The sequence below is a fragment of the Asticcacaulis sp. genome, assembly GCF_051954415.1.
Classification (GTDB): domain Bacteria; phylum Pseudomonadota; class Alphaproteobacteria; order Caulobacterales; family Caulobacteraceae; genus Asticcacaulis.
In genome coordinates this window covers 57,092-114,025 of record NZ_JBQCHT010000035.1, presented here as the reverse complement: position 1 = coordinate 114,025, position 56,934 = coordinate 57,092, and the positions used below count along the sequence as shown (strand labels likewise).

The 56,934-nt window shown below is 60.9% G+C and carries 53 protein-coding genes and 1 tRNA gene (2 of these 54 only partly in view); 25 read left to right on the top strand and 29 right to left on the bottom strand.

Annotated features, from left to right (window positions below; all coding sequences use genetic code 11):
- On the top strand, positions 1–280 hold the 3' portion of the coding sequence (locus ACTHND_RS13360) for a response regulator (RefSeq protein ID WP_440178442.1). Its footprint begins 86 nt before the window's first position; only the last 280 of its 366 coding nucleotides appear in the window; its start codon lies beyond the left edge, outside the window; its stop codon occupies positions 278–280.
- A gap of 147 nt (positions 281–427) precedes the next feature.
- Here the strand turns inward: ACTHND_RS13360 and ACTHND_RS13355 are convergent, their stop codons facing one another.
- Complete coding sequence (locus tag ACTHND_RS13355) at positions 428–1,672, bottom strand: sensor histidine kinase (protein ID WP_440178441.1); 1,245 nt, start codon at positions 1,670–1,672, stop codon at positions 428–430.
- Complete coding sequence (locus tag ACTHND_RS13350; RefSeq protein ID WP_440178440.1) at positions 1,662–2,219, bottom strand: response regulator transcription factor; 558 nt, start codon at positions 2,217–2,219, stop codon at positions 1,662–1,664. Before ACTHND_RS13350 ends, ACTHND_RS13355 begins: the two co-directional genes overlap by 11 nt.
- Before the next feature lie 117 nt (positions 2,220–2,336).
- Between ACTHND_RS13350 and ACTHND_RS13345 the strand changes: the two genes are divergently transcribed.
- Genes ACTHND_RS13345 through ACTHND_RS13335 form a run of 3 tightly spaced genes read left to right on the top strand, consistent with a single transcriptional unit; the run spans position 2,337 to position 6,787 of the window.
- The gene (locus ACTHND_RS13345) at positions 2,337–3,644 is read left to right on the top strand and encodes an efflux RND transporter periplasmic adaptor subunit (protein WP_440178439.1); all 1,308 of its coding nucleotides are present in this window, start codon (positions 2,337–2,339) and stop codon (positions 3,642–3,644) included.
- On the top strand, positions 3,641–4,330 hold the full coding sequence (locus tag ACTHND_RS13340) for an ABC transporter ATP-binding protein (RefSeq protein WP_090649610.1): 690 nt from the start codon (positions 3,641–3,643) through the stop codon (positions 4,328–4,330). Before ACTHND_RS13345 ends, ACTHND_RS13340 begins: the two co-directional genes overlap by 4 nt.
- A gap of 12 nt (positions 4,331–4,342) precedes the next feature.
- Positions 4,343–6,787 carry an ABC transporter permease gene (locus ACTHND_RS13335; RefSeq protein WP_440178438.1) on the top strand — a complete coding sequence of 815 codons (2,445 nt, stop codon included), beginning with the start codon at positions 4,343–4,345 and terminating at the stop codon, positions 6,785–6,787.
- A gap of 5 nt (positions 6,788–6,792) precedes the next feature.
- Here the strand turns inward: ACTHND_RS13335 and ACTHND_RS13330 are convergent, their stop codons facing one another.
- The 5 genes from ACTHND_RS13330 to ACTHND_RS13310 are packed head-to-tail and all read right to left on the bottom strand — an operon-like array spanning position 6,793 to position 11,688.
- Complete coding sequence (locus ACTHND_RS13330) at positions 6,793–7,824, bottom strand: aromatic ring-hydroxylating oxygenase subunit alpha (RefSeq protein WP_440178437.1); 1,032 nt, start codon at positions 7,822–7,824, stop codon at positions 6,793–6,795.
- Entirely contained in the window at positions 7,824–9,227 is a 1,404-nt protein-coding gene (locus ACTHND_RS13325; protein ID WP_440178436.1) for an APC family permease, read from the bottom strand. The genes ACTHND_RS13330 and ACTHND_RS13325 overlap by 1 nt, the downstream gene beginning before the upstream one ends.
- 49 nt (positions 9,228–9,276) lie before the next feature.
- Positions 9,277–9,765, bottom strand: coding sequence for an MOSC domain-containing protein (locus ACTHND_RS13320; protein ID WP_440178435.1), 489 nt, complete (start codon positions 9,763–9,765; stop codon positions 9,277–9,279).
- Positions 9,766–9,796: 31 nt separating this feature from the next.
- Entirely contained in the window at positions 9,797–10,444 is a 648-nt protein-coding gene (locus ACTHND_RS13315; RefSeq protein WP_440178434.1) for a response regulator, read from the bottom strand.
- Positions 10,441–11,688, bottom strand: a complete 1,248-nt coding sequence (locus ACTHND_RS13310; RefSeq protein WP_440178433.1) for a pilus assembly protein TadG-related protein — start codon at positions 11,686–11,688, stop codon at positions 10,441–10,443. The genes ACTHND_RS13315 and ACTHND_RS13310 overlap by 4 nt, the downstream gene beginning before the upstream one ends.
- A 223-nt stretch (positions 11,689–11,911) precedes the next feature.
- Between ACTHND_RS13310 and ACTHND_RS13305 the strand changes: the two genes are divergently transcribed.
- Positions 11,912–15,379 (top strand): EAL domain-containing protein, encoded by a 3,468-nt coding sequence (locus ACTHND_RS13305; protein WP_440178432.1) that lies wholly within the window; start codon positions 11,912–11,914, stop codon positions 15,377–15,379.
- A gap of 67 nt (positions 15,380–15,446) precedes the next feature.
- On the top strand, positions 15,447–17,480 hold the full coding sequence (locus ACTHND_RS13300) for a TonB-dependent receptor (protein WP_440178431.1): 2,034 nt from the start codon (positions 15,447–15,449) through the stop codon (positions 17,478–17,480).
- On the opposite strand, the gene ACTHND_RS13295 is transcribed toward ACTHND_RS13300, so the two are convergent.
- A complete protein-coding gene (locus ACTHND_RS13295; protein ID WP_440178430.1) occupies positions 17,477–18,409 on the bottom strand; it encodes a sugar phosphate isomerase/epimerase family protein in 933 nt (310 codons plus the stop codon). The genes ACTHND_RS13300 and ACTHND_RS13295 overlap by 4 nt on opposite strands.
- A gap of 138 nt (positions 18,410–18,547) precedes the next feature.
- Here ACTHND_RS13295 and ACTHND_RS13290 point away from each other — a divergent pair, with 138 nt between their 5' ends.
- A complete protein-coding gene (locus tag ACTHND_RS13290; RefSeq protein ID WP_440178429.1) occupies positions 18,548–20,722 on the top strand; it encodes an exonuclease domain-containing protein in 2,175 nt (724 codons plus the stop codon).
- A gap of 67 nt (positions 20,723–20,789) precedes the next feature.
- A complete protein-coding gene (locus ACTHND_RS13285; protein ID WP_440178428.1) occupies positions 20,790–21,320 on the top strand; it encodes an isochorismatase family cysteine hydrolase in 531 nt (176 codons plus the stop codon).
- Here the strand turns inward: ACTHND_RS13285 and ACTHND_RS13280 are convergent.
- Together ACTHND_RS13280 and ACTHND_RS13275 are read right to left on the bottom strand one after the other, a co-directional pair.
- Positions 21,317–21,547 (bottom strand): hypothetical protein, encoded by a 231-nt coding sequence (locus ACTHND_RS13280; RefSeq protein WP_440178427.1) that lies wholly within the window; start codon positions 21,545–21,547, stop codon positions 21,317–21,319. The two genes, ACTHND_RS13285 and ACTHND_RS13280, sit on opposite strands and share 4 nt — an antisense overlap.
- Positions 21,548–21,913: 366 nt before the next feature.
- The gene (locus ACTHND_RS13275; RefSeq protein WP_440178426.1) at positions 21,914–22,330 is read right to left on the bottom strand and encodes a hypothetical protein; all 417 of its coding nucleotides are present in this window, start codon (positions 22,328–22,330) and stop codon (positions 21,914–21,916) included.
- Positions 22,331–22,486: 156 nt separating this feature from the next.
- Here ACTHND_RS13275 and ACTHND_RS13270 point away from each other — a divergent pair, with 156 nt between their 5' ends.
- Together ACTHND_RS13270 and ACTHND_RS13265 are read left to right on the top strand one after the other, a co-directional pair.
- A complete protein-coding gene (locus ACTHND_RS13270; protein ID WP_440178425.1) occupies positions 22,487–22,786 on the top strand; it encodes an antibiotic biosynthesis monooxygenase family protein in 300 nt (99 codons plus the stop codon).
- 33 nt (positions 22,787–22,819) lie between these two features.
- Positions 22,820–23,116, top strand: coding sequence for a hypothetical protein (locus ACTHND_RS13265; RefSeq protein WP_090649630.1), 297 nt, complete (start codon positions 22,820–22,822; stop codon positions 23,114–23,116).
- Here ACTHND_RS13265 and ACTHND_RS13260 read toward each other — a convergent pair.
- The 3 genes from ACTHND_RS13260 to ACTHND_RS13250 form a co-directional block, all read right to left on the bottom strand.
- Entirely contained in the window at positions 23,113–23,439 is a 327-nt protein-coding gene (locus ACTHND_RS13260) for a hypothetical protein (protein ID WP_440178424.1), read from the bottom strand. The genes ACTHND_RS13265 and ACTHND_RS13260 overlap by 4 nt on opposite strands.
- 131 nt (positions 23,440–23,570) lie before the next feature.
- Positions 23,571–23,918 (bottom strand): RidA family protein, encoded by a 348-nt coding sequence (locus ACTHND_RS13255; RefSeq protein WP_440178423.1) that lies wholly within the window; start codon positions 23,916–23,918, stop codon positions 23,571–23,573.
- 126 nt (positions 23,919–24,044) lie between these two features.
- Positions 24,045–26,855, bottom strand: a complete 2,811-nt coding sequence (locus ACTHND_RS13250) for a TonB-dependent receptor (protein ID WP_440178422.1) — start codon at positions 26,853–26,855, stop codon at positions 24,045–24,047.
- Between the two features lie 259 nt (positions 26,856–27,114).
- On the opposite strand from ACTHND_RS13250, the gene agaR reads away from it, so the two are divergent.
- Positions 27,115–27,909: a transcriptional repressor AgaR gene (gene agaR / locus ACTHND_RS13245; RefSeq protein ID WP_440178421.1), complete on the top strand. Its 795-nt coding sequence runs from the start codon at positions 27,115–27,117 to the stop codon at positions 27,907–27,909.
- Here the strand turns inward: agaR and ACTHND_RS13240 are convergent.
- Positions 27,906–28,991 carry an amidohydrolase family protein gene (locus ACTHND_RS13240; RefSeq protein WP_440178420.1) on the bottom strand — a complete coding sequence of 362 codons (1,086 nt, stop codon included), beginning with the start codon at positions 28,989–28,991 and terminating at the stop codon, positions 27,906–27,908. The genes agaR and ACTHND_RS13240 overlap by 4 nt on opposite strands.
- 135 nt (positions 28,992–29,126) lie before the next feature.
- On the opposite strand from ACTHND_RS13240, the gene ACTHND_RS13235 reads away from it, so the two are divergent.
- The 7 genes from ACTHND_RS13235 to ACTHND_RS13205 all read left to right on the top strand — a co-directional run bounded on the left by ACTHND_RS13235 (position 29,127) and on the right by ACTHND_RS13205 (position 38,336).
- Positions 29,127–31,193, top strand: a complete 2,067-nt coding sequence (locus ACTHND_RS13235) for a glycoside hydrolase family 36 protein (protein WP_440178419.1) — start codon at positions 29,127–29,129, stop codon at positions 31,191–31,193.
- A gap of 163 nt (positions 31,194–31,356) precedes the next feature.
- The gene (locus tag ACTHND_RS13230) at positions 31,357–32,250 is read left to right on the top strand and encodes an EamA family transporter (RefSeq protein ID WP_440178418.1); all 894 of its coding nucleotides are present in this window, start codon (positions 31,357–31,359) and stop codon (positions 32,248–32,250) included.
- Positions 32,251–32,435: 185 nt separating this feature from the next.
- Entirely contained in the window at positions 32,436–33,734 is a 1,299-nt protein-coding gene (locus tag ACTHND_RS13225) for a D-tagatose-bisphosphate aldolase, class II, non-catalytic subunit (RefSeq protein ID WP_440178417.1), read from the top strand.
- Positions 33,727–34,890 carry an SIS domain-containing protein gene (locus ACTHND_RS13220; protein WP_440178416.1) on the top strand — a complete coding sequence of 388 codons (1,164 nt, stop codon included), beginning with the start codon at positions 33,727–33,729 and terminating at the stop codon, positions 34,888–34,890. Before ACTHND_RS13225 ends, ACTHND_RS13220 begins: the two co-directional genes overlap by 8 nt.
- 8 nt (positions 34,891–34,898) lie before the next feature.
- Positions 34,899–35,882: an N-acetylglucosamine kinase gene (locus ACTHND_RS13215; RefSeq protein ID WP_440178415.1), complete on the top strand. Its 984-nt coding sequence runs from the start codon at positions 34,899–34,901 to the stop codon at positions 35,880–35,882.
- A gap of 84 nt (positions 35,883–35,966) precedes the next feature.
- On the top strand, positions 35,967–37,160 hold the full coding sequence (locus ACTHND_RS13210) for a glycoside hydrolase family 88/105 protein (protein WP_440178414.1): 1,194 nt from the start codon (positions 35,967–35,969) through the stop codon (positions 37,158–37,160).
- Positions 37,161–37,169: 9 nt separating this feature from the next.
- The gene (locus ACTHND_RS13205) at positions 37,170–38,336 is read left to right on the top strand and encodes a DUF4861 family protein (RefSeq protein WP_440178413.1); all 1,167 of its coding nucleotides are present in this window, start codon (positions 37,170–37,172) and stop codon (positions 38,334–38,336) included.
- On the opposite strand, the gene ACTHND_RS13200 is transcribed toward ACTHND_RS13205, so the two are convergent.
- Together ACTHND_RS13200 and ACTHND_RS13195 are read right to left on the bottom strand one after the other, a co-directional pair.
- Positions 38,333–39,280: a glucokinase gene (locus ACTHND_RS13200; RefSeq protein ID WP_440178412.1), complete on the bottom strand. Its 948-nt coding sequence runs from the start codon at positions 39,278–39,280 to the stop codon at positions 38,333–38,335. The two genes, ACTHND_RS13205 and ACTHND_RS13200, sit on opposite strands and share 4 nt — an antisense overlap.
- A gap of 193 nt (positions 39,281–39,473) precedes the next feature.
- Positions 39,474–39,549 (bottom strand) — tRNA-Ala (locus ACTHND_RS13195).
- A 116-nt stretch (positions 39,550–39,665) separates the two neighbouring features.
- Here ACTHND_RS13195 and ACTHND_RS13190 point away from each other — a divergent pair.
- Positions 39,666–39,983: a YggT family protein gene (locus ACTHND_RS13190; RefSeq protein ID WP_440178411.1), complete on the top strand. Its 318-nt coding sequence runs from the start codon at positions 39,666–39,668 to the stop codon at positions 39,981–39,983.
- Positions 39,976–40,248, top strand: a complete 273-nt coding sequence (locus tag ACTHND_RS13185) for a DUF167 family protein (RefSeq protein WP_440178410.1) — start codon at positions 39,976–39,978, stop codon at positions 40,246–40,248. The genes ACTHND_RS13190 and ACTHND_RS13185 overlap by 8 nt, the downstream gene beginning before the upstream one ends.
- A gap of 58 nt (positions 40,249–40,306) precedes the next feature.
- Here ACTHND_RS13185 and leuB read toward each other — a convergent pair whose 3' ends face one another.
- From leuB to ACTHND_RS13145, 8 genes are all read right to left on the bottom strand, one after another.
- A complete protein-coding gene (leuB, locus tag ACTHND_RS13180; RefSeq protein ID WP_440178409.1) occupies positions 40,307–41,374 on the bottom strand; it encodes a 3-isopropylmalate dehydrogenase in 1,068 nt (355 codons plus the stop codon).
- On the bottom strand, positions 41,374–41,967 hold the full coding sequence (gene leuD, locus ACTHND_RS13175; RefSeq protein WP_440178408.1) for a 3-isopropylmalate dehydratase small subunit: 594 nt from the start codon (positions 41,965–41,967) through the stop codon (positions 41,374–41,376). The genes leuB and leuD overlap by 1 nt, the downstream gene beginning before the upstream one ends.
- Complete coding sequence (gene leuC / locus ACTHND_RS13170; RefSeq protein WP_440178407.1) at positions 41,967–43,376, bottom strand: 3-isopropylmalate dehydratase large subunit; 1,410 nt, start codon at positions 43,374–43,376, stop codon at positions 41,967–41,969. Before leuC ends, leuD begins: the two co-directional genes overlap by 1 nt.
- A 170-nt stretch (positions 43,377–43,546) precedes the next feature.
- Positions 43,547–44,491, bottom strand: a complete 945-nt coding sequence (locus ACTHND_RS13165; protein WP_440178406.1) for a branched-chain amino acid transaminase — start codon at positions 44,489–44,491, stop codon at positions 43,547–43,549.
- A gap of 167 nt (positions 44,492–44,658) precedes the next feature.
- Positions 44,659–44,940, bottom strand: a complete 282-nt coding sequence (locus ACTHND_RS13160) for an ACT domain-containing protein (protein ID WP_440178405.1) — start codon at positions 44,938–44,940, stop codon at positions 44,659–44,661.
- The gene (ilvG, locus tag ACTHND_RS13155; protein WP_440178404.1) at positions 44,918–46,603 is read right to left on the bottom strand and encodes an acetolactate synthase 2 catalytic subunit; all 1,686 of its coding nucleotides are present in this window, start codon (positions 46,601–46,603) and stop codon (positions 44,918–44,920) included. The genes ACTHND_RS13160 and ilvG overlap by 23 nt, the downstream gene beginning before the upstream one ends.
- 161 nt (positions 46,604–46,764) lie before the next feature.
- Entirely contained in the window at positions 46,765–47,772 is a 1,008-nt protein-coding gene (ilvC, locus tag ACTHND_RS13150; protein WP_303829437.1) for a ketol-acid reductoisomerase, read from the bottom strand.
- A gap of 29 nt (positions 47,773–47,801) precedes the next feature.
- Positions 47,802–48,413, bottom strand: a complete 612-nt coding sequence (locus tag ACTHND_RS13145) for a hypothetical protein (protein ID WP_440178531.1) — start codon at positions 48,411–48,413, stop codon at positions 47,802–47,804.
- Between ACTHND_RS13145 and ACTHND_RS13140 the strand changes: the two genes are divergently transcribed.
- From ACTHND_RS13140 to ilvD, 4 genes are all read left to right on the top strand, one after another.
- Positions 48,412–48,984: a hypothetical protein gene (locus ACTHND_RS13140; protein ID WP_440178403.1), complete on the top strand. Its 573-nt coding sequence runs from the start codon at positions 48,412–48,414 to the stop codon at positions 48,982–48,984. The genes ACTHND_RS13145 and ACTHND_RS13140 overlap by 2 nt on opposite strands.
- A 33-nt stretch (positions 48,985–49,017) precedes the next feature.
- Positions 49,018–49,209 carry a hypothetical protein gene (locus tag ACTHND_RS13135; protein ID WP_440178402.1) on the top strand — a complete coding sequence of 64 codons (192 nt, stop codon included), beginning with the start codon at positions 49,018–49,020 and terminating at the stop codon, positions 49,207–49,209.
- Positions 49,206–50,177 (top strand): alpha/beta hydrolase, encoded by a 972-nt coding sequence (locus ACTHND_RS13130; protein WP_440178401.1) that lies wholly within the window; start codon positions 49,206–49,208, stop codon positions 50,175–50,177. Before ACTHND_RS13135 ends, ACTHND_RS13130 begins: the two co-directional genes overlap by 4 nt.
- 321 nt (positions 50,178–50,498) lie before the next feature.
- Positions 50,499–52,364, top strand: a complete 1,866-nt coding sequence (ilvD, locus tag ACTHND_RS13125) for a dihydroxy-acid dehydratase (RefSeq protein WP_440178400.1) — start codon at positions 50,499–50,501, stop codon at positions 52,362–52,364.
- A 3-nt stretch (positions 52,365–52,367) separates the two neighbouring features.
- Here ilvD and ACTHND_RS13120 read toward each other — a convergent pair whose 3' ends face one another.
- The 3 genes from ACTHND_RS13120 to ACTHND_RS13110 form a co-directional block, all read right to left on the bottom strand.
- The gene (locus ACTHND_RS13120; RefSeq protein ID WP_440178399.1) at positions 52,368–53,012 is read right to left on the bottom strand and encodes a DUF2971 domain-containing protein; all 645 of its coding nucleotides are present in this window, start codon (positions 53,010–53,012) and stop codon (positions 52,368–52,370) included.
- Between the two features lie 284 nt (positions 53,013–53,296).
- Positions 53,297–53,557: a hypothetical protein gene (locus ACTHND_RS13115; RefSeq protein ID WP_440178398.1), complete on the bottom strand. Its 261-nt coding sequence runs from the start codon at positions 53,555–53,557 to the stop codon at positions 53,297–53,299.
- Between the two features lie 106 nt (positions 53,558–53,663).
- Positions 53,664–53,984 carry a hypothetical protein gene (locus ACTHND_RS13110; protein ID WP_440178397.1) on the bottom strand — a complete coding sequence of 107 codons (321 nt, stop codon included), beginning with the start codon at positions 53,982–53,984 and terminating at the stop codon, positions 53,664–53,666.
- A gap of 195 nt (positions 53,985–54,179) precedes the next feature.
- Between ACTHND_RS13110 and ACTHND_RS13105 the strand changes: the two genes are divergently transcribed.
- Positions 54,180–54,857, top strand: a complete 678-nt coding sequence (locus ACTHND_RS13105) for a DUF4197 domain-containing protein (protein ID WP_440178396.1) — start codon at positions 54,180–54,182, stop codon at positions 54,855–54,857.
- Between the two features lie 12 nt (positions 54,858–54,869).
- On the opposite strand, the gene ACTHND_RS13100 is transcribed toward ACTHND_RS13105, so the two are convergent.
- Both ACTHND_RS13100 and ACTHND_RS13095 read right to left on the bottom strand, forming a co-directional pair.
- Positions 54,870–56,783: a putative bifunctional diguanylate cyclase/phosphodiesterase gene (locus tag ACTHND_RS13100; protein WP_440178395.1), complete on the bottom strand. Its 1,914-nt coding sequence runs from the start codon at positions 56,781–56,783 to the stop codon at positions 54,870–54,872.
- Positions 56,784–56,900: 117 nt separating this feature from the next.
- Positions 56,901–56,934: the final stretch of a methyl-accepting chemotaxis protein gene (locus ACTHND_RS13095; protein ID WP_440178394.1), read on the bottom strand. The gene runs 1,442 nt beyond the window's last position; the window shows 34 of its 1,476 coding nt (coding positions 1,443–1,476); the start codon falls outside the window, past its right edge — the gene reads right to left on this strand; it ends in the stop codon at positions 56,901–56,903.

Below are 56,934 nucleotides of genomic sequence, written 5' to 3'. Positions count from 1 at the left end.
GGCCGCCAATGGCCACGCGGCCATCGCCACCTATCCGGACTACAGGCCCGATGTCTTCATGATCGATATCGGCCTGCCGGGCATGAACGGCTACGACCTCTGCCGCGAGTTGAAATCACGCCCGGATATCGGCAAGGCCGTCTTCATCGCCCAGACCGGCTGGGGTGAGGCCGAGCACCGCCGCATGACGGCGGAAGCCGGTTTCGATCATCACCTGGTCAAGCCGCTCTATCTAGAAACGCTGGAAGCCGTACTCGGTGAAATCGCCAAAGCCAGGTAAATCTCCATCCTTGGCCGATTAGTACGCAGTCTACGCTTGCAGACCTCGGCGGCCCCGTACAAGTATACCCGTGTCGCTAGCCGGCTAGCACTGGTCTCAAGGCTGGAAATTTACCGCATCGGCGTGGAACACGGTGCGGAAAAAATATCACCCCAACTTGATCTGAAAACGGAAACAGGCGCCACCGAGCGGATCGGGGCGATGTGCCTGCGGCGGAGCCAGCACAAGCGCGCTGCCATGGCCGGCGATAATCTGTTTGGCCAGGCTGAGGCCCACGCCGGTGCCGGTCGCCTTGGTGGAATAAAACGGCATGAAGACCTGGTCGGCGCTTTCCGCCGGGATGCCCTTGCCCGAATCCTCTATCTCGAACAGCACGGCCTCGCCGTCATGTTTCAGCCGCAGGCGGACGCGCGGATCGGGCTTTTCCAGCGCGGCTTGCGCGCCATTGTTGAGCAGATTGCAAACCCCCAGCCACATCTGGTCCTCGTCCATCATCAGCGACAGGTCATTTTCGACGACTTCGGTCTCGAAGCGCACCCCCTTGTCGCTCCACTGCGCCTCGAAACTTTCGCACAGCACTTCGAGCCACAGTTTCAGGCCGCAGGACCGGATGACGGGCGGCGGCAGGCGCGTCAGGGCGCGATAGGCGTTGATGAAATCGGTCAGGCCCTCCGTGCGCGCCACCACGCGTTCCAGCGCCTTCATCGCCGCGGCGCGCGAGTCCGGCGTGTCGTCGCCCAGCAGGTCGAGCGCGCTCTTGCTCATCGAGGCCACAGGCGTCAGGGCATTCATCAGTTCATGGTTCAGCACCTTCAGCAGGTCGCGCAGGGCATTGGCCTCGGCGGCGCGGACATCGGCCGAGATATCGGTCAGGACCGCGAGATGCGACAGGTGATCCGCCTCTTCCATTTCGGCGATATGCACCGCGAAGGTCTGGCCCTTCCATTTGATCTGTGAGGCCATGCCGGCCAGGCCCAGCGGCGCGGCGCCGGAGGTATCGTCCAGAAGCGCCCGGCGCGCCGCCACCGGCAGGGCGTAGGAGACATCGAACAGATTGCGGGCGGCGCGGTTGACGGCGATGAGCTGGCCGTTATCCGGTTGCAGAAGGAGCGGGGCAGGTGTCTGGTCCAGCAGCACCTGCAGACGCCGGCGGCTCAGTTCGGCGGTGAAGATCGCGCCCGGCTGGCTGCGTTTCAGCCGGTCGCGGCCAAGCACAACGGCGCTGTGGCTGAGGCCGAGCCAGGCGAGGGTGACCGCCCCCAGTCCGCAGACCAGCGCGCTGGCATAAAGACCGCGCGTCAGGGCCAGCCAGCCGAAGCCACCCAGCACGAAGACGCCGGCCTGCGCCATCAGGGGCCAGACAACCGGGGGTATGGCGCGTTTAAAGACCATGCTTTTCCATCCGCCGGTAGAGCGCGGCTCGTGTCACGCCCAGATCCTTCGCCGCCTGTGAGATATTGAACTGATGGCGGTTGAGCGCTTCGCGGATCAGTTCTTTTTCGGAGCGTTCCAGGTTCAGATCCTGCGGGGGCGGCGGCGCGGCGACAATGCGCGGCGCCTCCAGAGCGGCCCGGATCGAGGCAATGAAGCGGTCATTGTTCCACGGCTTGACGACGAAATCCTGTGCCCCCATCCGCATGGCCTGGATAGCGATATTCATGCCGGAGTGGCCGGTCACGACCACCACGGGCAGGGCGGGGGTCAGCGCCATCTGCTCGGCCAGGAATTTCAGGCCCGCCTCGCCGGAAGTATCGCCGCGCCGGTAGTTGAGATCGAGCAGCAGGATATCGACCGGCGTGGCCGCCAGTTTTTCACGCGCCTCATCGGGCGTCTGCGCCTTGATCAGGGTAAAACCGTGCCGCAGCAAAACCAGCTCCGCCGCATCGAGAATATCGGCGTCGTCGTCAAGAAACAGGGCGGTCAGGGGTGGCTTGGTCATGTTCGGAATCGGACACTTTTCGGCGGGCGATTTCGGCAGTATGGGGTGAAAAATCATGAAAAGTCAAATAAAAATAGTGGTTTATGTCTATTGAAAAACCTGTGTTAGCTTCTTACCATGCCCGATAGACCTCTGAATCCCGCCCGCACCGACCGTATCATCATGAAACCATGGTGGCGCCGCCGCCCGTTCCATCTCGCCCTGGCCGCCGGTATGGTGGTAGTGGTCGCCCTCGGCGCCTTCGTCCTCTTGCCGCCGCCCAATACCGTCACGGTCGCCGCCGACAGCCTCGATACCGGCGAGGTCACCCGCGCGGCGTTCCAGGACTATGTCGCTCTGCGCGCCGCCGTCGAGCCGCTGGATATCACCTATATCACGTCTGAGACCAATGGCCGGGTCATCAGCGTGGCGGCATCGGACGGCATCATGGTCACGCCCGGCCAGCCGCTGGCCATGCTCGGCAATCCGGACCTCACGCTCCAGGTGTCATCGCGTGAGGCTGATATTTCCGCCCGCCTCAGCGATACCAACAACCAGTTGATGAACCTGCAGACCCAGCAGCAGGCGAACGAACAGGCCGTAGCCGATGTCGCCTATGCCCTGCACAGGGCCGAGGAGGAGCTGTCCAAGCGCCAGATGCTGCGCGAGCATGGCGTCTATAATGACGCCGCCGTCCAGACCTATGTCGATGAGGTCGCCTACCAGAAGCAGCGCCTGGCGGGCCTGAAAAGCCAGCAGGCGCAGCAGTCGCAATTCTATGTCAGCCAGCGCCAGCAGATCCTCGCCAGCGCCAGCGACCTGCGCCAGAGCCGCGAAGAGGTCCGCCGCGGACTGAACGCGCTCAATCTCACGGCGCCGGTCGCAGGCCGCCTGACCGATTTCGACCTCAAGCCCGGCCAGGCCGTGAAGATGGGCGATCCGCTGGGCGAGGTCGACTCCGAAGGCACCTATAAACTGAAGGCTGAGGTCGATGAATTCTATCTCAGCCGCCTGTCGGTGGGCCTGAAAGCCACCGCCAATGTCCACGGCACCGATACGCCTGTCCATATCAGCAAGGTCTTCCCGCAGGTCAATAACGGCCGCATCACCGTCGAACTCGAATTCGACCGGATGCCCGCCGATCTCAAGCGCGGCGAAACCGTCGATGTCCGCCTGTCGCTCGGCGCTACCGAAATGGCGCTTCTGGCGCCTTCGGGCTCATGGCTGAATGATACTGGCGGTGCGTCGATTTTCGTCCTGAACGGCAGCGGTGACCAGGCCAGCCGCCGCGCTATCACTGTTGGCCGCCGCAATCCGGAATATGTCGAAATCCTTTCCGGCCTCAAGCCCGGAGACCGCGTCGTCACCGGCGGCACCCAGAACCTCACCAAGGCCCAACATCTTCGTCTTACCCCATCCTCTTCCCTAAGCAAGAGCGCCAAATGACCAACCTTATCGAACTCCAGAATATCACCCGCCTTTATCGCTCGGACGAGGTCGAGACCACGGCGCTGCATAATATCTCGCTGCATATCAAACGCGGCGAATTCGTCGCCATCATGGGCCCTTCCGGCTGCGGAAAATCGACCCTTTTGAATATTCTCGGCACCATCGATCGCCCAACTGCCGGCGCCTATCTGTTTGACGGTGCCGACCTGGCGAAGATGAGCGAGAAGAACCTGGCGAAGCACCGCGCCCGCCACCTGGGCTTCATCTTCCAGAGCTTCAACCTGGTCGATGACCTGACCATTTATGAGAATATCGAACTGGGCCTGCTTTATCGCGGCGGCATCAAGGGTGGCCGCCGTCAGGCAATCGAAGGCGCCATGGACAAGGTCGGCATCGCCCACCGCGCCCGCCACTTCCCGCACCAGCTTTCCGGCGGCCAGCAACAGCGCGCCGCCATCGCCCGCGCCATCGTCGGCCAGCCCGACCTGATCCTGGCCGATGAGCCGACCGGCAATCTCGATACCGAAAACGGCGCGCAGGTAATGGAAATTCTGAAGAGCCTGAACAAGGCTGGCGCCACCATCATCATGGTCACCCACTCGCAATCCCATGCCGACCAGGCCAGCCGCCAGGTCGATATCCTCGATGGCCAGTTGGTCGCGTCTGTCGCTCAAGTTCTTTAGGAAGGTGCTGTAATGCTGCGCTCCGCCTTCACCGCCTTTTTCCGCTCATTCATCCGCCATCCGCTTTATGCCCTGCTAAACCTGCTGGGCCTGAGCTTCGGCATCGCCGTCTTCATCGCGCTCAGCCTCTTCTATCGCTTCGAGACCAGTTACGAAAGCTGGAGTGCCGAACGACCGCATATCTATGAAATGGGCACGCGCTATCATTTTCCAGGCATGGCTGAAGATATCTTCATGAGCGCCATGGGCGGCCTGACCGAGGAGATCAAGACCGTTTACCCGCAGATCGAGAGCACCCGCGACTGGTCCAATCCGGTCATCGTCCATAAGGGGGCCGAAGTCTATAACGAACAGATCGAACTGGTTGACGGCAATTTCCTGGCCTTCTTCCGCGTGCCCATGCTGTACGGCGATGCGGCGACGGCGCTCAGCGATCCGTCGAAAGTGGTGCTCAGTGCCGGCATGGCGCGCAAGTATTTCGGTAGGATCAACGCCATCGGGCGCAACATAACCCTGAACGATGAGGAGGGGCTGAAGACCTATACGGTCAGCGCCATCATCGCTGACCTGCCGAAGAATACCGACACCAAGCTGGACATGCTGCGCCTCCTGACGCCGCATCGCACGGCGATGGAGCCCTATACCTGGCATCACTGGGGCTCAGGACAACTGGAAGCCTATTTCAAATTCAAAACCCCTGCGCAGGCCAATGCCTTTGCGCGGCAGTTGCCGGCCTTTACCGACCGTCAGATTGGCCAGGAATTCGGCACCGATGTCACGCCGCACAAGATTCTCGAACTGGTGCTGGTGCCATGGGCCGATAAGCACCTGGTCGATCCAAAGCTGAAAGCGGCCATTATCTCGCTGGGCGTGGTCGGCATTGTGGCGCTGGTTCTGGCTTTGATCAACTATGTCAACCTGGCGACGGCGCGGGCGGGCCTGCGGGCACGCGAGGTGGCGGTGCGCAAGACACTGGGCGCACCGCCGGCGACCCTGCGCCTGCAATTCCTTGTCGAGGCTCTGTTGACCATGCTGCTGGCCTTTCTGGTGGCGCTGTCGCTCGTCGAACTGAGCCTGCCGATGATCAACAGCGCCGGCGGCCTGTTTCTCAAACTCGATTATAAGACAGATATCACCTGGCTCATGAGCGTGCTGGGCATCGTGCTGGCGGCGGGTCTGGTGGCGGCCCTCTATCCGGCCTTTGCCCTGGCGGCTTTCAAGCCGGCCCAGGTCCTGGCGTCGAGCCGAACACCAGGCGGCGGCCGCATGGCGGGATTTCTTCGTGTCGGCCTGGCCATGGTGCAGTTCGCCGCCGTGGCCGTCGCCTTTGTCCTGATCATGGGTTTCATGCTGCAAATTCAGCATATTCAGAATGCCGATATCGGCTTCCAGCGCGACAACCTGATGATCGTCAATTCGGTGCGTGACAATGCCGTCAGCCAGGCGCAGCGTGACAGCTTCATCGCCGCAGCCCGCACCTTGCCCGGTGTCAGCCACGCCGCCATCGCCAATGCGATTCCCGGTGACGGCAGCACGAGCAACAGTTCGAATATCGTGCGCCCCGGTCAGGTCGATAGCCCGACCCTGTCGCCAACGGTGAACTGGTCGATTGTGGGTGAGGATTATTTCCAGATGCTTGGCGCCAAGGTGCTGGCCGGGCGTGTCTTTGATGCGCAGCGCGGCGAGGACCAGAAGTGGGCCGACGGTGCGGATGACAAAAGCCGCGTTTACAATGTTGTCATCAGTCGGCGAGCCGCCAATGACATGGGCTTTGTCTCTCCGCAGGCCGCGCTGAACCAGACGGCCAAGTTCAACGATCGTCAGGTGCGTATCATCGGTGTCGTCGAAGACATGCGCTTCTATAATCCGAACGAGCGCATCCCGCCGAAGCTCTACCTGTTCGACATCCATGCTTCCTATGCCGTGGTCGGCATGGTGCGTTATCAGGGCCAGTCCGAGCCGAAGATGCGCGAGCAATTGCGCAAGCTGTGGCGCCAGATCGCACCTGACGTGCCGTTCGATGCCACGAGCGCCGTCGATAACCTCGACAAGTATTACAAGCCCGAACGCGACCGCACGCACCTGTTCACCATCGGCGCGGGGATCGCCGCCCTGATCGGTTGTATCGGCCTCTATGGCATGGCCGCCTTCAATACCGGACGGCGGGTGCGCGAGATCGGCGTGCGCAAGGTGCTGGGCGCCTCGGCCGGCCAGGTGGTGGGCCTGCTGCTGGTGCAGTTCCTGCTGCCGGTGGCCCTGGCCAGCCTGATCGCCTGGCCGCTGGGCTGGCTGGCGCTGCAACGCTGGCTGATGCAGTTCGATGACGCCATCGCCATGCCGCTGTGGATCTTCCCGGTGGCCTCAGTGGCGGCGCTGCTGATCGCCCTGGTGACGGTGGCGGGCGTGGCCTTTGGTGCCGCCCGTACCGAGCCGGGCAAGGCGCTGAGGCACGAATAGAGGAGTCAGGCGATCAGCGCCCGAACCCAATTCTGGAATGCCGCAACGGCCGTCTCATGGTTCGGCGAGAGACGGCCGGTATCGTATACGCCGGCATCAAGATTCTGTTGCACCTTCTCGGCGATCCATTTGTCCTCGGCTGTCACCTGATCGGACATGGCGATGGTGGCGTCGGGTACAGGCCCACCATCCGGCGTCAGGTACAGATAGTCGAGCTGGGTTTGTTTGTGCCCCACAGGCGACATGCGCTCGATCATCAGGCCGCGATTATAGACATTGATGCCGATATTGGGCCACAGCCAGCCCCACAGGCCGTCATAGACCGCGCCTGATTTCGGCGGCGCATCGTGCAGCACGACCTTGCCCTCGACCGTCACCCTGTACTGTTCGGAGACAATTTCGGCATCGAGCGAGGGGTGCATGGCCGGCACATGATAGCCTTCGAGATAGTTCTCGACATAAGTCTTCCAGTTGCAGTCCAGCAGATGCGTACGTCGCAATCCCACCTTGAGTCTCGACCAGTCGGCGTCTTTCAGGCGGGCGTCCAGCGGGGCCATCTGGGCCTGAAAATCGGGCAAATTCTCGCCAATACCGGCAAAGACCAGCCCGCGCCAGATTTGCAGCCTGATCGGGAAGAGACCTAAGTCGCGCGGATCGAAATCGGAGGCCGCGCCGAAATCGCGGGCGGCGCGCAGGCGGCCATCCAGCGTATAGCGCCAGCCATGATACTGACAGGTGAGATAGCCGTCACAGGTGCCGGAGTCTTCGCGCGTCAGCGGTCCGGCGCGATGGCGGCAGACATTGTGGAAGGCGCGAAGCTGACCATCATCGCCACGCACCACGACCACGGGATAGCCGGCCAGCATATCGGCCCGCCAGTCGCGCGGGTTTGGCAGGGCGCTTTCATGCGTCAGGAATTGCCAGTGATCGGCGAAAACCCGCTGGCGCTCTATGGGCCAGAACGCCGGATCGACATACCATTTTGCCGGGGCCGTGACAGGAGAACGGGTTTTCGCGGAGCTGTCGGCCGTATCCATTATTTTTGTCCTTTTGTGCGCAATATGTGCGCGCCATAAATCAGGGCACCGACGAAGATCATCACCCCGGAAGCCACCAGCAGTTTCAGGAAGGCCATCAGCGGGTGCGGCTCTTCCGGGCTTGGCACCAGGCTGCCGGCTATGGCGCTCAGAACCATGACAATCCCAAGAAGCGCCAGAAAGAGTGCCCAGGACTTTCCGCCCGGTGTGCGGAAATCCAGCCCGCCGTCATTGCGCTTCTGCACAATCCAGTAGGCGGCGAACATCCACAGATAGGGGATCATGAAGGTGATCACGCCCATGGCGACCACGAAATCATAGGCACCGGCAACGGTCGAACCCAGGGCGCTCAAGGCCAGGACGGCGACGGTCAGCAGGGCCTGTATCCAGATGGCGACGACCGGCGCGCCGGTCTTCGGATCGAGCCGACCCACCGCCGCCGGCAGCATCCGGTCGACGCCGACGGCGAAGGGCAGGCGGGCCGCCGCGCCGAACCAGGCGCTCAAGCCCCCCAGCAGGGACAGGCCGATGACCAGCAGAAAGACCGGTTGCGCCGCCGCCAGATGCAGCTTGTCCAGGGCTGCGCCGATCGCTTCGGGCAGGCCACCCAGCCGCGAGGCCAGGCTCTGCGGCACGATCATCAGCATGGCGCCGGTGCCGATGGCGTAGCCAAGGGTCTGCAATATGGCCAGCAGGCCAAGCGCCCGCACGACGGTTTTTACGCCGCCCTTCACCTCGTTGCGCATCAGGGCCACGCCCTCGACGCCGGCATAGGCGAACAACATGCTCGACCACAGGATGGCGCCATTGGCATTGAGCGGCGGCAGGTAGCTGGCCGCGGCGAAATCGGTGGCGGAACCGTCGCGGCCGCTCAGGTAAAATCCGGTGGCGATGATGAAGACGAGCAGCGTAATCGACATGGCCGCGCCGATCACCGGCAGCCATTTGCCGACGCCGAAGCCGCGCGCGTGCATCAGCGCCACGATAATGACCAGCAGGGAGGTGGCGGCGAAGGCGCCAGCCGGTTGCGCGAATATCATGCCCAGCGGAGCGCCCCAGCCGGTGGCGACCAGTGACCGGCCGAACAGGTTGACGATGAAGAACAGCAGGCTGGCGAAATAGGGCAGGTTGCACGCCCAGTATAACCAGCCGCACAGGAAGCCGGCGAAGGGGCCTTGCGTTTCGCGCGTCCAGGCATAGATGGCGCCCTCTTCGGGAAAGCGCGCGGAAAGCTCCAGCGTGGCGGTCAGCAGGGGAATGAGAAACAAGAATGCGGCGGCGATCCAGATCGGCAGGGCCACCGGGCCGGTCGCGGCACCTGTGGCCAGCCAGCGGATGCTGAAATTCATCGCGGCGGCGTAGAGGGTAATGCCGAGGAGACCCGTTTTTTTCGCCGCCGTCATGATGCCATCCCCGTGCCTCAAGGATGATTGCGCCGGTAACGGATAATCGTCAAGCCACCGTCAGATGATCACCCAGCCGGACCATGCCGCCCTCCAGCACACGCGCCGTTATGCCGCCGTGGCCGCGCACGGCATTGTAACCGCCGGTGCCGAAGATTTCTTCCATGCGCGAACAGGGATGACACTCGCCCGTCATTTCCAGCAGGGCCTCGCCCAGCCGAAAGGGCTTGTCCTTCAGGGCCAGCAGGTTGAGCCCGCGAATGACGATATTGCGGCGCAGTTGTTCGGGCGTCACGGTTTGATCGAGGTAGCTGGCAATGGCGGCGATATCCTCGCTCTGGATCAGCGTGACATGGCGCGTGCCGCGTTTCGGGTTGTTGTAGTGATCGCCGATCACGCCAGCCTGAGTATCGAGTGCCGCGCTGTCGACCACGCGGACCGGTCCGCGCCTGTCAGGGCGCACGCCGATCCACTCGACCACGCCCGGCCGCATCCGTGCGTTCAGCAGGTCTGCCAGCGGTGATTTCGGATTGAGCATGGCCTGACCATAACGGTCTGACGGTCGGCCATCAATCCTTTACGGCCAGCTTTTCCGCCTCACCCATGTCGGCGTGAACGCGCGTCAGGGCCATCGAGGCCGCCGCGATCCGGTTCAGGCTCTCGCTGATCTGCGGCAGGGCGCTGTGTGTTTCGATAACCTGAGCCGACTCCAGAATGTCATTGAGCGGACCGGTGATCTTCTGGCGCGACAGGCGCAGGATTCGGTCCTTGAGATCATTGACCTTTTGCAGCGCCTCCAGTTGTCCGCGCACCTGTCCTTCAGCGCGGGCATTGCGCAGCACATAGGCCAGTTGATGCGACAGCAGCCGCCAGTTCAGCGGCTTGACCACGAAGGACGTGGCGCCCAGCGCAAAGGCGCGATCGACCGCCACCATGTCCTCGCGGCCGGTCACCACCACGATCGGCAGATGCTTCAATTGCTCGTCCCAGCGGATGCGTTCGATCAGTTCGAAACCATCCAGGCGGGGCATGTCGAGATCGACCAGGGCAATATCGATGCCGCCTTGGTTCAGCCGTTCCAGCGCCATCAGGCCATCTTCGGCTACCTCGACCTCGACTGCGGGCGTTGCGAGGTGAACCATGGCGAATTCGCGCAGGATGGGATCATCATCGGCCACCAGCACGCGGGCGGATTCAAACTCAACAAAATGGGTCATGAGGATAACTTCGGTGCGGATTTCATCGGGCCCACGCCTTCGGGTACGGGCACGCCGGAACCGGTATAGTTGCTGTTGATGGTCAGGACCGGATTTTGCCTCAGGGTCAGGGTCTTGGCGACAATAACGCTCCAGGCGGAATCCTGCGCCACATTGCCCGGCGTATCGACGACCAGGTTGGCGTTGGGAATATAGATGGTGCCGAGCAACTGGCTGACATTGCCCGAGGCGATGCTGAAGGTGCCGAGATTGTCACGTGAGGTGGCGATCAGGAAGCCTGCATTGGGGCCGCTCTTGCGGGCGCTGAGGCGAACCGTGGCGTTCTTCGAGAAGTTGAACACATTACCGACCCCGAAAACCAGCGACACATCATCACCGCGCAGGGTCGAATTGTCGGTCATGATCAGCGGGGCCAGGAAATAGTGATCGCCTGGCTGGAGGAACAGGGTGCCATTGCCGATGACAGTGATCGGCAGGCAGTGCAGGCCGGGCGGCAGACTCATCGTGCCGGAACCGAGCTGGATCGGCAGCAGCGGGCCTTTGAGCAGGTTGCAAGTCGTCTTGCTGCCCAGGTCCATGGCGGCAAACGGATCATCGATGGGCAGGGCGCCGGAATGGCCGGCGGGTTCCACCGGGCCGGAGACGGAGCCCGCGGCCTGGGCGGCCTCGGCCTGGATCAGCGCGCTGCTGGCCACCCGGATATCGGCATTGGCATGAACGGCGCAGCCCGTGGCGCGGATGCGCGCCTGGCCCTGCACCTGAATACCGCCGCTCTTCGCCGTTTGCAGGATGCACAGGGGTACGCGCTGCACATTTTCAGCCGTGGCGGTGGCAGCCAGGGCCTGATCGCCGAAATTCATGAAGCCGATAAGGGGTTTGTGTTCGGCGGTTCCGGTGACCGTCACCGTACCGGCGCGCATGTCGACCGTTGCGGTGAAGGTGGGCGTCGTGGTCTTGCCACCGGTGCCGCTGGTTTCGATCGATTGTTGGGCGACGGTTATAGCCGTCTGTATGACCTGGGTGGAGCCGACCGTGGCGACGGCAAGCTGACCTGCGCCGGCCAGGGCGCCGGCATCGGCGGCCGCCTGAAGGCCGGAACGCGCGCTGGTCATGTCGGTGATTTCGAGAACGCCGGTGACGGCCAGTATGACAGGCACGGCCGAAAGGGCCGCGATTACGCTGACATTGCCGCCGATTTGCCGGCAGGCCCAGGTCAGACAGGTTTGAAGTTTCAGCCGGGCCATGGATTTATCCTTAGCCTGAACCATGGCAGTGAGATTTTAAGATTTGCTTATTAGACTTGGTTACGACGCAATGTAGATAAGACTATCGCATGGGTTGTGTGCGCTTAAGCTCATTTCGTTTTATGTATAGAGGGTGAATAAACGCGCAATGCCGGCAGATATCCAAAACAGTCGCAGTAAATCCTCTATTTCCACACGTCTAAACTGGCTTGTTATTGGATCAGTGCTGTTTTCAACCCTGCCGGTTGCCGGTCTTTTTGTCGTCCGCGAAACCACGCGCCAGGCCGAATCCCGCTGGTCGGTGATGAAAACCGCGGCCGATGTCCTGGCCTCCAGCGCGGAAGACGCGGTCGCTGTCAGTGACCGCAGCCGCGCCTATACCGCCCTGCGCGCCGTCACGCGCACGCCCGGCATCACCTATGCCCGCGTAGAGGCACATGATGGCTCGGCCCTGGCTGAAATGGGGGCCGGCGCCCGTCTGAAAAGCGACGTCACGCTTGATGCCGAAAACCGCCATCCCGATATCATGGCCCTGGTCACCACGCGCACCATCGAGGTTCATGCCCCGGTGATGAGCAGCGGCCACCAGATCGGCCAGGTGGTCGTGGTTCACAAATCGGAGGATTTTGCCCGCACCCTGTTGCAGGCGCTGGCGGGCATTTTCGGCCTGGCGGCCATAGCCCTGGCCCTGGCGCTTTTCGTGGCGCGCCGCCTGCAAAGGGCGATGATCCGGCCTCTGACCGATCTGACCGGCTCCATCGAGGCCATCACCCGGCAGGGCGATTTTACCCGCCAGGTCGAGACCAAAAGCCGGGATGAACTGGGCGTTCTGGTCAATGGCTTCAATACCATGATCGACGCCATCCGGGTGCGTGACAAAAAACTGGAAGCCCACCTGATCGGGCTGGAGCAGGAGGTCGAGGACCGCACAGCCGATTACCTGAAGGCGCGCGACGAGGCCCTTTCCGCCAATGCCGCCAAGTCCGATTTCCTCGCCACCATGAGCCATGAAATCCGCACGCCTATGAACGGCGTCATGGTCATGGCCGAACTGCTGGCGGCCGAAAGCCTGCCGGCGCGCGCCAAACGCCATGCCCGCACCATCGCCAGATCCGGCCGGTCACTGCTGGCGGTGATCAATGACATCCTCGATTTTTCCAAGATCGAGGCCGGCAAGCTGGAGGTCGAAATCTGCGAGGTCGATATCCTCGATTGCGTTGATGACACCCTGGCCCTGTTCCAGGCCAAGGCGCGCGAAAAAGGCATCGAGCTCGTCGCCCATGCCCATCCGGAAGCGCCGCGCCTGGTGCCGGCCGATCCGGTCCGGCTGGGTCAGGTGGTATCGAATCTCGTTTCCAATGCGCTGAAATTTACCGAAAAAGGCCATGTCCTGGTATCCATTGAGCCGGACAAAAAGCCCGGTTTCTGGCGCCTGGTGGTCAGGGATACCGGCATCGGCATCGCGCGTGACAAGCTGGGCGCCATCTTCTCCGCCTTCACCCAGGAAGACCAGACGACGACGCGGCGCTTCGGCGGCACCGGCCTGGGCTTGAGCATCTCCAAGCGCCTCGTTGAGGCCATGGGCGGTGCCATTGCCGTCACCAGCGAACAGGGAAAAGGCACGCAGTTCCATGTGCGGATGCCTGCGCTGGATTATGCGCCACCCTGCGCGCCGCCGGTGATCCATGACCTGGTGCGGCCGGTTGTCAATCTCCATATCCGTGGCGATGTCGAAAACGAAGTCCTGGCCGAGCGGCTTAAGGAAGCGAATATCCGCTTCGGTCCGGACAGGCCCCGCCTGGTTCTGGCGGATGCCGCCAGCCGCGATCACCTGGAGGTCAAACCGGAAGCTCTGGTTCTGCTGGCTTATCCGGATGATGCCGATGCCGAACAATGGATGCGCGATGGCCGCGCCGCCGCTGTGCTGTCGCGGCCCCTGCGTCACCGCGATATCGATACCCTGATCGAACGCCTGCGCGATGGCGGGGATTTCGTGCTTTATGATACCGATGCTGATCCCGAAGGCGTCGATGCCGCCTGGCCGCAGGCGCGGGTGTTGGTGGTCGATGACGGCGAGGTCAACCGCGAAGTCGCCATCGAGGCGCTGGCGCGCTTCGGCATTGCGGCCTCGGTTGCGGCCGATGGCGCCGATGCCCTGGAAAAGATGCGGGTGCAGGATTTCGACCTCGTGCTGATGGATGGCTCCATGCCGGTGATGGATGGTTTCGAGGCGACGCGGCAGTGGAGACTCCAGGAAACAGACGCGCATCTGCCGATTGTCGCCCTGACCGCCCATGTCGTTGGCCATGCCGCCCAGGCGTGGAAGGACGCCGGTATGGACGATGTGCTGCACAAGCCCTTCACCCTGCGCGATATGGCCGCCATATTGCGCACACACCTGCGGGAAGACCTGCGCACCGCCGCCCTGCCGCGCGTGGCCGAAATCGAGGTGCCGGCGTCCGTCCTGCCGGAAGCCGATGGCGATCTGTTCGAGAAGGCGGTGATTACAGGACTTATCGAAGGGCTGCACAATGGTCGGGGTGATTTCGTCCGCCGCGTCGTCGGGCTCTATCGCAGCCATGCGCCGGAAGCCGTCGCCACCCTGCAGGCCGCCCATGCCGAGGGCGATGACGACCGCCTGGCGCGCGCGGCCCACGCGCTGAAATCGATGAGCCTGAATATCGGCGCCAAAACCGTGGCCGGCGTGGCGGCGGGAATCGAACGCGCCATTCGGGTCGAGCACCGCGCCATTGCGTCCGATGAGATCGCCATGGCCGCGACCTGGGTGGAACGCACGCTCGCTGGACTGGAGCGGATGATCGGCGATGAGCCGGCCGCGCCGGAAAACCCAAAAGCCGCTGCGAAACCCAAAAAGAAAAAAGCCGCGCCGGTGAAGGCCGTGAAGGACGATCCGGAATCCGCCCTGGTCCGCGAGATCGAGGCCGATATCGAGGCGGGCGCCTTCGAGATGGAATACCAGCCGATCTATGACCGTACCGGCGCTGAGGTCGTCAGCGCCGAGGCCCTGATGCGCTGGCGCCGCGGTGACCGCGCCCCCATCGGTCCGGCGGTGTTTATTCCCGTGGCCGAGCGCTCGGGGCTGATCACGCGCCTGGGCACCTTCGCCCGCCGTCGCGTTCTGGAAACCACGGCCGGCTGGAACATCCCCGTGGCGATCAATGTATCGCCGATCGAACTGGACAAGCCGGGCTTCGTGGCCGGCGTGCGCGCCCTGCTCTACGAGACCGGTTTTGATCCGAAGCGACTGGTGCTGGAAGTGACCGAAACCGCCTTCCTCGGCGACCCCGATCGCGTGCGGCAATTGTTCAATGACCTGCGCAGCCTCGGCATCAAGCTGGCGCTCGATGATTTTGGCGTCGGCTATTCGTCGCTCACCGCCCTGCATCGTTTCCCGTTCGACAAGATCAAGATCGACCGGGAATTTGTCATGGCGCTCGATGGCGAACCGCGCGCCGCCCTGGAGGCCCTGGCCATTATCCAGGCGGTCACGGGCATTGGCCGTGCCTTTGGAATGCAGGTGACGGCGGAAGGGATCGAGACCGCCAGCCAGCACAGCCACCTGAAGGCGGCGGGCGTCCACACCATGCAGGGCTATCTGTTCGGCAAGGCCATGCCGGCAGAGGCGTTTGTACGGCTGATCAACACATCGCCCGCGCTGAAACGGGTCTGACGTTTTTGGCTGGATTTCTTATTTTATTCCCGCAAAAGAGTACCGGTGCTTTTGCGGGAGAGGGATAGTGGCGGTTCGATATCTGGGGGTAAGCCTGCTGGCCATGGTAGCGGTGTCGGCCCATGCGGAGCCGCCGACGGAAGTCATTGTCCAGGGGCAGCGTTTCGCCCCCTACAGCGGAGATGCCGTTTTCAGCCGCGTAGACCTGACTGGCACTGAACTGACGAGCGGCGCCTCGCTTGACCAGGTTCTTAAGCAATCGGCGCAGGCGGCGCTGTTCCGCCGTTCCTCCAGCCTGACCGCCAACCCGACCGTACAGGGCATTAGCTTGCGGGCTATCGCGCCTTCCGGTGCCGGCCGGGCGCTGGTGACGCTCGACGGCATTCCACAGAATGATCCTTTTGGCGGCTGGGTCATCTGGGCGGGCATTCCTTCGGAAGGATTGGCCAGCGCCCATGTGGTGCGGGGCGCCGGTGGCGGAGCCTATGGCGCGGGGGCTCTGACCGGCGTGGTCGATCTGTCGCTTGTGCCGCCTCAGGCTTTGCGGCCCTATGTCGAGGCGAGTGTCGATGATCATGGCGGTGGCGGGCTTCAGGCCGGTTTCGTCATGGGCAATCATATCGGCGTCCATCTTACCGACCGGACCCTTGAAGGCGATGCACCGGTGCGCGGCAGCCAGCGTGGCGCTGCAGATGTGGCCACCCATGGCCGCGACCGCAGCATCTTGCTCAATGGACAGTGGACAGTGGCCGACGGCGAACTGTCCCTGCTGGCCGGGGGCTATGACAGTGTGCGCGAGACCGGGCTGAAGGGGGCAACGGCGCGATCGAAGGGCGACCAGTTCAGCCTGGCCTGGACGCGCCAGCCGACCGATGAAGCGCCCGGTTATCGCCTGCAAATCTGGCACAAGGACTCAGACCTTGCCAATCGCTCGGTGTCGGTCCTGCCGGGGCGCAGCGGCACCTCACTGGCCAATGATCAGGTCAAGACGCCGGCGACAGGCGATGGTTTTAATGCGGCGATCCGCCGCCAGAACGCTCGTTCCGAATGGGAAATCGGCATCGATGCCCGTACCGGCGAAGGGGAATCGCGCGAATATTACCGCTACATGGCGGGTGCAGCGACGCGCTATCGTGTTGCCGGCGGTGAAAATACGCTGGCGGGAATCTACATGCTGAGCACACACGCCATCGACCGGTGGACCCTGACCGGCGCCGTCCGCATCGATGACTGGAAGACCTCCGGCGCCCATCGTTTCGAGCGCGACCTGACCACGGGCTTGCCGGTGCTCGATCTGGATCTGCGGTCGAAGCAACAGACGGTCGGTTCCGGTCGGCTGGGAGTGGCCTATCAGGTCACGCCTGCAAATGCCCTGCGCGCGGCTATCTACAGCGGCTTCCGCCCGCCCAGCCTGAACGAACTCTACCGGCCATTTCGCGTTGGCAATGATGTCACAGAGGCCAATGCCGATCTCAAGCCGGAAACCCTGACCGGGGCGGAAATCGGCTGGCGGCGCACCGGTCAGCGCCTGCATTTTGATGCGGGTATCTTCTCCAATGTCGTCAGTGATCCGATCACCAATGTGACTCTCGGTATCGGGCCAGGCACTTTTCCGGTGGCGGGTTTTATCCCTGCTGGCGGCGCCTACCGCCAGCGCCGGAATGTCGGCGAAGTCCGCGCCTACGGGCTGGAGGCGCAGGCGCAGTATCAGGTCAGAGATGCCCTTGCGTTGAATGCTGCGCTCACGGCCACCCATGCCCGCGTCGGCCAGACGAACGTTACAGTCAACGGCAAACGGCCCGCCCAGGCGCCGGCATACAGCGGCTCTATTGGTGCCGAAGGGCAGATGGCGAAGATCGGCTGGCGTGCCGACTGGCTGTTTGAGGGGCAGAGCTTCGAGGACGATCTCAACGCCCTGCCACTGAAAGCCTACAGCAAGTTAAACCTGGCGCTGGACTATCCGCTTACGCCTCAGGTCAACCTGGGTCTGCGTGTTGATAATGCGCTTGATACGGCCATCCAGATCCAGCGCAGCAATGACGGCACGGTCAGTTTCGACACCCGCCGGATGGTCACGCTGAAGCTGACGTATCGGCGCTAGAGAGAAGCGATGTAGGCACGGCTTTCCTTGAGCGACTCGACAACCGGCTTGAGATAGGGCGGTTCCTGCTCGATGAAATAATTCTTCACGCCCAGTTCCTGCGCGGCGGCGAAAACCGGCTTCCAGTCGATCATGCCCTTGCCGATTTCGGTCGAACGGAATCCGGCTGGGATGGTCGCGTCCTTGATCATGTCCTTGACGTGCAGCAGGTCGAGGCGGTCGGCATATTTCTTCATCATGGCCACCGGATCGGCGCCGGCTACCGCCACCCAGCCGAGGTCGAGTTCGGCGCGCAACTGGTCGGCCGGGGCGGCGGCCATCAGGATATCGTAGCCGGTCTGGCCGTTGCCGAGATCGGTAAATTCCATCGGGTGATTGTGCCAGGCGAGTTTCAGGCCCGCCTTGTTGATGACTGGGGCGATGGCTGCCAGGTGTTCGGCGTTCATTTTCCAGGCATCCAGAGTCATGGCCTTGATCATGCCGGTTATCCAGTCCGAACCGGCGGGCAGGGGCGCGGGCGTCTTCGGCGAAGAACAGACCAGCCATTCGGCACCCAGCGCCAGGGCCTCGGCTACTTCCTTGTCGAGATTGTCGATCAGCTTTGGCATGTTGGAATGGGCGCTGCGGATTTTAAGCCCCGCCGCCTCGATCAGGGCTTTGTATTCGGCGGCGGTCTTGCCTTGCGTGCCGGCTGTCTCGACCACATCGTAACCGGCGTCTTTCACGGCCTTGAGCGTGCCGGGGATGTCCTTCGCCAGTTCGGCATTGACGGTATAGAGCTGGACCCCGACCGGCCAGGTTTCCAGAACGCTTTTGGCCCTGGCTTCAGGTGCAGGCGTCGGCGCGGGCTTGCAGCCGGCGAGCGCGGACATACCGAGCGCGCCAGCACCGAACAGCATATGACGGCGCGAGGGAATAAAATTCATCATGATATCTTCCAGCCTGTAAAAAGCACGGTCTGCGCCGCGATCCCTGGCAGATAAGCACGGATTGTAATCGAATACAATCGCCGCGCTTGCGGCGGGCCCTTGTGGATTGTTTCTGGAACATATATAGAACTCATGGTCATGCCCCGCGAATTCATCACCCTGCCACCCCTCTATTACCGGGATCATTTCCGCGAAATGATCGGCTTTATCACTTCGGTCTATGGCAAGATGCTGGGCGCGGAAGAGCAGGCTTTCATCGCGCGCTTCGAGACGCTCGATGAGTGGGCGCAGTGCCTCTATATCCGCATGAGCAATCGCAAGAAGGCGGTCTTTTCGCCGCGCGACCTGGCCTATCAGGAGATCGGCGACCTGTGGGGCGGGCTCGATCATTTGCGTGCACAGGGTTTTATTCGTGAGATCGACGCGCGCGACTATCGCGCCTGTCTGGATGATCGGCCGAAGCCGGACCTGATCGACCTGGCGCGCGCTCACCGGCTTGAGGTCAAAAGTGGCTGGAGCAAGCCCCGGCTGGCGGACTTCGTGCATGAACACCTGCCGTATGAGCGCTTTTCCGCCGGCTTCCTGCGCTCGGATCATTTCGTACCGGAACACAAGGAGACGCTGGGCTTCCTGCTCTATCTCTATTTCGGCAAACTCAGCGACAACATGACCAGCTTCGCCCTGCGTGACCTGGGCGTGGTGTCGGTGAAGGCGCGTGACCGCTACCAGGCGCGGTTCGAGACTCTGGAAGAGGCGCGGGCGGGGTATTTCTACACGCGGCAGCTACGCGCCCTGAAGGACGGGGCTGATTTTCGCGGCCTGGCCGAAGCGGTTGATGACTGGCCGATGCCCCTGGCGGAACCCGCGATCGGCCTGCGCGACACCTTGCTGCACCAGATCGGCCTGGCGTTTGAAAAGCAGAGGGATACTGCGGCGGCGCTGGCCGTCTATGCCCGGTCCGGCGCCTTCGAAAGTCACGAGCGCAGCGTGCGCCTGCTATATAATATCGGTGCGGCCGAAGAGGCGAAGGGCCGGCTGGAAGCCATGCTGGAAAGCCCGGCGCATGACGAGGAATATATCTTCGCCAGCGATTTCTATGCCCGCAAGTTCGGCCAGCAGCGCACAGGCGTCTATACGCAATTGCTCCGGTCGGCGGAAACGATCGAAGTCGATGAGCTTTATCGCGGCGACGCCGAATTTGCCGCCATGCAGGTCTACGCCCGGCAGGGCTGGACGGCGCATCACACCGAAAACGGCCTGTGGCCGGTGCTGTTCGGGCTTATCTTCTGGGAGGAATTGTTCGGCAGCGGCGCCGGTTTTGCCTCCGAATTCGATCACCGTCCGCAAAGCCTGAAGGACAAGACCTTCCATATGCGCTTTGCTGATGACATTGCGCGTAAGCTGGGGCGTGTGCGGTCCGGCACGGCGCTGAAAATGCTGCGCGAAACGATCCGGCAAAGGCAGGGCGAACCCAACGGCCTGTTCTATTGGTTCGATGGTCTGGAGGCGTTGGTCACCTCGTTTCTGACCGCGGCGCCACCCGAAGCCGTGGCGGCATTGCTGCAAAAAATGGCCGAGGATTTCCATGCCCTGCGCGATGGCTTCCCTGATCTGGTGCTGATCCGTGACGGACAGGTGCGCTTTGTCGAGATCAAGGGCGAAGGTGATCAAATTCGCCGCCACCAGTTGGCGCGGCTGAATTTGCTGCGCAATATCGGCTTCGAGGCCGATATCTGCCGCGTGGCGTACCGCACCGATCCGGACCAGGTCTATGTCGTGGTCGATGTCGAAACCACTGGCGGGCGACCGCCGAATGACCGGGTCACCGAAATCGGCGCGGTCAAGGTCAGGAATGGGGAAATTATCGGCGAGTGGTCGTCACTGATCAATCCGGAAAAGCGCATTCCGCATTTCATCACCCAACTGACGGGGATCAGCAACGAGATGGTGCGCGGTGCGCCGAAATTCGCTGATATCGCCGATGACTTCGCCGATTTCATCGAGGGCGCCGTTTTTGTGGCGCATAATGCGACATTCGATCACGGCTTCATTGCCAGCGAGTTCCGCCGGATCGAGCGGCGCTTTCGTCACCCGAAACTATGTACTTGCGCGGCCATGCGCAAACACTACCCCGGCCAGGCATCCTATGGCCTGGCGAATCTTTGCCGTGCCTTCGATATCGAGCTGGTAAATCACCATCGGGCGCTGGCCGATGCGCGGGCGGCAGCGGCCCTGCTGAACCTGGTGAATGAAAAGCGGTTGAAAATGCACCTGCCAGACGCCAAAAACCGCAAAAATATCACAGTAGACTAAAAATACTGATCCACTCTGGCGTCGAATCCTTATAAACAGGCACTATAGTGCCGGCTTTGGAGGGAAGATGTCGGAAGAATTGCCGCAGGTGCTGATCGTGATCGATGTCCAGGAAGGCTTCATCACGCCGCATTCGCAGCATGTGATAACCCCGCTGGAAAACCTTCAGTACGAGTTCGATCATGTCATTTTCACCCGGTTCTATAATCCGGAGCCTTCTCCGTTCCGGAAGATACTCGGTTATGACAAAATGCCGCCGAAAAGTCCGGAAACCGAACTGGCGCTTCTGCCGCGTGACGACGCCGTGGTCATCAGCCGGCCGATCTATAGCTGCGTTACCGAAACCCTGCTTGTGCGCCTGAAAACCTGGGGTGTGCGCGAGGTCTTTATCGCCGGTATCGCCACCGAAGCCTGCATTCTCAAAAGCGTACTTGATCTGTTTGAGCTGAATATACGCCCCTGGGTGCTGGAAGACCTGTGCGCCAGCGATAAGGGTGCGGAGTTCCACGACCCGGCCATCAAGCTCATGGCCAAGCTGATCGGACCGCAGCACATCATCAAGAGCACCGGTCCGGAAGCCTCTGCCGGCCGCGTCTAGTCTTCACAATCCGCGACGTGGGCCGCGACATGGCGTGGGAAAAGCTTGTTTTTCCCCATCCACAGGCCGCCGAGGATAGCCAGCACGCCTACTCCAGCCAGTCCGGCCAGGGCCAGGCTCGTTTTCGGCAGGTTGCGGTAGTTTTCCAAGAGACGCTCAGCTTTCATGCTCAGCGTGTCCCTGGCTGGAATGGCGGCGTAGGTGTTGGGGGCGTCGATATAGTCCATGGCGGCACCTCGTTTCTGTTGAACCGATCTAACCGCAAAAACCATCAGAAAGCACAGCGGAACCGTTTTCGCGGCATAAGGATTTGGTGAACAGCATACGCCCCATTCATGCGCGTATCTGTATGGCGGCGGGATGCCCTACTATGTCACTTACGGCTTTTTTACGAAATGATCCGCCTTTCTGCTTTTTTCCTTATGGGCGATTTGAGATGCTGAGAATGTCAAAGAGGCAAACTCAATGACAATAAAAAAGCCAGAGAGACGAAGCGTTTGACACATGTCAATCCATTCACCTCTCTGGTTTTTTATTGCCCGAACTGCAAGGAAAACGGCCCAGCTTTCGGGCCCGTTTCCTGTTTGAGCGCATTAGTAGCTGCTGGGCGGATCACTGGCCGGAAAGCTGTCATCGATCATGGAATCGATCTGACCTTCATCGAGATTGTCGCGCAATTTTTTATCGCGTCGCAATTGCGTGCGGTGGGGCGTGGTGCGGAAAAAGCCCGTCAGGAAGGCCGTTACGAAGGTCGTGACAATGTCGATCATACCGGCCTTGTGGCTGGCATCGAGACCAAGCGCAGTCTTCGTCGCCTTGAGACTGTCCGCCTCGCTGATGGCATCCTCGCCGGTTTTGACCGGCGAGATGATTTTTTCGTCCGTACCTTCCGGCGGGAAGGGGTCGTTTTGGCCCGATCCGCGCGTCACATCTGACGGGTGCGTGCCGCTGCCGGGATAACGTGTGCGGGCGTCCGCGTTGTGATCGGTCCTGATGTCGAAATCGGCCATGATATCCTCCTGTGAAGGTCCAAGTTTAAGCTCTGGCTGATAAAGTCACGCTGGCGATCATCCCTTGTCAAAATAAGGCTGTAATAAGCATCTTGAGATCGGCCGCGCGGCATGACATAGAGGCCGCACCGGACGCCAGACCGCCAAGGAACCGACATGATCACCGAAATCGCCACCCTGACCATCGATCCCACCAGGGCCGCTGACTTTGAAGCCGCCGTAGCGGCCGCCGCGCTGCACTTCAAAAGCGCCGAAGGCTGTCACGGCATGTCGCTGGAAAAGGTGATCGAGACGCCGGGCCTGTATAATCTGCGCGTCCTGTGGGAAACGGTCGATCATCACATGGTCACCTTCCGCAACAGCGATAATTTCCAGCAATGGCGGGCACTGGCCGGCCCCTTCTTTACCGAAGCGCCGAAAGTGGTGCATGGTGACACCGTTGGCCAATATTTCTGAGTTCAAGCATTTCCGGGTATCAAGAGATTTGACATGACCGAACCGACCAAGCCCGCCCGCGAGACGCGCAAGTCACTGCTGACCCCGCTCGAATTCGCCCGTATCGCCGATCTGGCCTGGCGCACCGATCCGCGCGGTTCGCTGGCGCGCCAGATTTCCGAAGCGACCGGTGTGTCGGAAAGTTCGATCGAGCGCTGGCTGAAGGATGAGCGCCATCCGGCGCCAGCGGAACGCATAGCCGAAGCCCTGCGTCTGGCCGACAAGCGGATGCACGAAAACAGCGATTTTCTCTATAATGTCGCCATGACCCTGGCGAAAAATCCCAATTAGTCTTTCGGCAGGATCACCCGCAGTATCGTGGTGACGACCACGCCGAGGCTTAAGCCCGCTATAACCGTCAGGGCCACGTTCAGCAGATCATTGGCATCGGGCTGGGTTTCGGGAATACCTTCCGAACCGCCGAGCGGGCGCCTGGCCTTCAGCGGGGCATTGCGCGCTTCGGCGGCCTGCCATATGGCGTCCGCGCGCGGTGTCCAGTCCCAGACACCGGGGTGTTCGCTTTCCGGTTCCAGCGCGTTCGGATGAAACGGCGGCCGGAAGGGGGCGTGTTTTGTCAAAGGGGTTTGCCGGGCGGGAACGGTAAGTTCTGTCATGACGGGCTCCTTATGCGGATCGTCAGCATAAACCATCGGGCATAAAAATGGGCATCACGCTTCCGGCACGGCCCATCAACAGCGCGTAAGCAAAAAGCGCGTGACGGAGGCCACGCGCTTTCAGACTCAATTTAAGGCAGCACCGCCGTCACGATGATCTCGACGCGGTATTCCGGTGCGGCCAGTTTGACTTCGCCGGTGGCGCGGGTGGGGGGATTGGCCGGATCGACCCAGGCATCCCAGACGGCGTTCATGGCGGCGAAATCGGCCATGTCGGCCAGCCAGATGGTGGCGGTGAGCAGGCGAGATTTATCGGTGCCGGCCTCGGCCAGCAGGGCGTCGATCTGGGCCAGTACGGCGGTGGTCTGTTCGGTCAGCGACGTGCTGGGTTCGCCGACCTGGCCGGCCAGATAGACGATGCCGTTATGGATGACGGCCTGACTCATGCGCTTGCCGGGTTCAAGTCTCTTGATGGTCATGTAAAGCTCCTTCTTGACCGCGAAGCCATGCCGGGGATTGTCACGCCTGGCAACAGTCCGGAGACAAAAAAAACGCCCGCCCGGTTGTGCCGGGCGGGCGTTAAGACATAAGAACAGTCAGTCAGCCTAGAACCGGTAGCTCATGCCGAGCTTGTATGACGCGCCGTAGCGGTAATAGCCCTGCGGCAGCAAGGGATTGCCGTTGATGCTGTAGGTATTGGCCTCGTCGAGCAGATTCTGGCCTTCCAGGGTAATGTCCAGGTGTTCATTGATCTTGTAAGAGGCGTGCGCCGTCACCCAGGTGATCGGATCTGCCTGCTCGTTATAGCCGGCACCGAGCACATTGGTGGCCGTGACGAAGCCGTCCGTATGGTCGCCGGTCAGGCTGAGCGAGATCGGGCCGTGGTCATAGAAGAGGCCCAGCGAGTAGACCGAGGGCGCGATGCCTTCGAGCGGACGCTCCTGATCACCGACAAAGCTCGTGGACCAGTTGCGGGTATATTGCGCACGAACACCCAGGCCGTTTTCCAGGAAGTGTTGCAAACCGATTTCAATACCGCTGACCTTGGCGTAGTCGCCATTGATCGGGCGGCTGACATTGAACAGATAGCCCGGCACGCCGATATCCTGGCCCGGTTCCCAGCTACTGGTGATCTGGTCCTTGATATGCTTGTGGAAGGCGGCGAAGTTGAAGATCGAATTCTTGCCGAAATACCATTCCAGAGAGGCGTCGACCTGATCGGCCGAATAGGGCCGCAAGTCGGCATTGCCGCCGTAGATCTGGGTGAATTCGCCCCACGAGACGCTTTCGGTGGTGTTGGTCGGGGCCAGCATTTCAACCGACGGACGCGCCATGGTGCGGGCGGCGCCCAGGCGCAGACGCAGGGTCTCGGTGATGCGGTAGTTGAGGTTGGCCGAGGGCAGCCAGTAGGTATATTCGCTGTCCTGCGTCACCGAGGTCGGATCGGCATAGACGGCGGTATAGTTGAAGGCGCCGTTCTCGATGATATCGAGGATTTTCGCATCCCACGCCTGGGCGGTCGTCTGGGTCTGCACAACGCGCAGGCCGACATTGCCGGTCCAGCGCTCGCCGGACAGATTGGCCTGCACAAAACCGGACCAGGTCTTTTCACCGACGCGATAGCTTTGCAGCGGGTTCCAGACCGGGGCGGCATCGGCATAAGTATAGGGCTCGCCATCCGGGCGCAGGTGGCCGTCATAGGCGGCCAGGGCCTGCTCATAGGCGGGCACGTCGAACGCCAGGAAGGTGCGCGGGAAATTGCCGGGCACTTCGCTCATGAAGTTGGGCAGGGTGAAGCTGTGAGAGATCACATTGCTGCCGAGATCGCCGACATTGATCGCATTGTCGCCGGAATAATAGTCGGCACCGCCAGTCAGCGAGTTGTTGATCAGGTCGCGCGACTTCTTGCGATCGGTGTAGGTGACGCCGAACTGCAGGCTCTCGACCCACGATTTGTTGACGTCCCATTTGCCGGCGAACGAGGCGCCGTTGATTTCATCGTCGATATTGTCGCCTTCGAGCGAGAAATAGTGGGTGTTGAAATCGGAGTCGGTGAAGGCGCCGCTGGCCAGCCCGCTTGCGAGATCGCGGCCGTCGTCGAAATTGACGGTGACGCTCGGCACATAGGCACCGGTCAGTTCGATATGGGCCGAGTTAGGCTGGTTCATGCGCAGAACGACATAGCTGTCCTGGCCGCCGGAATGACGCGATGAGGTCGAGCGATAGACATCGCCGGTCAGGGTCAGGGTGTCGCTTACGCGCCATTCGGCATTGGCACCGAACAGGTCGGTTTCGACGACGCGGTAGGAGGTCTGGTTGAGCAGTTCCGGATTAAGCCGCATTTCCGGATCGGGGTTGGTCATGTCGAAGCTGGTGACGATGCCGCTCTCGATCACCATGTTGGACCAGCGGCCGGGCGCATACAGTGGATAGAAGGACTGCTGGTAACCGACCTGCGGGGAATCGAGTTTCGTCGTCAGGCCGTCTACCACCAGGCGGAAATTATCGTTCGGCCGCCACTCCACCTTGGCGGTGAAGGCGCTGCGCTTCTTCTGCTCCAGGATGGAACCGACGCGGAACTGGCCCGGACCGATCAGGCCATATTCTTCCGGATCGAGCACGCCGTTGTTGTTCGGATCGATATTGCCGCCCCAGGCATTGCCCCACAGCCAGCTTTCGTCGGTGGGGTCGGGATTGCGCGTCCAGCCGCCGTCATTGCCGGCCACGTCGGTGCGGTCGTCGCGCTTTTCGAGGACGACGCCGAACAGGACGCCCAGCTTGTCATCGGCGAAGGTGTTGCTGTAGACGCCGGACAGCTTTTGCCCGTCGAGTTCGGACATCTGGTTGCGGTCGCCTTCCAGGCGCAGGATGCCGTGCTGGCCGCGCTTGTCGAACGGACTGGCCGAACGCAGATTGATCAGGCCGCCGATGGCGCCTTCCGTCAGCGAGGCTTCAGCGCCCTTGATGACATCGGCGCCGCTGATGACATCGGAGGGCAGCACATCATAGGCGAAGTCGCGGCCGGCACCGTCGGTAGCGAGAATCCGGCCGTTGAAGGTGGAAAGCGTATATTCCGGGCCGAGGCCGCGGACACTAACCTTCTGGCCTTCGCCGCCGGCCGTGCGCGAAATCGACACACCGGTAATGTGGCTGAGCGAGTCGGCGACGTTATCGTCGGGGAACATGCCAAGTTCCAGGGCGCTGATCGAATCCTGCACGGTGGTGGCATCGCGCTTCAGCTTGACGGCGCGCGCGACACTGGCGCGGACGCCGACAACAATGACTTCTTGCGGCGGCTCGGTGGTGGCCGGATCGGCGGCGGGGGCTTCCTGGGCGCTGACATGGGGCGTTGTCGCCAAAGCGATCAGTGCGGCGCCCGAAGCAAGCCATTTGCGTTTCATTCCTATGGTCGGCATTTCTAGTCTCCATATATAATGGCGCGTGGCAGCGCTCATTCCCTTATGTTGCGATTTATGTACGCTTTTGTTCTTATGTCTACATTATCTTTCGTTTTATATGTTAATCGCAACAAAAAAGAAGCAAATTTGACACATATTTGATCAGGCCGCCCGGTTTTGCCAGCCTGAAACCGATTGTCGTTGTTGAATTCCGGTGAGGTTTGAGGGATAAGCGGCATATCGAAACGAAACCTGTGAGTCCGGGGACCGAAACAAAATGGCCGAAGGTGCGGTAAAACTGACGCGCGATACCTCAGAGCGCCGGCGCGAGATCACGGCCATGCTCAAGTCAAGGGGCAGCGTGCAGGTCGTGGCCCTGTCGGAACAGTTTGGCGTCTCCATGCAGACCATCCGCAAGGATTTGCATTATCTGGAAGAGCACGGCATCGCCACGCGCGCCTATGGCGGCGCCATTTCCTCGGAAGTGGTGACGGTCAATGCCGAGCCGCCGATCGAGGCCAAGCGCACCAGCCACCCGGAAGAAAAAGAACGGATCGGCCGGCTCGCCGCTTCGATGGTGCAGCCGGGTGATTCGATCATGCTTGATTCCGGCACCACGGCGCTCCAGATCGCCCGTTTTCTGCCGGATGACGAGGATGTCACGGTCGTCACCAATGATTTCGAGGTGCTGTCGGCGCTGGCGCAGAAACGAAAGATAAAGATCGTCATGCTGGGCGGCGAACTGCGCCGCAAAAACATGGCCTTCTACGGTGCCCAGACCGTGGCGGCGCTCGATGACCTGCTGCTCGATAAGCTGTTCCTCGGCGTCGATGGCTTCGATGTCGAGCGCGGTATCACCACGCACCACGAACCGGAAGCGCAACTGAACCGCAAGATGGTCGAGACGGCGCGGCAGGTGATCGCCATCACCGATTCATCGAAGTTCGGCAAGGTCTGCCTGCACCGCATCATCGATATCAGCGAGATCGATGCCCTGATCACCGATGCCGAAGCCCCCGACTTCATTCGGGAGGCCGCCGACCACCTCGGTTTCAAGCTGCATCTGGCCTAATTTTGTAACGCGTATTCGCGTTCGGCGTTGCTGTAATAGATTTTGTCGATGACGGCCTTGGGCAGGGCCAGTCCCTTGGCATCGGCGTGAATGTCGTTGACAGTCTGGGTTTCGCCAGTCGCCAGGTAGGTCCAGTCGGATAGCCAGTAATCGTGGGCCACCTTTTTGAATTCCGCCGGGTCTTCCCCCGGATTGAGCGTCAGGTCGGTGCCGTACATGATGCGGTCCTGGTATGTGATGAAGAAGTTCCGCACCTTGTCATAATCTTGCACGGACTGGGCCTGGATCTGAGTGATCCGCGCCGCTAGTTCGATATTGGCGTTGGGATAGGCATCAAGGAACTTCGCCGCTTCATCGACACTCCATTCCAGGCTGGCGAAGTGGGCGCCGACAAATTTCAGGTCGGGATGACGGGCCACGAAGCGGTCGCGCGTCGCCATCAGCGCTTCGTAGCGCGGCATTTCCGGATGCAGGTACATGTAATATTCCGGATGCGCCTTGAAGTAGGAGCGGTCATTGTCGGTGCTCATCTCGTCCATCGGCAGCCAGCAGTTTTTCGGCTCGCCCTGGTGATTGATCAGAACCTTGCCTGCGGCGATGATATGCGCCACCACTGGATCGAAGCGCGGATCGTCGATGAAGATCAACTGGCCCTTTTCATCGCGCTCGATCAGGCCGACATTCTTCCAGATCTTGACCGCCACGGCGCCCTGTTTGAATTCGGAATCGAGCCAGGCATTGGTCTTTTCCGCCCAGCCGGGCGCGGTAAAGCCCTTCATGGTGAAGGCGGTAGCAAAATGGAAATGCGCGGGGTCGGCATTATGGAAGTGATGAGCGACGGCGGCCTGGTCGGCCAGCGCCGGAAATTCCGGATAGTCGACATTGATGCTTAAAAGCTCAAAGCCATCGGCTTTCGCCTGGTCTACAAAGGCCGGGTCGGTGACATTGACATGGACGTGGGAGTCGAACTTTTTCACTCTGGCGAAATCGGCCACCGTATAGCCCGGATCGGCGGCGCAGGCGCCTGTGGCGAGCAATGAAGCCGTGGTGAGAAGGCTCAAAAACAGGCGACGTCTGGTCATATTCCGGCTCCCAAATTTTGAAAAGAAAGAAAACGAAATTTAATGTTGCGTTTTCATGTCTTTTTGTTTGCCTTTTTAATTTGACTTATGCAAGATCAAAAATGAACCATGCGCAACAGCGGGGAGGAGCCGACCATGATAACGCAGAACATGACCAGCCGGCGCGGCGTGCTCAAATTGTTGTCGAGCACAGTTATGGCTTCGGGGCTTATGGCCACGGCCGGCCGCGCGCAAAGCGCTTCAGTGGCGACCGTTTCTGACTCCGCTATCGCCATCGATTTCGACCTCGGCCTGAACAGCCGCATCATTGCCCGGCAAAATGGCAGGGGGGTCGAACTGACCGAATTTGCGCCATCGGAAACGGTGACGCTCAAGGATGGTACGGTCGTTGATCGCTTCACATTTGCCGACAAGAGCCAAAAACCGGTCAATGATATCCACGGCAAGGGTATTCTTTATTCCGTGCGCGGCACCTCGCCTGAAGGTCTGGAAAAGACGGTCGAGGTCGCGCTTTATGATCGCTATCCCGGCTTCGCCATCAGCCGCGTCACCTATCGCAATACCGGCACGGCCGATCTCGAAGTCGCGGCCTGGACCTCGCACAGCCACATGCTGAAGGGCACCGCCTTCTGGTCCTTCTCCGGTTCGTCGCATGACGACCGCCGCGACTGGGTACAGCCGGTCAAGGCCGGTTTCGACCAGCCGAACTTCATGGGCATGAATGCCTCCGACTACGGCAGCGGTACGCCGATCGTCGATGTCTGGCGGCCGGATGCCGGCCTGGCGGTCGGCCATATCGAAAACACACCGAAGCTGATCTCCCTGCCGCTGATTGCCACGGCGGCCGGTGCGGGCGTGGGCATTCGGTATGAGCGCGCCGCCACGCTGAAAACCGGCGACAGCCTGACCACGCTCGATACTTTTGTCAGCGTTCACCAGCGCGACCACTATGCCACGCTCGATACCTACCGCCGGGTGATGGCCGATCGCGGCCTGGCGGCGCCGAAACCGCCGGCGGAATCCTATGAGCCGGTATGGTGCGCCTGGGGCTATCAGCGCAATTTCACCGTCGAGGAAATCGAGAGCACGTTTGCCAAGGCCAAGGATGTGGGCCTGGAATGGGCCGTGCTCGATGATGGCTGGCAGACCTCCGAGGGTGACTGGTATCTCGATACGAAGAAATTCCCGCGCAAGGACGAAGACATGCTCGCCTTTGTTCAGTCGAATAAAAAAGCGGGCTTGCGGCCGCGCCTGTGGCTGGCGCCTCTGGCCGTTGATCCGGGCACCGATCTGCTGCACGATCACACCGACATGCTGCTGCTCAATCAGGATGGCGCGGTGCAGAATGTCACCTGGTGGAACGCCTTTTATCTCTGCCCGGCCTACCAGCCGACGCGTGAATATTACCGCCAGCTTATCCGGAAAATCATCGGTGAGTGGGGCTTCGAGGGGCTGAAGCTCGATGGCCAGCACATGAACGGCGTGGCGCCGTGCTATAATCCGGCGCACAACCATGCCAAACCGGAAGACTCGGTCGAGCACCTCCAGGATTTCTGGAAGCTGATCTATGACACGGCGCGAGAGATCAACCCCAATGCGGTGGTCGAATTCTGCCCGTGCGGCACGTCCTACGCCTTCCATAACCTGCCCTATACCAACCATGTCCCGGCCTCCGATCCGCTCAGTTCGTGGCAGGTGCGGCTAAAGGGTAAGTCGCTGAAAGGGCTGATGGGGCGCGATGCGGCCTATGCCGGCGATCACGTCGAACTTTCCGATGGCGGCGATGATTTCGCCTCGACGGTCGGGATCGGCGGCATCGTCTCGACCAAGTTCACCTGGCCGGGGCCGGGCCACGAGAAGGGCGAGAACTTCCAGTTGACGCCGGAACGCGAAGTGATGTGGCGCAAGTGGGTCGGGTTGTACAAAAAGCACATGCTTTCGACGGGCCAGTACCGCGGCGAGCTTTATGATATCGGCTTCGACAAGCCGGAGGCCCACGCGGTCGAGAAGGAGGGCAAGCTTTATTATGCCTTCTATGCTGACAAATGGGACGGCGAGGTGGAACTGCGCGGATTGACGAAGAAACGCTACCGCCTGCGCGACTATTTCAACGACGCCTCGCTGGGCGATATTACGCCGGCCAAAAACCGCATTCCGGCAAAATTCGAGCGCTTCCTGCTGATCGAAGCCACGCCAATATAATCCCTTCTCCCTGCTTGCGGGGAGAAGGTGGTCCCCAGGAACATTTTTGGGGGCCGGATGAGGGGCAATTTCACTGTCGGTAAAGCCCCTCACCCGGCTTGGCAAGCCAAGCCACCCTCTCCCCATACATAGGGAGAGGGGAGTATATAAAAGGGGCATTATCATGAACGAGATCACCGAAACCAAACAATCCAAGCGCTGGCTGATATTCGCGCTCGCCGTTGTGGCCCTTTGGGGCGTCTGGGGCGCCTTTACCGGCCTCTCGGCGCAGAAGGGCTTCCCTGAAACCCTGACCTATTGCGTCTGGGCGGTAACGATGATCCTGCCGGCACTCTATGTGCTGGCCAGGGCGGGCTGGAAGCTCGACCGCGATCCCAGATCCATCCTCTATGGCCTGATCATCGGCCTGCTCGGCGCCGGCGGCCAGATGGTGCTTTTTTACGCCGTCAATACCGGCCCGGCCTATCTGATCTTTCCGGTGATTTCGCTGTCGCCGCTGGTCACCATCCTGATGTCGGCCGCCTTCCTGAAAGAGCGCACCACGAGGCTTGGCCTGCTCGGCGTGGTGCTGGCCCTGGTGGCCCTGCCGATGTTCGATTTCTCACCCGACAAGGGCTTCAGTTTCATGAATGGCGGGGTGTGGTTTCCGCTCGCCCTGGTCATCATGGCGTGCTGGGGCGTCCAGGCCTATTTCATGAAGCTCTCCAATAACTCGATGAGCGCCGAAAGCATCTTCTTCTACATGATGATCACCGGCCTGATGCTGGTGCCGGTGGCCTGGCTGATGACCGATTTCAGCAAACCGATTAACTGGGGGCTGGATGGGCCGTGGCTGGCGGCGGCAATCCAGGTGCTGAACGCCATCGGCGCCCTGTGTCTGGTCTATGCCTTCCGCCACGGCAAGGCGATCGTGGTGGCGCCCCTGACCAATGCCGGCGCGCCCCTGGTGACGGCGGTGATTTCGCTGGTCGTCGCCAATGTTATCCCCGGCGAACTGAAAATCGTCGGCCTGGTGCTGGCGGTGATCGCTTCGGCCCTGTTGGCCCTGGCGGCCTGATTTTTGTCTCAACTGATGGCCGGTCCTGTGTTCCCTTCAGGATCGGTCTTTTTTTGTTTCGCGTTTCATCTAAAACCCGCAAAAACGAAATTTATATGTTTCGTTTTCATTGTTTTGATTGCGTTGTGTCGTTTGTTGCAGTAAGAGTCGCTTTAACACACGGACTCTGACTTAAAGGATATTCCATGAAGGCCATGCTCGATCTGGTCGCCCGCCATAAGGCCGGGCAGGCGGTCGGTATAACCTCGGTCTGCTCGGCGCACCCGCTGGTCGTGGAAGCGACCTTCGTCCATGCGCTGAAGCGAAAATCCGACGTTACCCTGATCGAAGCCACCTGCAACCAGGTCAATCAGGAGGGCGGCTATACCGGCATGACACCGGCCGATTTCGTGGCTTTTGTCCACGCGATTGCCGACAAGGTTGGCCTTGATCGCCGGCGCGTGCTGCTGGGCGGCGATCATCTCGGTCCCAATCCCTGGACGCATCTCAGTGCTGACGAGGCGATGCAAAAGGCCGAGGTGCTGATTGAGCAGTATGTCGCTGCCGGCTTCCGCAAGATCCACGCCGACTGCTCGATGTCATGCGCCGATGATCCGGTGCCCCTGCCCGAAGAAACCATCGCCCGCCGTGCCGCGCGCCTGATTGCCATTGCCGAAGCCACCCACGCCAGGGTTGGCGGTGAGCCGCCGGTCTATGTCATTGGCACCGAAGTGCCGGTGCCCGGCGGCGCCCATGAAGACCTGCCGGAGCTGGAAGTGACCACGCCCGAGGCGGCGTTGGCCACCATCGAAACACACAAGGCGATCTTTGCCGAGCTGGGTCTTGCGGCTGCCTGGCCGCGCGTTATCGCCACGGTGGTGCAGCCCGGTGTCGAGTTCGATCACCACAAGGTCATCGACTATGATCGCGCCAAGGCGGTCAGGCTCAGCCACGCCATCGATAACCTGCCGACGATTGTTTTCGAGGCCCATTCGACCGATTACCAGACGCCCAAAGCACTGAAACAACTGGTCGAGGACCACTTCGCTATCCTCAAGGTCGGGCCCGGCGTGACCTTCGCCCTGCGCGAGGCCCTGTGGGCGCTCGATGCCATCGAAGGCGAATGGATCGCACCGGACAAACAATCGGGCTTCCGCGAGGTGGTGATCGATCGCATGACCGCCGAGCCGAAGAACTGGGCGAAATATTATCACGCCACGGGCGCGGCCCTGCAGTTCGACCTGCAATACAGCCTCTCCGACCGCATCCGCTATTACTGGCCTGACGACCAGATCCAGGCGGCGCAGGACAGGCTGTTCGGCAATTTGACGCAGTCGCCGCCGCCGCTGGCCCTGGTCAGCCAGTACCTGCCGGATGCCTATGCGTCTATCCGCGCTGGCGGCCTGAAACTGACGCCGGAAAACCTGGTGATCGCGCATATCGGCGCCACCCTTGATGCCTATCTTGCCGCCTGTACGCCTATATTGGAGTTAATTGATGCCTAAACCTGTAACCCAACTTGGTATCGATGAGGCGGAACTGCAAAGGCTGGAGGCCTTATGGACAGCGCGCGAGATCGAGCAGCAACCGGAAATGCTGCGCCAGACGCAAGGTCTGCTGTTCGCACAAAAAGCCGCGATCGAAGCCTTTCTCAAGCCCTTGCTCGATCGTAAGGTGCGCGTCATCCTGACCGGTGCCGGCACCTCGGCCTTTATCGGTGAATGCCTGGCGCCGGCCCTGGCAGCGCGTTTGAAAGCGCGCGTCGAAGCTATTCCGACCACCGATCTGGCCTGCGCGCCACAGCTCTATTTCGAGACGGATACGCCGACCCTGCTGGTCTCCTTCGGTCGTTCGGGCAATAGTCCCGAAAGCGTCGCCGCCGCGCAACTGGCCGATCGCTTCGTCACCGATCTGCATCACCTGGTTATTACCTGCAATGCCGAAGGGGCGCTGGCGGCCTATGGCCAGGGCGCTAAGGGGCTGACCATCCTGCTGCCGGAAGCCACGCATGACCGCAGCTTCGCCATGACCTCCAGCTTTTCGTGCATGACCTATGCGGCGCTGACGGCCTTCTCCGGTATCGAGCAAATGCAGGGCCGCATTGAGGCCATCGCCGCGGCGACGCGGACTGTGCTTGCCGACTACACCGCCGCCATGAAGCAGACGGCCTCGGAAGGTTATGAACGCATCGTCTATCTCGGCAGCCATATTTTCCAGGGTCTGGCGCGTGAATCCGGCCTCAAGCTGCTGGAACTGACCAATGGCGGACTGGTGACCATGTTCGATTCGCCGCTCGGTTTCCGTCACGGTCCGAAGACCATCGTCAACAGCAAGACCCTGGTCGTCGTCTTCTTCTCCAACAATGCCTATACGCGCGGCTATGACGGCGACCTGCTCGATGAACTGCGCCGGGATAATGACGCCGCCCGTGTCATCGCCATTACGGCGCAGGACGGCGTCGGCGTCGAAGCCGCCGATACGGTGCGCATTAAGGGGCTGGAAACGGCCGACGACACCGACCTGCTTTTCCCCTATATCATTTGTCCGCAGGTTTTCGCCTTTTACGAATCCCTGCGCCACAACCTGACGCCCGACAAGCCGAATGCGTCAGGCACGGTCAATCGCGTTGTGCAGGGCGTGCGCATCCACGAACTGGGGTAGATCGGATAATGGGGTATCTGTTAGGCGTCGATGGCGGCGGCACCAAGACCGAATTCGTACTGGTCGATGCCGAAGGCCATGTCAGGGCCACCCATCAGGGCGGTTCGTGCTACTATATACAGATCGGCTTCGATGGCCTGCATGAACTGCTGGCCGAAGGTGTTCAGGCCGTGCTTTCGCAGGTTTCCGGAAAGCCGGAAGATATCGATTTCGCCTTTTTCGGTCTGCCGGCGCATGGCGAGGATTCCATCGCCGAACCCATGCTCGATGTCGTGCCGGAAGCGGTGCTCGGCCACAGGCGTTATGCCTGCGGCAATGACATGATCTGCGGCTGGGCCGGATCGCTCGCCGGTGCCGACGGCATCAATATCGTCGCCGGCACGGGCTCGATCGGTTATGGCGAACATGGTGGCCTGTCGGCGCGCGGCGGTGGCTGGGGCGAGGTTTTTTCCGACGAAGGCTCGGCCCACTGGATCGCCATTTCCGGCCTTAATGCCTTCTCGCGCATGGCCGATGGCCGGCTGGCCAAAGGGCCGCTCTATGATGTGTTCATGCAGGCGCTGGATCTGAAAAACGACCTGGATATCTGCGGCTATGTCTTCGGCCGCGAAACCCCGTCGCGTGACAAGATCGCCGCTATGTCGAAATGGGTGTCGCAATCGGCCGAGGCCGGCGATCGCGTGGCGCTGAAGATTTTCGACTCGGCGGGCTATGAACTGGCGGCCATTGTGGATACCATTCGCATAAAGCTGAACTATGCGCCCGATGAACCGGTGGCCCTGTCCTATTCCGGCGGTGTTTTCAAATGCGGCGCGTTGATCCTTGAGCCGTTCCGCAAGCACCTCAACCAGTTTTCGATGATGCCAGATAGCCCCCGTTACGACCTGCGCAAACCGCTCCATGCGCCGAGCATCGGATCGGCGCTTTATGCGGCCAGGCGGCTGGGACGGCCGTTCAGTGCCGATGTGCTGGCCACCCTGCCGCGCCTGTAAAAGGCTGGCGTAACGCATCTGCCTGTTTGACAAAAGCCCATCTGCCATTGATGTTTGTCGGATACAAAAAAGGCAGGAAGCGACATGGATATCTTCAGGATCAAAATAGACCGGATCTGGATGATTTGCGGTCTTATGTGTGTGCTGCCGGTGCCGATGATGGCGCAGGCGCAGGCCGCAGCGGCGCCTGTCAGCGCCAGCTCGATGAAGATGTCGTTCGCGCCGGCGGATGTTATCGCCCTGACCGAAAAGGTGGCCGATTATCAGATCGCCACCCTGGCCGCTGGCTGGATACCGCCCAACGCCTCCTGGGATACGCCGGACCCGAAGGGCTGGGTGCAGGGCGCGCTATTCGTCGGCCTGACCGACATGGCCGATCATAGCCAGAATCCCATCTATAAAGACCTGATCCTGGCGCGCGGCGAGGCCAATAAATGGGAACTCGGCAAGCGCGTCTATCATGCCGATGACCATGTGATCGGTCAGTCCTATCTGTGGGCCGCGAAACACGGCGCTCCCGCCGATGTACTGAAGCCGATGCAGGCGCGTTTCAACGAAATTCTCTCCAAACCGTCCGATGTCACCCTGATTTATCCGGCGGAGGGCGATGCCAACTGTACCGATCGCTGGTGCTGGTGCGACGCCCTGTTCATGGCCCCGGCTACCTGGATCGGGCTTTCCGCTGCCACCGGTGATCCGCGCTATGCTGACTTCGCCAAAAAGGAATTCTGGGCCACGTATGACGTCCTTTACGACAAGGACGAGAAGCTGTTCTACCGCGATGCGCGCTTCTTCGACCGCCGCGGCCCGAATGGCGAGAAGGTGTTTTGGAGCCGCGGCGATGGCTGGGTTTTTGCCGGCCTGGCGCGCATTCTCGAAGTCCTGCCGGCCAGTGATCCGGACCGCCCGCACTTTATGGCCCTCTACAAGGAGATGGCGGAGAAAATCAAAGCGATCCAGTTGGATACCGGTTACTGGGCGCCCTCCTTGTTGGCCGATCCAAAAACCGCCCTGCCGGAAACCAGCGGCACCGCCTTCTATACCTATGGCCTGGCCTGGGGTGTGCGCAACGGCACGCTTGACCGCGCCGAATACGAACCTGCCGTCCGTAAGGGGTGGGCGGCACTGGTGGCGGCGGTCCATCCCGATGGCAAGCTGGGTTACGTCCAGCCGGTGTCGGATCGCCCGGACAATGTCGGCTATGATGATACGCAGTTCTACGGCGTTGGCGCCTTCCTGCTGGCCGGCACCGCCGTGGCCGATCTCAAGCTGAAATAGGAGGGCACCATGCGCCTGATTTCCGTTGTTGCACTGGCGCTCGTGGCTACGGGCGCAAATGCGCAAAGCCTGACCGTGCATAATCCGGGACCGGCGCGTGATAATGCCGTGATCGATCTGCCCGCGCCGATGGATTTGAAGGTGCGATCCGCCAAGATCGGCGACGCGGTCTACCCGGTGCAGGCGCTTAATGCCAGATTTCGCCTGGTCGCGCCGCTGAAAGCCGGTGACACGACCGTGATCTTTTCGCCCGACGCACCGCCTGCCGGGCCGCAGCGTGTACTGGTGACGCTCAATATTCAGGACGGCGGTCATCTTGAAGGCGAGCCGAATAAAGGCGGTGCCATCACCGGCGGCACCTTTCATCTGCGTGACCGGTTCACCTCGCCGCCGGACCATTTCATCCATGACGGTCTGATCGCCTTTGAGGGCATCGGCTGGGAATCCGACAGGGTCGCCTATCGCCTCTATCTCGATGAGCGCAATGTCACCGATATCTTCGGCAAATATGGCTCAGGCATGATCTTTCCCAAGGTCGGCCATGGCTTTGATGACTACCAGTATCCGGTAGCCTGGGGTGGCGATATCTTCAAGGTCGGCGCCTCGCTGGGTGTCGGCGGTATCGGCCTGCTGCGGGATAGCAAGGCGACGCAGATCGGCCCCTCGACCATTACCGGCAAGGTGATCGCCAATGGACCGGTGACGGCCATCGCCGGCGTCGATGCCGATGCCATTGGTGGTGGCAAGGGCAGCGTCCATGCCACCTATGCTATTACGGCGGGCAGCGTCATCACCGAGGTGACGGTTAAGGCCGATCAGGTGTCAGAGCCGCTGGTGACCGGCCTGACGGTTCATCCCGGCGACCAGACCTTCGCAGCGAAAACCACGGGTGAGTGGACCTATATCGCCGCCTGGGGACCGCAGGAACATGGCCCTGATCCGGTCGGCTGGGCGGTCTTCTATCGCGCCGATGATGTGACGGGCGCGCCGTTCAATGACGGCCAGACCCTGTTCATCCGCTTCAAATCACCGACCGATGCGAACTACCGCTTCGGCGCGCGCTGGACCCGGGAAGGCAGGGACGCCGTGCCCGGTATCCACGATCTCACCGGCTTCAAGGCATGGCTGGAACAGATAGCGGATGAACTCAATCATCCGCTGACGATTGGCGGTTAATCGAACAGCGTCGCCAGACCGATCAGTTCCATGTCGGTGACGGCGGTGCGCCAGACCGGAATCCGGCCGAGGAAGCCACTGAAGGACGGGTTGTCGGTAAAGCGCGCGGCGAAAACATCCGCGTCGAAGGTGTCGCCGATGATATCCATCAGGGCGCCGGCCAGATATATACCGCTGGTGGCGCTTATGATCAGGGCGATATCGGCGGCCATGTCGGCCAGCCAGACCGTGGTCAGATGGATGACCTCGCACGCAATGGGATTGCCTGAGCGGGCGCGTTCGACGATTTCCGCGGGCGACAATTCCTCGGCGGTCTGGTCATCCAGGGCGTGCAGTATGGTCCACAGGTCGCGTAAGCCCTGTTGCGACATCGCCGTTTCGCGCACCACGCCGCCGCGCAGGTCGCGCAGGCCATTGATCACCTGCCATTCGCGCTCGGTTTTGGCCGCCAGGCTGGAATGTCCGCCCTCGCCGGGCAGGGCCGTCCAGCCGCCGGCGCCATCGGAGAGCAGGGCGGCATTGCCCAGGCCGTAATTAGGGCCAAGCACCAGCATGACAGTCTCTTCGCCCGGTTGGCCTTCCTGGACGCTGATTCGTTCGCCGCGTCGCAGTTTGGGCATGGCCAGGGCGCGGGCCACGAAGCAATTGACCAGGTTGACGCGCTGGATATCGAGCGCCGTCCGCAAGTCTTCACGCGTGATCTCCATGCCGTCTTCCAGGCGCGTCAGCCGGCCGTTCTCTTCGGAACGGCGGGCGGAAACGGCGGCGCCTTTCAGTTTCGGATGGCCATGAGCGTCCAGGAAATGCGCCAGCGCCACATCGAAATCGGCCCGGCTGGCGCAGATGAAGGTGGAGGCTTCGCCGGGGCGCCGCCCGATATCCGCCAGCGCAAAACTAACGCGCGCACCCTTGGAAAAGTCACAAACCAGCACCTGTTCAGCCACTGGACACTCCCCGTATTACTCTCTTTGTGCGGCTTTTCCGCCGCTTGTCTTCGGAGCTTACGCGCCCACTGTTAAGGCAAGTTGAATCCTGCAAAGTGCGAATTTAAAGGTCGAGGAACAGGGCTTCCAAGACCGGCATGAAGCGGGGCTGATTGCATTTGCCGATGGACGGGGAGGACCGGGGGGGGCACGGTGGTGGAGCTAAGCGGATTCGAACCGCTGGCCTCCTCATTGCGAACGAGGCGCTCTACCAACTGAGCTATAGCCCCGTGCCGTTCGGTGGGTGTCTTATTAAGGCAAGTTTGCCGCCTGTCAAGCGGTCCTTAACTTGTAACCGATAGGGAATGTCCTATATTCACAGACGTAGTCAGATCAGGGGTTCTATATGCCAGTCGGTATTGCCGGTTTTCTTTATTTTGTGGTCGATGGCCTGTTCAGCATTATCATTCTGGCGCTTGTGCTTTCGGCCATTCTGAGCTGGCTGGTGGCGTTCAATATCATCAATACGCGCAATCGCGCCGTCTATATGATCCTCGATGTGCTTGACCGGATCACCACGCCGATCCTGGCCCCCTTCCGTGCCATCATTCCGCCGATGGGCGGGCTGGATATCAGCTTTATCGTCGCCTTCCTGGTCATTCAGGGCATCAAGATTTATCTGTTGCCGCCGGCCTTCATGACCTTGCAGCAGCTCATTGGTTAAGCTTTTTGTCCGCCTGACGCCGAAATCTTCGGTCGAGCGCATCGATGGCTGGGACACGGACGACAAGGGCCGTCGTTTCCTGAAAGTCCGTGTCCGCGCCGCACCGATCGAAGGTCGGGCCAATGAGGCGCTGATCGCTTTTCTGGCCAAATCCTTGAAACTGCCGAAATCGCGTCTGTCACTGCTGACCGGTGATACGGCGCGTCTCAAGCAGATCGAGATAGATGGCCTGGATGAAGCCGAACTAGAAGCGTTAATCCCATAAAAGAAAGCCCCCGATGCTTGCGCACCGGAGGCCAGTTCACCTTTGCGAGGTGGTTCTGTTACGCGGCGACCGAAGCGGCGGCGCGAATCTGTTCATTGATGGCAGCCGAGACCTGGCTGCCCGAAGCGGTGCCGCCGAGATCGCGGGTCAGCACGCCCTTTTCAACGATGGTATCAATAGCCGCGTCCAGTGCGTCAGCTTCTGTCAGCAGGTTGAGCGAGAAGCGCAGCAGCATGGCGACCGACTTCAGGGTGCCGATCGGGTTGGCGAGGTCCTTGCCGGCGATATCCGGTGCCGAACCATGGATCGGTTCGTAGAGGCCCTTGCCGGACGTCCCCAGCGAGGCCGAACCCAGCAGGCCGATCGAACCTGGCAGGACCGAGGCGAGGTCGGAAAGAATATCGCCGAACATGTTTTCGGTCACGATCACATCGAACGCCGTCGGGCGGGTGACCAGGTGCATGGCCATCGAGTCAACCAGGTTATGTTCCAGCTCGACGTCCGAATATTCAGCCTTGTGCAGCTTCATGACGGTTTCGCGCCACAGACGCGAGGTCTCGATGACATTGGCCTTGTCGACGCTGGTCACCTTGTTGCGGCGCTTGCGGGCGGCCTCAAAAGCCACGCGGGCAACACGTTCGACTTCTTCCACGGTGTAGACGCATTCGTCGGTGGCGGAGGTTTCGGTGCGGGTCTGCTTGCCGAAGTAAAGACCGCCCGTCAGTTCACGGACGATCAGCATGTCGGCGCCTTCGACCACTTCACGCTTCAGCGGCGAACGATGCACCTGCGAGGCCTTGACCTCCATCGGGCGGAGATTGGCGAACAGGCCCATCGACTTGCGCACGGCCAGCAGACCCTGCTCCGGGCGCATCTTGCCCAAGTCCCACTTCGGACCGCCAACGGCGCCGAGCAGCACGGCGTCCGCCGCCAGACAGGCCTTGTCGGTGTCTTCCGGGTACGGATTGTTGTCGGTATCGATGGCGATGCCGCCGATACGCTTTTCATCGAAATTGAAGGTGTGGCCGTAGACCTCGCCGATGACCTTCAGGGCCGATACGCCGGCGGCAGCGACTTCGGGACCGATGCCGTCACCCGGCAGGACGACAATGTTGAACGTACCCATCAGGCGGCTTCCTTATGATTGGCTTTTTCGTAAGCTTCGATTTCCGGCAGGCGTTTTTGCAGCCAGCCCATGGCGTCCACGCCTTCCAGCAGGCACTGGCGGGCAAATTCCTCGACCTGGAAGGTGAAGGCGGTGCCGTCTTCCAGGGTCAGGGTGCAGGATTCGAGATCGACCGTGACGCGCTGCTGCGGGTTCTTGATGAGCTTGTCATAGGTCGGTTGGTCGACCACGATCGGCACCAGGCCGTTCTTCAAGCTGTTCGACTTGAAGATGTCGGCGATCTCGGTCGAGATTACGGCCTTGAAGCCATAGTCCATCAGCGCCCACGGGGCGTGTTCGCGCGACGAACCGCAGCCGAGATTGTTGCCGGCCACCAGCACGCGGTGCTCGGTCGGGTCGATGGTGTTGAGGATGAAATCCTTGTTCGAACCATCGGCATTGTAGCGCCAGTCATTGAAGGCCACCTTGCCGAGACCAGCCTTGGTGGTGGTCGTTAGGAAGCGGGCGGGGATGATCTGGTCGGTATCGATATTGGCTTCCGGCAGGACGACGATGCGCGATGAGAAGCTGTTTACGGGTTCCTGGTTGGACATTATGCGGACTCCAGAGCCATGAATTGACGGGGATCGGCGACATGGCCGGCGATGGCGGAGGCGGCAGCGGTGGCCGGCGAGGCCAGCACGGTACGCGAACCGGGGCCCTGACGGCCTTCGAAATTGCGGTTCGAGGTGGAAACGGCCAGTTGGCCCGGCAGGACGAAGTCGCCGTTCATGGCGATACACATCGAGCAGCCCGGCAGACGCCATTCGGCGCCGGCCTCGGTGAAGATCTTGTCCAGGCCTTCCTTTTCGGCCTCGACGCGGACCCATTCCGAGCCCGGCACGACGAGGGCGCGCACGCCTTCGGCGACCTTGCGGCCCTTGAAGATTTCGGCGGCGGCGCGCAGGTCGGCCATGCGGCCGTTGGTGCAGGAGCCAATAAAGACGACATCGACCTTGGCGACATCGCGGCTGTCGCCACCATGCAGGCCCATATATTTCAGGGCGCGTTCTTCGTCCTCGTTGGCGGCCACGGGCACGCCCTTGACGATCGGCGCACCCTGGTCGGGCGAGGTGCCCCAGGTCGCCATCGGCTCGATGGCCGAGCCGTCGATGCGGATTTCCTTGTCGAAGGTGGCACCATCGTCGGACTTCAGCTTGAGCCATTCAGCGGCGGCGGCGTCGAATGCCGCGCCTTGCGGCACATACTGGCGGCCGCGCAGCCACTCGACCGTCTTCTGGTCGGGGGCGATCATGCCGCAGCGCGCGCCGGCTTCGATGGAGAGGTTGCAAACCGTCATGCGGCCTTCCATGTCCAGGGCCTCGATAACCGGACCGGCATATTCCAGCGCGTAGCCGGTGCCACCCGAAAAACCCAAGGTGGCGATAACCGTCAGGGCAACGTCCTTGCCGGTGACGCCCGGCTGGAGCTTGCCGTCGATGGTGATGCGCATGGTCTTGGGCTTGCGCTGGGCCAGGCACTGGGTGGCCAGCACGTGTCCGACTTCCGAGGTGCCGATGCCGAAGGCGATGCAGCCGAAGGCGCCGTGAGTCGAGGTGTGCGAGTCGCCGCAGACGACCGTATAACCCGGTTGTGTCAGGCCCATTTCCGGCCCGATGACGTGGACGACACCGCGGTTTTCGGCATCATAGCCGAAAAGACGCACGCCGTTCTTGGCGGCATTCTGTTCGAGCGTATGAACCTGGATTTCTGCCTGTTTGGTGACGTAGGGCCGGTTGCCTTGCGCATCCGGGCGCAGGGTAGGAATCGAGTGGTCCAGGGTGGCGAAGGTGCGGTCCGGGCGGCGGACCTTCAGGCCGCGCGCTTCCAGTTCGGAAAACGCCTGCGGGCTCGTGACTTCGTGGACCAGGTGCAGGTCGATATAGAGCACGGCGGGGCTGTTGGCGCCCTCCGGCTCGACGACGTGCGCGTCCCATACTTTTTCAAACAGCGATTTAGCCATGGTTTCGTCTCTTGGTTCGTTTCATTTTCTCCTCCCCTGCAAAGCGGCAACGCCGTTGCGGGGGAGGTGTCGCGGCTTGTCCGCGACGGAGGGGGCTTTTGCTCTCGTGGCGGCCCCCTCCACCACTTCGTGGTCCCCCTCCCCCGCAAGCAGGGGAGGAGAAAATAGTCTTACTCGGCCGGGACGGGCGCCTGGATCGGGTCCAGCCAGCCGAAGCGGTCTTCCGTGGTGCCGTTGAACAGGCCGTGGAAGAGCTGCATCAGCCGCTTCGTGACCTTGCCCGGACCGGCGGCACGGGTGGGGATATCGTCGACAGAGCGGATCGGGGTGATTTCCGCCGCCGTGCCGCACATGAAGATTTCGTCGGCCAGATACATCATCTCGCGCGGCAGGGCCTGTTCGATGACTTCAATGCCATCGGCCCTGGCCAGCTTGATGATCGAATCGCGCGTGATGCCGCCCAGGATGGAGGCCGCGACCGGCGGGGTGTGGATCTTGCCGTTCATGATCAGGAACAGGTTTTCACCGGCGCCTTCCGACAAACGGCCGTCGGTGCCGAGGCCAATACCCTCAGCATAACCACGGCCGCGGGCCTCCTTGCCGATCAGGTAGGACGACAGGTAGTTGCCACCCATCTTGGCCGCGGTCGGGATGGTGTTTGGCGCGGCGCGCTGCCACGACGAGATGCAGACATCCACGCCCTTTTGCAGGCCCTCTTCACCGAGATAGGCGCCCCAAGGGAAGGCGGCGACGGCGAAATCGACCTTGATGTTGTCGCCCTTCGGCGTGACGCCGAGGCCGTTTTCACCGAGGAAGGCGACCGGACGCCAGTAGGCGCTTTTCAGGCCGTTGGCGGTGAGGGTGTCCTTACAGGCCTGAACCATCTGATCCAGAGTGTAGGGGATCTTGATGCCGTAGATACGGGCGGAATCTTCCAGGCGGACCAGGTGGTCGCGCAGGCGGAAACCGACCGAACCGTTTGGCGTGTCATAGGCACGGATGCCTTCGAAGACGGAGGTGCCATAGTGCAGGGCGTGGGTCAGGACGTGGACCTTGGCGTCTTCCCAGGCAACCATTTGGCCGTTCATCCAGATTTTATCAGCGAGTTTTGTCATGTTCAACAATCTTGATATGTTCGTATTGGGGAGTTCTGTACGCCTTTTCACAGGCGCCAAAAAGATGGATTTTGCTTAAAGACCCGCAAAACCGCATACTTGGCCGGGGCCGCGACCACGGCCCCGATGCCCCACATCCTCAATCTTCATTGCCTTCGCCTGAGTGCTCATGCGCTGACCCTGCTCTTTTCCGCCGGCGCGGTGGCGCCGGTGCGCGGATCACTGGCCAGGCGTTTGATGCCATAGAGGCGATCGATCTGCAGGCCCAGTATATCCGTGTTGCGGGAGGGGTCGCGCGGACGCACTGTCAGCGACAGACCGCGCTTGTCCTCGCCGAGATCGTAGAGTTCAGCTCCATCGATATTGAACCCCCGCCGCTCGACGAGGCCAAGAATTCGCAGGAGGCTGCCTTCGAGGCGATCCAGCTCAATATGAATCAAGTGGCTCATCCCAACGCTCCTCCATCATTTCCGCATTCGAGGCGCCGGGGGGAACCAGGGGCCAGACATTTTCGCGCGGATCAATTAACACATGCAACAGGGTCGGACCCTCGGCGGCCAGCAGCTTGTCCAGCGCCCCCTCGACCTCATGGCGATGGGTGATGCGGAAGGCGGACAGGCCAAAGGCACGGGCGACCTCGACGAAGTCGGGATTATCCGACAGGTCGATTTCACTGTAGTTTTCCTGGTAGAACAGTTCCTGCCACTGGCGCACCAGGCCGAGCGAGGAATTGTCCAGAAGAACGATCTTCAGGGGGATATTGTAGCGATTAAGCGTCGCCATCTCCTGAATGTTCATCATGAAAGAGCCGTCGCCGGAAATGGTGACGACGTGATGGTCCGGCTGGGCCAGCTTGGCGCCGACGCCGGCCGGCAGGCCATAGCCCATGGCGCCGGAGCCGCCCGAGGTCAGGTGACCGCGATTGTGGGCGAACTCGCAGTGCTGGGCCACCCACATCTGGTGCTGGCCAACGTCACAGGCGGCGATGAACTTGTCACCGGCCTTTTCCGACAGCGATTTCAGCAGGCCCGGCGCATAGATGCCCTTGCCTGGCGCATTGTACTTGAAGCGGTATTCCCACTTGTCGGCCTTGCACTTCTCGACCCACTTCTGGATGCCCGAGACTTTCGGGTTCAAGGTCTCGATAGTGGTCTTGAGGTTGCCGACGATGGCGACGTCGGCGCGGCGCAGCTTGTTGATCTCGGCCGGATCGATATCAGCGTGGATGATCTTGGCATTGGGCGCGAAGGCGTTCAGCTTGCCGGTGGCGCGGTCATCGAAACGCGCGCCCAGAGTGATCAGCAGGTCAGCATCCTGAACGGCGATATTGGCGGCGCGGGTGCCGTGCATCCCTAGCATACCAAGGAACAAATCGTCAGTGGTCGGGATCGTGCCCAAACCCTTGAGCGTTGAAACCGCCGGAATGCCGGTACGGGCGACGAGGGCGCGTAAGGCCGCGGACGCGTGGGCCATCTCGACCCCGCCGCCGATATAGAACAGCGGGTGCTTCGCCTGCTCGATCAGCTTGTCTGCGGCCTTGATGGCGGCGGCGTCAGGCTCGGGCGCGGTCCATTCCGGGAAGGTGGCGGCCCCGGAAACAGCAACGAAGCTGGAGGCGACGTCCTTGGGGATATCGACCAGCACCGGGCCCGGGCGGCCTTCGGCGGCGATGGCGAAGGCTTCGGACAGGATGGCCGGGATATCGGCGGCGTTGCGAACCAGCCAGGAATGCTTGACGATCGGCAGGGTCAGGCCGAGGATATCGACCTCCTGGAAGCCGTCTGTCCCCATCAGGTGCGTGGCGACCTGGCCGGTGATGCAGACCAGCGGGACGGAATCCATATAGGCATTGGCGATGCCGGTGATCAGGTTGGTGGCGCCGGGGCCGGAGGTAGCCATGCAGACGCCGGTCTTGCCGGTGGCGCGCGCATAGGCGTCTGCGGCAAATGCCGCGCCCTGCTCATGGCGCACCAAAATATGCTGCAAACCAGAACCGGCCAAAGCATCATAGATGGGCATGATGGCGCCGCCCGGATAACCGAACACGGTCTCGACCCCCAGCGCTTTCAGCGTGGAGATGACCAGTTGTGCGCCTGTCGGTTGGTTGCTCATCGGTAAAAACTCGGAAAATCTTGAAAGGGTGCGGCGGACCCGCCTAGGTCCGCCGCCGCCACTGGATTGAACCCGTCCAATCCAGGGTAACTTTTATCGATGCCCTTTTTAGGACGCATCATGTTTAACCAAAAAGTGGCGACCACTTTTTGGCATGATGCTTAGGCGTCGACATTGGCCTTGTTCTGCAGCCAGCTCATGCGGCCGCGCAGATCCTTGCCGACCTTTTCGATCGGGTGGTTCAGGTCGGTGTTCATCAGCGAGTTGTAACGCGGACGGCCGGCCTGGTTTTCCAGTATCCATTCACGGGCGAAGGTGGCGTCTTGAATGTCCTTCAGAACTTCACGCATGCGCTCGCGGGTTTCACTGTTGATGATGCGCGGGCCGGAGACCAGGTCGCCGTACTTGCAGGTTTCCGAAACGAAGGAGTGCATCTTGGCGAAACCGCCTTCATACAGCAGGTCAACGATCAGCTTCAGCTCGTGCAGCACTTCGAAATAGGCGATTTCCGGACGGTAGCCGGCTTCAACCAGGGTTTCGAAGCCCATCAGGACCAGCTCGGTGGTGCCGCCGCACAGAACGGCCTGTTCGCCGAACAGGTCGGTTTCGGTTTCTTCGCGGAAGGTCGTCTCGATGACGCCGCCGACGGTGCCGCCGATGCCACGGGCATAGCCCAGGGCCTTGCGGGCGGCCGTGCCGGTGACATCGCGGTCAACGGCGAAGAGCGACGGCACGCCGCGGCCGCGCTGGTATTCACGGCGGACGAGATCGCCGGGTCCCTTGGGCGCAACCAGGATAACATCCATGTCGGCGCGCGGCACGACGCGGCCATAGAGGACCGAGAAGCCGTGGGCGAACAGCAGGGCCGCGCCCTTGGGGGCGAAGGGCTCGATGATGTCCTTGTAGATTTCGGCGTGCGACATATCCGGGGTCAGGATGGCGATGATGGTGGCGTCGGCGATCGCGTCCTTGATTTCGGCGGTCTGCAGGCCGTCATGGGTGGCCTTTTCGTAGCCGGAACCGCCCTTGCGGACACCGACGATGACGTCGGCGCCGGAATCGCGGAGGTTCTGGGCATGAGCGCGGCCCTGGCTGCCATAACCGATAATGGCGATGCGTTCGCCCTTCAGGCTGTCCGGCGAAACGTCGTCATTGGTGTAGATCTTCACAGTCGTCTCCAAGGTATGGGTATTGAGGATTAAAAGGAGCCGTCGCGGGTGACCGAGGTCACCATGCGGGCATATTTTTCCAGGGCGCCGGCGCCGAAGGTCTTTTGACCGGGCTTCTGCATCCTGGCGGCGCGGCGCATGTCGATATCGGCGAGGATATCGATGCGGCGCGCCGCGATGTCGATGTGGATGATGTCGTCGTCATTGACATAGGCGATGGGCCCCCGCGCCGAGGCGGACGGTGCGACCTGGCCGATGATGGCGCCCGAACAGCCGCCGATATGGCCGTCCGTGATGAGGGTGACGCGATCGATGCCGGCGCCTTCCAGGGCGGCACTGATGTCGCCGAGATCGTCGGCGCGATAGGCCCTGTCGCCTTCGTGACGGATGATGACGATATCGCAATCGTGGATACGGCCGGCATGAACCGCGGCCAGGGCGTCGCCGGCGGATTCAAAGACGCGGGCGCGGCCGTCATAGGCTTCGGTTGCGAAACCATCGAGGCGGATGACGCAGCCGGCGGGGGCCAGCGAACCGTGAAGGATGGCGAATTCCCCCATTTTCGTGGCTTGCGAAGCGCGTACCACAGCGGCCGAACCGTTAAAACGGGTGGCTGTCTGGCTGTTGATCTGGCTCTGCATGGTCACGATAAAATCTCTTCTGGTTCAGATATTGAGATGTGCGAAAAAATCCCGCTCAGGTCCGGAGCGGGAGGATGTATCCTCTTTAGTGCGGGTGTTTAAACCTGCGCTACCACTCCGAAAGCATGGGGCGTACTACGCCCCCAATAAGCAGCGATACGATGTCGAGTACAATGACAGCCATGACGAACGAGGTCGCCAGAGCGCGAAGCTCTTGCGTCTTGTTCTTTGCAATGGCGATGGCCGAAGCCTTGGTCATAACTCAACTCCGCGCTACCCCGGATGGGTGCGTTATCCACATATAGCCAGAACTTTTTTCAAATTGCAAAGGAAAATTTGGAAAAATTTTTCGGTAATTCAAGTCATTACGGCGATGCAGCAAAAGATTTTTTCTGAATTTTCTAAATTATGGGTAAAATTATTCAAAAACGGGGGCGAAATCACGAAAAAGGGCAGGGCGGAAGGCAAAAAAACGCAACAATATGTCCCCATTGAGATCGGTGCTATTCCCTTACGTCAGGCGTTCACTTGCCAGGCGCCACATAGAGCTTATCATGACGCTATAGGTTGATGGTAACCAGCCGTGACTAAGCAGGGGGAGTTGATGGGCAAAAAATTTTTATGGAGTGCGCTTTATATCATTCTGTGGGGTATCGGCGGCCTGATAGCCATCCTGTCACTCGCGCCATATCCGGTGGCATTGGTGATAGTTCTGCCGGTTTTTTGGTTATGGGCTGTTATTAATATCTATCGCGTGTGGAAGAAAAAAGACCTTGCAGGGAAAACACCATCATGAAATCCAGCCTCGCTATCGTCCTGATGTGCCTATGCCTTCCGTCACTTGCTTTCGCTGGGGAAGTCCGGAAACCGGGGGATTATCCGCTTGGTCCCGATTCCCAGGTCCAGGCCGTGCCACACGGACAGGTGATCGGGCCGGTGGAGTTTCACTCGCAGGCGATTCCCGGCACGGTGCGGCGCTACTGGGTTTATGTGCCGGCGGGCTACAGCGCCTCCGCGCCGCCCAACCTGCTGGTGTTCCAGGACGGCCAGCGCGCCCTCAATCCGGGCGGGCCGCTGCGCATCAATACGGTTCTGGATAACCTGATTGCCAAGGGCGATATCCCGCCGACGCTCGGTGTCTTCGTCACCCCCGGTAATGTCAGCGAGCACTATCCCGATAATCTGGGCATGAATAATCCCGACCACCGCGCCGAGGAATATGACGCCCTGAGTGACGATTATAGCCGGATGCTGATCGATGAACTGTTGCCGGAAGTGGCCAAGACCTATGCCTTTTCCAGTGATCCGAAAAAACGCATTATCGGCGGCACCTCGTCCGGGGCCATCGCGGCCTTTACCGTGGCTTGGAATCATTCTGATGCATTTGGCAATGTCATCAGCATGATTGGCTCCTACACCTCGATTGGCATGCATCCGGCGACGGCGACCACGCCCTTTGTGCCGGGCGGTGACACCTATCCCGGCTTGATCCGCAAGTCGAAGATCCGGCCCTTGCGCATCTTCATGCAGGATGGCTCGAACGATCTCGACAACGAGCATGGCAACTGGTTTCTGTCCAGCCAGCAGATGGTCAAGTCGTTTGAATGGGCCAATGCCAATGCCGATCAGTGGAACCTCGGTCCGGCGCGCTATGACCTGAAATATGTCTGGGGCGACGGCAGCCATTCCGACCAGCACGGCGGCGCGATGCTGCCGGATATCCTGCGCTGGATGTGGCGGGATGATGTGAACGGATTAAAGTAAGAAGCCCCACCACCACGCCTTCGGCGCGGTCCCCCTCCCCAGTAAAACTGGGGAGGTATAAGTGGGCTAAAATCTTATACCTCCCCGACTTGTCGGGGAGGGGGACCGCACGACGCGCGTTAGCGCTAGATGCGGTGGTGTGGTTTCTTACTTTCTTGCCGCAGATACAAAATCATTGCCTAAAATCGGATGAGGACTATATAGACCCCCATCCCGCAAAGCCTTGTTTCTCCTATATTTGCTTACACAGGTAACGGGTTTTCGTTTTACCGCACTTTTTAGCCCAAAAAGTGCGTCACACTTTTTGGAAAGTGCTCTGTCATGCCCGCCTTACGTTCCCGCACCACCACCTTCGGCCGCAACATGGCGGGCGCTCGGGCGCTCTGGCGGGCCACCGGCATGAAGAATGAGGATTTTTCCAAGCCGATCATTGCGGTCGTCAACTCCTTTACCCAGTTCGTGCCGGGCCACGTCCACCTGAAGGATCTCGGCCAGCTTGTAGCGCGCGAGATCGAGAAGGCCGGCGGCGTCGCCAAGGAATTCAACACCATCGCGGTCGATGACGGCATCGCCATGGGCCACGGCGGGATGCTCTATTCGCTGCCCTCGCGCGACATCATCGCCGACAGCGTCGAATACATGGTCAATGCCCACTGCGCCGACGCCATGGTCTGCATCTACAACTGCGACAAGATCACGCCGGGGATGCTGAATGCCGCCCTGCGCATCAATATCCCCGTCATCTTCGTCTCCGGCGGCCCGATGGAAGCCGGCAAGGTGGTCTGGCCCGATGAAAGCGGCAAGGCCAAGACCCACGCGCTCGATCTGGTCGACGCCATGATGCAGGCCGGCGATGACCGCATTTCCGACGCCCAGGTGCAGGCCGTGGAAGAAGCCGCCTGTCCGACCTGCGGCTCGTGTTCGGGCATGTTCACCGCCAATTCGATGAACTGCCTGACCGAAGCGCTTGGCCTCTCCCTGCCGGGCAATGGCACGACGCTGGCCACCCACTCTGATCGTGAGCGCCTGTTCTGCGAAGCCGGCCGCACCATCGTCGACCTGTGCGAGCGCTGGTATGGCCAGGACGACGCCTCGGTGCTGCCGCGCTCCATCGCCACCAAGGCAGCCTTCGAGAACGCCATGACGCTCGATGTGGCGATGGGCGGCTCCACCAATACGGTGCTGCATATTCTGGCCGCCGCCCAGGAAGCCGGCGTCGATTTCACCATGCAGGACATTGACCGGATTTCGCGCAAGACACCGTGCATCTGCAAGGTAGCGCCGGCGTCATCGGACGTACATATCGAGGATGTCCACCGCGCCGGCGGCATCGTCGGCATCATGGGCGAACTGCATCGCGGCGGCCTGATCCATGGCGAACAACCGACGGTCCATTCGCCCACCCTGGCGGCGGCGCTGGCCCACTGGGATATCAAGTCGTCCAACGATTCCTCTGTCGCTGAATTCTTCAAGGCGGCGCCGGGCGGCGTGCGCACGACGCAGGCTTTTTCGCAATCGAAGCGCTGGGACGAACTCGACACCAACCGCCAGACCGGCGTGATCCGCTCGGTCGAGAACGCCTTCACCAAGGATGGCGGCCTGGCGGTGCTCTACGGCAATATCGCCGAAAAGGGCTGCATCGTGAAAACCGCTGGGGTCGATGAATCGATCTGGACCTTCACCGGCAAGGCGCGGGTGTTTGAAAGCCAGGACTCGGCGACGACGGCGATCCTCAACAACCAGATCGTCGAGGGCGATGTCGTGGTCATCCGCTACGAAGGGCCCAAGGGCGGGCCGGGGATGCAGGAAATGCTTTACCCGACCACCTATCTGAAATCCAAGGGCCTGGGCAAGGCCTGCGCCCTGCTGACCGATGGCCGTTTCTCCGGCGGCACCTCCGGCCTTTCGATCGGCCATGCCTCGCCGGAAGCGGCGGCCGGCGGCCTGATCGCCCTGGTGGAGGACGGCGACCTAATCGAGATCGATATCCCCAACCGCACCATCCATCTGGTGCTGTCGGACCGCGAGATCGCCGAACGCCGCGCCGCTGAAGAGCATCGCGGCACGGATGCCTATACGCCGAAGAACCGCGAGCGCTATGTCTCCAAGGCGTTGCAAGCCTATGCGGCGTTGGTCACCTCGGCCGATACCGGTGCCGTGCGTGACCTGGGGCAGTTGAAGAAGTAATCCTTATAAAACGTTTGCGACCATTTCGTATTTAGTAGGGTGTAGGTCTGCTCTAAATAGGCCTACATTTTGAGCAATTTTGGCGATTTCACGACGTATTTCCGGGAATGTAACTATAGATTTATGTCCAATAATAACCTCTGCGAGCTTTATATAGCCGCCAATTTCCTCGAAATATAAACCGCTTTCCCCACGCTTGTTTTTAATATGGCAAAGTATTCGATATTCGGTCTCGTATGCCCAGTCGGCATGTTTGTGCGAGATTAGTTTATCTATAAATTTTTCAGGCTCTTTTGCCATTTCATCCCGCAATTCTTCACGAGATTGAGCCAGTCTTTCCTTAAGGTAGGTAACTTTGAGGGTTGCCTCAGGGGCAACATCGAAACCTAGGCAAATGCCTGTATGTTTGGCGGCATAATGCCCCCACATCGTAGGGTTTTTCCAGCTATCACTTAAACACAATATGCCAACCTCTGACGCGACTTGATCTTTGTATTTGTAGAACATTCTCCGTTCTTCTAGGTGAGACAAATCGGCAATCATAAGTTCAAATGGATCATTGAGTTTGTCTATAAGAGCGATTTTTAGTCTTTGATCCCGAATAGCTGCCAAGCCGTGTTCGACGGTCGTGAAATAATACAGACGCAATGTGGCTTCCTTGTCGAATCTACTGACTTCAGGGGCGGGTTAGAATGGGGTACTCAACGAGAATTTTCTCTACATTCGCGCCATGGTCAAGGGATTGTAAATCGCCTTGCCGCGAACTGAGCAAGGCTATGTCCTTGCCGGAAATTCTGATTTGAGGCGTATTTTTCGCAAGCAGTAAATGGGGGAATAAGTCCCCTATCTTCCACAGCAGTACGATGCCTCCATTACCGAACAAGCGGCGGAAGCGACCGTCAAATAAGTGGATTGAGTGCTAAAACATAAGCTTAGAGCGTATCTCTGCGGACGGGCACGGATATGGTTGTGTTGCCGAACGTGGAAACCGGATAGGTCAGGGACGGGGCGGGTTCGGTTGGCGGCACTTCTGCGGGCGCCGAATTGGCTATCATGGCCAAAAGGCGTTCGGTTTCCGGTCGCGGCCGCCTCAGGCGGTCGCGCAGACCGCGTGCCAGCCAGTCGCCGATCGGCAGGCCGATCACAAAGGCGGCCAGCAGGATGAGGAAGCCTTGTAATATAAGCAAAATCATGGACGTCGGCGCCTTTTCCGGCTGATCCAGCGTTCGGCGAAGCCGCAGGCAATGCCGAGGCACAGGGCGATCACTATGGCGCCGCGCAGTTCATAGACCAGGTAGATCATGGGGCGATCCTGATCCGGGTCACCGGCCCCCGAACCGGGCCATAGCCCCCCGGCAGGGTTTTGACGGCCTCAATGGCCGGCTTAAGATCCTTGGCGAGGCAGAGTGTTGCCTCATCACCGGATGGCAGGCGGCAGGCAAGGATCACCGTCTGGCCGTCTATGCGGGCCTCGATATCAGTCAGGCCCCGGTCGGCCAGGGCCAGATCCATTTCCGATTGCAGGCGCGTCTCGACGGTTCGGCCTGCACGGGGCAGGACAAGGGCGGCCAGAGCGACCAACGCCACAAGACCCGTAAAATAGATAGCCCCCCGCTTCACTCCACGCCCCCGAAGCTTTCCGCCGCGAAATCAACAGCCACTTTGCGAAAGGTTAATGCTTTACGCCAGGTTGCACAACGGCAGTGCGGCATAAATACGCCTGGTGTCACCTAAATACCTCGCATATGCACTGAAAAGGCACGCGACAGGCCGCCGATTTGCTGTAGATTTGACGCAAGAACAGCGGAGGGTGGAATGGACAGGCGGTTTTTACTGACGGGCGTTGTGAGCCTGGGGGCGATGGGTTTTGCGCAGGATGCCCTGGCAAAACTGTCCAATGCGGATGCGCAGGCCGGCCTGCGCGCCGCATTACAGCAGGGTGCGGATACGGCGGTGACGCATCTCTCCCAGACCAATGGCTACTGGGGGGATCCGCAGATCCGCATTCCCCTGCCGAAGACCCTCGCCAGTGCGCAAAAGCTTTTGAAGCCGCTGGGCCAGTCCGGCCTGCTCGATGACCTGCACCTGCGCATGAACCGCGCCGCTGAAAATGCCGCGCCGGTGGCACGCGGCCTGTTCATCAACGCCATCCAGACCCTGACCATCAATGACGCGGTGGGCATCATCAGGGGCGGCAATACGGCCGGCACGCTCTATTTGCAAAAGAAGACGACGCCGGCCCTCACCGCCGCTTTTACCCCGCCGATGGAAAACGCCATGCAGGCCAGCGGTGCGGTCGATTATTTCGACCGGGCGATCAAGCGCAACAACCTGAAATCCTATTTCCAGACCGACGCCAAGACCTATCTCGGGCAATATGTCACGGGCCTGGCTTTACAGGGCCTGTTCATCTTTGTCGGGCGAGAGGAGACCGCCATCCGCCGTGATCCGGCAAAACGGACCACCCAGATTCTGAAGTCGGTCTTCGGCTGATCACGGATTTGGTCAGGCTCGCTTTTCTTCCGCCGTGGCCAGGAATTCCGGCACCTCTGCTTCCGTCATCGGTTTGGCGAAATAATAACCCTGCACCATTCGGCAGCCGAGATCACGCAGGGTCGCCAGTTGCGCCGCCGTTTCCACGCCCTCGATGATGCAGTCCAGGCCCATATCGGCACACAGGGCCGTCAGAGATTTGACGATCTTGAGGCTGACCGGGTTTGAGCCGATATCGGTGATGAAACTGCGGTCGACCTTGATCTTGTCGAGCGGCAGGCGGTGGACGTGGCTTAAGGACGAATAACCGGTGCCGAAATCATCGAGCGAAATGCCCGCGCCCAGCGCCTTGAGGGTCTGGACCGCCGCCACCGCCTGCTTGAAATCGTGCGCGACGGCGGTCTCGGTGATTTCGAAATCGATGCGTTTCGGATCGACCCGGCTGCGGTTGATGATGGCGATGATCTGCACCACGGTTTCCGAATCCGACAGGTCGTGCGCCGACAGGTTGAACGACATGCGGATGTCCGCCGGCCATTGCGCCAGCGCCGCCAGCGCCTTTTTCAGCAGGGTCTTGGTGACGCCGCGCACATGTCCGGCGCGCTCGGCCACGGGGATGAAGCGATCGGGGCTGACATGGCCCAGAGTCGGGCTTTGCCAGCGCGCCAGGGCCTCGAAGGCGCGGACCTGGCCAGAATTAATGTCGACGATCGGCTGGAAAACCATGGACAGTTCGGCATCGAGATCAGCGTTTTGCAGGGCCTGCTCGATGACGCTGTGGCTGCGGATCTGTTCCTCGTGCTCCGCGGAAAAGATGACCATCTGGCCGCGCTGGTGGCGCTTGGCGTGGTAAAGCGCATAGTCGGCGCGTTCAAACAGGGCCTGCGGATCGGCGGCCGATTGCGGATAGCCGGCGACGCCGATAGAGGAACCCAGCATCGCCTGCGAACTGCCGACGGCGTAGGGCAGGCGGATAATATCGCTGATGGCGGCGCCCAGCCAGCGCAGTTCATCGCGTGTCGGGTTGCCGGAAATAATAAAGCCAAATTCGTCGCCACCGAGGCGCGCCAGGATGATGTCGTCGCCGCACGCCTCCTTCAGGCGTTGCGCCGCTTCGGTCAGGACGCGATCGCCGGTCATGTGGCCATAGGTATCATTGACCGGTTTGAAGCCGTCGAGATCGATGATGCCGATGGCAAAGGCCGCGCCGGTCGTCTGGGCCCGCTCGTGCTGTTTGGTCAGTTCGGCGAAGAACCAGCGGCGGTTGGCCAGGCCGGTCAGGGCGTCGAGATTGGCGATGCGGAAATTTTCGTCGCCGAGCCGGCGCGTTTCGCTGCGCGATTCCACCAGCCGCGCGAAGTCACGCGAATAGACCAGCAGGACGATGATCATGGCGGCCGAGACGAAGACCAGGTTGAGCGCCATGGCCTTCAGGCTCGTCTGCGGTTGCAGAAGGAAGAAGATAATGAAGGGAATGTTGACGATCAGGGTCACGATAATCGCCGCGGAGCGCATGTGCATCAGGCAGAAGATGCAGCCGATGACGGTCACCGCCATGTAAAAGGCGACATGGCCGTGCGCATAGGCATCACCATAGCCATAGAGGATAAGCCCCCAGGCCGTGAAGGCAGCCGCGATAACAATCGCCAGGCGGTTGGTCTGGCGCAACTGTTTTAGGACCATCTCGTCCGTCGGCTTTTTGCGCGAGCGATTGAGCCACTTGACCAGTCGCAGAATGCACATCAGGCACAGCACGGCCGGCAGGCCCACGGTCAGCCAGAAGGGGGCCACGTTCACATAGCTTGTGGCAACGGCAATCGTATTGGTCGTCAGCAGCAGGTAAAGCAGGGGGATCTGCTTGGCGAAGGCATCATACTGGGCACGCGACAGCTCCGCATTGCCAGAGGGCACCCGGAAGATATTCATTACGCGCTGAAAAAGCAATAAACCGGACACCAATACCCTGCACCTGTCTCCCGCCCTCTGGCGGCGGCGGGTACAACCATAGCGCAGTTATGTATATAATCGGTTAGTGGCCGCGTTTTATGCCGCCAGACTGTCCATTTCCTGCTTCACG

Bases quoted from the DNA above. Each gene is read 5' to 3' on its own strand.
- ACTHND_RS13355 (WP_440178441.1), bottom strand. From the start codon at position 1,672: ATGGTCTTTAAACGCGCCATACCCCCGGTTGTCTGGCCCCTGATGGCG.
- ACTHND_RS13350 (WP_440178440.1), bottom strand. From the start codon at position 2,219: ATGACCAAGCCACCCCTGACCGCCCTGTTTCTTGACGACGACGCCGAT.
- ACTHND_RS13345 (WP_440178439.1), top strand. From the start codon at position 2,337: ATGCCCGATAGACCTCTGAATCCCGCCCGCACCGACCGTATCATCATG.
- ACTHND_RS13340 (WP_090649610.1), top strand. From the start codon at position 3,641: ATGACCAACCTTATCGAACTCCAGAATATCACCCGCCTTTATCGCTCG.
- ACTHND_RS13335 (WP_440178438.1), top strand. From the start codon at position 4,343: ATGCTGCGCTCCGCCTTCACCGCCTTTTTCCGCTCATTCATCCGCCAT.
- ACTHND_RS13330 (WP_440178437.1), bottom strand. From the start codon at position 7,824: ATGGATACGGCCGACAGCTCCGCGAAAACCCGTTCTCCTGTCACGGCC.
- ACTHND_RS13325 (WP_440178436.1), bottom strand. From the start codon at position 9,227: ATGACGGCGGCGAAAAAAACGGGTCTCCTCGGCATTACCCTCTACGCC.
- ACTHND_RS13320 (WP_440178435.1), bottom strand. From the start codon at position 9,765: ATGCTCAATCCGAAATCACCGCTGGCAGACCTGCTGAACGCACGGATG.
- ACTHND_RS13315 (WP_440178434.1), bottom strand. From the start codon at position 10,444: ATGACCCATTTTGTTGAGTTTGAATCCGCCCGCGTGCTGGTGGCCGAT.
- ACTHND_RS13310 (WP_440178433.1), bottom strand. From the start codon at position 11,688: ATGGCCCGGCTGAAACTTCAAACCTGTCTGACCTGGGCCTGCCGGCAA.
- ACTHND_RS13295 (WP_440178430.1), bottom strand. From the start codon at position 18,409: ATGATGAATTTTATTCCCTCGCGCCGTCATATGCTGTTCGGTGCTGGC.
- ACTHND_RS13290 (WP_440178429.1), top strand. From the start codon at position 18,548: ATGCCCCGCGAATTCATCACCCTGCCACCCCTCTATTACCGGGATCAT.
- ACTHND_RS13285 (WP_440178428.1), top strand. From the start codon at position 20,790: ATGTCGGAAGAATTGCCGCAGGTGCTGATCGTGATCGATGTCCAGGAA.
- ACTHND_RS13280 (WP_440178427.1), bottom strand. From the start codon at position 21,547: ATGGACTATATCGACGCCCCCAACACCTACGCCGCCATTCCAGCCAGG.
- ACTHND_RS13275 (WP_440178426.1), bottom strand. From the start codon at position 22,330: ATGGCCGATTTCGACATCAGGACCGATCACAACGCGGACGCCCGCACA.
- ACTHND_RS13270 (WP_440178425.1), top strand. From the start codon at position 22,487: ATGATCACCGAAATCGCCACCCTGACCATCGATCCCACCAGGGCCGCT.
- ACTHND_RS13265 (WP_090649630.1), top strand. From the start codon at position 22,820: ATGACCGAACCGACCAAGCCCGCCCGCGAGACGCGCAAGTCACTGCTG.
- ACTHND_RS13260 (WP_440178424.1), bottom strand. From the start codon at position 23,439: ATGACAGAACTTACCGTTCCCGCCCGGCAAACCCCTTTGACAAAACAC.
- ACTHND_RS13255 (WP_440178423.1), bottom strand. From the start codon at position 23,918: ATGACCATCAAGAGACTTGAACCCGGCAAGCGCATGAGTCAGGCCGTC.
- ACTHND_RS13250 (WP_440178422.1), bottom strand. From the start codon at position 26,855: ATGCCGACCATAGGAATGAAACGCAAATGGCTTGCTTCGGGCGCCGCA.
- agaR (WP_440178421.1), top strand. From the start codon at position 27,115: ATGGCCGAAGGTGCGGTAAAACTGACGCGCGATACCTCAGAGCGCCGG.
- ACTHND_RS13240 (WP_440178420.1), bottom strand. From the start codon at position 28,991: ATGACCAGACGTCGCCTGTTTTTGAGCCTTCTCACCACGGCTTCATTG.
- ACTHND_RS13235 (WP_440178419.1), top strand. From the start codon at position 29,127: ATGATAACGCAGAACATGACCAGCCGGCGCGGCGTGCTCAAATTGTTG.
- ACTHND_RS13230 (WP_440178418.1), top strand. From the start codon at position 31,357: ATGAACGAGATCACCGAAACCAAACAATCCAAGCGCTGGCTGATATTC.
- ACTHND_RS13225 (WP_440178417.1), top strand. From the start codon at position 32,436: ATGAAGGCCATGCTCGATCTGGTCGCCCGCCATAAGGCCGGGCAGGCG.
- ACTHND_RS13220 (WP_440178416.1), top strand. From the start codon at position 33,727: ATGCCTAAACCTGTAACCCAACTTGGTATCGATGAGGCGGAACTGCAA.
- ACTHND_RS13215 (WP_440178415.1), top strand. From the start codon at position 34,899: ATGGGGTATCTGTTAGGCGTCGATGGCGGCGGCACCAAGACCGAATTC.
- ACTHND_RS13210 (WP_440178414.1), top strand. From the start codon at position 35,967: ATGGATATCTTCAGGATCAAAATAGACCGGATCTGGATGATTTGCGGT.
- ACTHND_RS13205 (WP_440178413.1), top strand. From the start codon at position 37,170: ATGCGCCTGATTTCCGTTGTTGCACTGGCGCTCGTGGCTACGGGCGCA.
- ACTHND_RS13190 (WP_440178411.1), top strand. From the start codon at position 39,666: ATGCCAGTCGGTATTGCCGGTTTTCTTTATTTTGTGGTCGATGGCCTG.
- leuB (WP_440178409.1), bottom strand. From the start codon at position 41,374: ATGGGTACGTTCAACATTGTCGTCCTGCCGGGTGACGGCATCGGTCCC.
- leuD (WP_440178408.1), bottom strand. From the start codon at position 41,967: ATGTCCAACCAGGAACCCGTAAACAGCTTCTCATCGCGCATCGTCGTC.
- leuC (WP_440178407.1), bottom strand. From the start codon at position 43,376: ATGGCTAAATCGCTGTTTGAAAAAGTATGGGACGCGCACGTCGTCGAG.
- ACTHND_RS13165 (WP_440178406.1), bottom strand. From the start codon at position 44,491: ATGACAAAACTCGCTGATAAAATCTGGATGAACGGCCAAATGGTTGCC.
- ACTHND_RS13160 (WP_440178405.1), bottom strand. From the start codon at position 44,940: ATGAGCCACTTGATTCATATTGAGCTGGATCGCCTCGAAGGCAGCCTC.
- ilvG (WP_440178404.1), bottom strand. From the start codon at position 46,603: ATGAGCAACCAACCGACAGGCGCACAACTGGTCATCTCCACGCTGAAA.
- ACTHND_RS13140 (WP_440178403.1), top strand. From the start codon at position 48,412: ATGGTCACGATAAAATCTCTTCTGGTTCAGATATTGAGATGTGCGAAA.
- ACTHND_RS13145 (WP_440178531.1), bottom strand. From the start codon at position 48,413: ATGCAGAGCCAGATCAACAGCCAGACAGCCACCCGTTTTAACGGTTCG.
- ACTHND_RS13135 (WP_440178402.1), top strand. From the start codon at position 49,018: ATGGGCAAAAAATTTTTATGGAGTGCGCTTTATATCATTCTGTGGGGT.
- ACTHND_RS13130 (WP_440178401.1), top strand. From the start codon at position 49,206: ATGAAATCCAGCCTCGCTATCGTCCTGATGTGCCTATGCCTTCCGTCA.
- ilvD (WP_440178400.1), top strand. From the start codon at position 50,499: ATGCCCGCCTTACGTTCCCGCACCACCACCTTCGGCCGCAACATGGCG.
- ACTHND_RS13115 (WP_440178398.1), bottom strand. From the start codon at position 53,557: ATGATTTTGCTTATATTACAAGGCTTCCTCATCCTGCTGGCCGCCTTT.
- ACTHND_RS13105 (WP_440178396.1), top strand. From the start codon at position 54,180: ATGGACAGGCGGTTTTTACTGACGGGCGTTGTGAGCCTGGGGGCGATG.
- ACTHND_RS13100 (WP_440178395.1), bottom strand. From the start codon at position 56,783: ATGAATATCTTCCGGGTGCCCTCTGGCAATGCGGAGCTGTCGCGTGCC.